Source organism: Enterococcus thailandicus, assembly GCF_001886265.1.
Taxonomy (GTDB): Bacteria; Bacillota; Bacilli; order Lactobacillales; family Enterococcaceae; genus Enterococcus_B; species Enterococcus_B thailandicus.
Genome location: NZ_JXLE01000020.1, coordinates 1 through 42637 on the forward strand (window position 1 = coordinate 1; position 42637 = coordinate 42637).

The 42637-nt window shown below is 38.0% G+C and carries 40 protein-coding genes and 1 riboswitch; of the genes, 6 read left to right on the forward strand and 34 right to left on the reverse strand.

Features of this window, described 5'->3' with window-relative positions; all coding sequences use genetic code 11:
* The first annotated feature begins 90 nt into the window (after positions 1-90).
* Entirely contained in the window at positions 91-1500 is a 1410-nt protein-coding gene (locus RV17_RS11490; RefSeq protein ID WP_071869277.1) for a PTS galactitol transporter subunit IIC, read from the forward strand.
* Positions 1501-1945: 445 nt separating this feature from the next.
* On the opposite strand, the gene RV17_RS11495 is transcribed toward RV17_RS11490, so the two are convergent.
* The 18 genes from RV17_RS11495 to purC form a co-directional block, all read right to left on the reverse strand.
* Positions 1946-2698, reverse strand: coding sequence for a DeoR/GlpR family DNA-binding transcription regulator (locus RV17_RS11495; protein ID WP_067481213.1), 753 nt, complete (start codon positions 2696-2698; stop codon positions 1946-1948).
* Positions 2699-2847: 149 nt separating this feature from the next.
* A complete protein-coding gene (lpdA, locus tag RV17_RS11500) occupies positions 2848-4254 on the reverse strand; it encodes a dihydrolipoyl dehydrogenase (protein ID WP_067481212.1) in 1407 nt (468 codons plus the stop codon).
* A gap of 7 nt (positions 4255-4261) precedes the next feature.
* Entirely contained in the window at positions 4262-5887 is a 1626-nt protein-coding gene (locus RV17_RS11505; RefSeq protein ID WP_071869278.1) for a dihydrolipoyllysine-residue acetyltransferase, read from the reverse strand.
* Positions 5888-5906: 19 nt separating this feature from the next.
* Positions 5907-6884: an alpha-ketoacid dehydrogenase subunit beta gene (locus RV17_RS11510; RefSeq protein ID WP_071869279.1), complete on the reverse strand. Its 978-nt coding sequence runs from the start codon at positions 6882-6884 to the stop codon at positions 5907-5909.
* A gap of 2 nt (positions 6885-6886) precedes the next feature.
* Positions 6887-7996 (reverse strand): pyruvate dehydrogenase (acetyl-transferring) E1 component subunit alpha, encoded by a 1110-nt coding sequence (pdhA, locus tag RV17_RS11515; RefSeq protein WP_067481205.1) that lies wholly within the window; start codon positions 7994-7996, stop codon positions 6887-6889.
* Positions 7997-8439: 443 nt separating this feature from the next.
* Positions 8440-9864: an aminotransferase-like domain-containing protein gene (locus RV17_RS11520; protein WP_067481203.1), complete on the reverse strand. Its 1425-nt coding sequence runs from the start codon at positions 9862-9864 to the stop codon at positions 8440-8442.
* Positions 9865-9925: 61 nt separating this feature from the next.
* Entirely contained in the window at positions 9926-11062 is a 1137-nt protein-coding gene (gene wecB, locus RV17_RS11525) for a non-hydrolyzing UDP-N-acetylglucosamine 2-epimerase (protein ID WP_067481201.1), read from the reverse strand.
* A gap of 177 nt (positions 11063-11239) precedes the next feature.
* Positions 11240-12217, reverse strand: a complete 978-nt coding sequence (guaC, locus tag RV17_RS11530; protein WP_067481199.1) for a GMP reductase — start codon at positions 12215-12217, stop codon at positions 11240-11242.
* A 285-nt stretch (positions 12218-12502) separates the two neighbouring features.
* Entirely contained in the window at positions 12503-13417 is a 915-nt protein-coding gene (locus tag RV17_RS11535) for an aldo/keto reductase (RefSeq protein WP_071869280.1), read from the reverse strand.
* A gap of 77 nt (positions 13418-13494) precedes the next feature.
* A complete protein-coding gene (gene purD / locus RV17_RS11540; protein ID WP_067481195.1) occupies positions 13495-14784 on the reverse strand; it encodes a phosphoribosylamine--glycine ligase in 1290 nt (429 codons plus the stop codon).
* A gap of 24 nt (positions 14785-14808) precedes the next feature.
* The gene (purH, locus tag RV17_RS11545; RefSeq protein ID WP_071869281.1) at positions 14809-16344 is read right to left on the reverse strand and encodes a bifunctional phosphoribosylaminoimidazolecarboxamide formyltransferase/IMP cyclohydrolase; all 1536 of its coding nucleotides are present in this window, start codon (positions 16342-16344) and stop codon (positions 14809-14811) included.
* Positions 16341-16919, reverse strand: a complete 579-nt coding sequence (purN, locus tag RV17_RS11550; RefSeq protein WP_067481190.1) for a phosphoribosylglycinamide formyltransferase — start codon at positions 16917-16919, stop codon at positions 16341-16343. Before purN ends, purH begins: the two co-directional genes overlap by 4 nt.
* A complete protein-coding gene (gene purM, locus RV17_RS11555; RefSeq protein WP_071869282.1) occupies positions 16916-17959 on the reverse strand; it encodes a phosphoribosylformylglycinamidine cyclo-ligase in 1044 nt (347 codons plus the stop codon). Before purM ends, purN begins: the two co-directional genes overlap by 4 nt.
* A gap of 22 nt (positions 17960-17981) precedes the next feature.
* A complete protein-coding gene (gene purF, locus RV17_RS11560; RefSeq protein ID WP_071869283.1) occupies positions 17982-19421 on the reverse strand; it encodes an amidophosphoribosyltransferase in 1440 nt (479 codons plus the stop codon).
* Positions 19406-21628 (reverse strand): phosphoribosylformylglycinamidine synthase subunit PurL, encoded by a 2223-nt coding sequence (gene purL, locus RV17_RS11565; RefSeq protein WP_071869284.1) that lies wholly within the window; start codon positions 21626-21628, stop codon positions 19406-19408. Before purL ends, purF begins: the two co-directional genes overlap by 16 nt.
* Positions 21629-22306: a phosphoribosylformylglycinamidine synthase subunit PurQ gene (purQ, locus tag RV17_RS11570; protein WP_071869285.1), complete on the reverse strand. Its 678-nt coding sequence runs from the start codon at positions 22304-22306 to the stop codon at positions 21629-21631.
* Position 22307: 1 nt separating this feature from the next.
* Positions 22308-22562: a phosphoribosylformylglycinamidine synthase subunit PurS gene (purS, locus tag RV17_RS11575; protein WP_067481176.1), complete on the reverse strand. Its 255-nt coding sequence runs from the start codon at positions 22560-22562 to the stop codon at positions 22308-22310.
* A 44-nt stretch (positions 22563-22606) separates the two neighbouring features.
* Complete coding sequence (gene purC, locus RV17_RS11580; RefSeq protein ID WP_071869286.1) at positions 22607-23323, reverse strand: phosphoribosylaminoimidazolesuccinocarboxamide synthase; 717 nt, start codon at positions 23321-23323, stop codon at positions 22607-22609.
* Positions 23324-23579: 256 nt separating this feature from the next.
* Between purC and RV17_RS11585 the strand changes: the two genes are divergently transcribed.
* The gene (locus RV17_RS11585) at positions 23580-23951 is read left to right on the forward strand and encodes a hypothetical protein (protein ID WP_067481170.1); all 372 of its coding nucleotides are present in this window, start codon (positions 23580-23582) and stop codon (positions 23949-23951) included.
* A gap of 124 nt (positions 23952-24075) precedes the next feature.
* On the opposite strand, the gene purB is transcribed toward RV17_RS11585, so the two are convergent.
* The 9 genes from purB to RV17_RS11630 form a co-directional block, all read right to left on the reverse strand.
* Positions 24076-25371: an adenylosuccinate lyase gene (gene purB / locus RV17_RS11590; RefSeq protein ID WP_067481167.1), complete on the reverse strand. Its 1296-nt coding sequence runs from the start codon at positions 25369-25371 to the stop codon at positions 24076-24078.
* A gap of 13 nt (positions 25372-25384) precedes the next feature.
* Positions 25385-26506, reverse strand: a complete 1122-nt coding sequence (purK, locus tag RV17_RS11595; RefSeq protein WP_172843728.1) for a 5-(carboxyamino)imidazole ribonucleotide synthase — start codon at positions 26504-26506, stop codon at positions 25385-25387.
* On the reverse strand, positions 26499-26981 hold the full coding sequence (gene purE / locus RV17_RS11600; protein ID WP_256869131.1) for a 5-(carboxyamino)imidazole ribonucleotide mutase: 483 nt from the start codon (positions 26979-26981) through the stop codon (positions 26499-26501). Before purE ends, purK begins: the two co-directional genes overlap by 8 nt.
* Positions 26982-27153: 172 nt before the next feature.
* Entirely contained in the window at positions 27154-28461 is a 1308-nt protein-coding gene (locus RV17_RS11605) for a nucleobase:cation symporter-2 family protein (protein ID WP_071869287.1), read from the reverse strand.
* Positions 28462-28463: 2 nt separating this feature from the next.
* Positions 28464-29045, reverse strand: coding sequence for a xanthine phosphoribosyltransferase (locus tag RV17_RS11610; RefSeq protein WP_071869288.1), 582 nt, complete (start codon positions 29043-29045; stop codon positions 28464-28466).
* Between the two features lie 120 nt (positions 29046-29165).
* Positions 29166-29263: riboswitch (purine riboswitch) on the reverse strand.
* Positions 29264-29572: 309 nt separating this feature from the next.
* The gene (locus tag RV17_RS11615; protein WP_067481155.1) at positions 29573-30256 is read right to left on the reverse strand and encodes a beta/alpha barrel domain-containing protein; all 684 of its coding nucleotides are present in this window, start codon (positions 30254-30256) and stop codon (positions 29573-29575) included.
* A gap of 20 nt (positions 30257-30276) precedes the next feature.
* Positions 30277-30894 (reverse strand): glycoside hydrolase family 73 protein, encoded by a 618-nt coding sequence (locus RV17_RS11620; RefSeq protein WP_067481152.1) that lies wholly within the window; start codon positions 30892-30894, stop codon positions 30277-30279.
* Between the two features lie 8 nt (positions 30895-30902).
* Positions 30903-31739 (reverse strand): M15 family metallopeptidase, encoded by an 837-nt coding sequence (locus tag RV17_RS11625; RefSeq protein ID WP_067481149.1) that lies wholly within the window; start codon positions 31737-31739, stop codon positions 30903-30905.
* A gap of 22 nt (positions 31740-31761) precedes the next feature.
* A complete protein-coding gene (locus RV17_RS11630) occupies positions 31762-32292 on the reverse strand; it encodes a hypothetical protein (protein WP_067481146.1) in 531 nt (176 codons plus the stop codon).
* A gap of 173 nt (positions 32293-32465) precedes the next feature.
* On the opposite strand from RV17_RS11630, the gene RV17_RS11635 reads away from it, so the two are divergent.
* Positions 32466-33422, forward strand: a complete 957-nt coding sequence (locus RV17_RS11635) for a Gfo/Idh/MocA family protein (RefSeq protein ID WP_071869289.1) — start codon at positions 32466-32468, stop codon at positions 33420-33422.
* A gap of 187 nt (positions 33423-33609) precedes the next feature.
* On the opposite strand, the gene RV17_RS11640 is transcribed toward RV17_RS11635, so the two are convergent.
* Complete coding sequence (locus RV17_RS11640; protein WP_071869290.1) at positions 33610-34575, reverse strand: aromatic acid exporter family protein; 966 nt, start codon at positions 34573-34575, stop codon at positions 33610-33612.
* Positions 34576-34683: 108 nt separating this feature from the next.
* Here RV17_RS11640 and RV17_RS11645 point away from each other — a divergent pair, with 108 nt between their 5' ends.
* Complete coding sequence (locus RV17_RS11645; RefSeq protein WP_071869291.1) at positions 34684-35274, forward strand: FUSC family protein; 591 nt, start codon at positions 34684-34686, stop codon at positions 35272-35274.
* Between the two features lie 67 nt (positions 35275-35341).
* Here the strand turns inward: RV17_RS11645 and floT are convergent, their stop codons facing one another.
* Together floT and RV17_RS11655 are read right to left on the reverse strand one after the other, a co-directional pair.
* Entirely contained in the window at positions 35342-36835 is a 1494-nt protein-coding gene (floT, locus tag RV17_RS11650; protein ID WP_071869292.1) for a flotillin lipid rafts scaffold protein FloT, read from the reverse strand.
* A 13-nt stretch (positions 36836-36848) separates the two neighbouring features.
* Positions 36849-37373: an NfeD family membrane protein gene (locus RV17_RS11655; protein WP_067481131.1), complete on the reverse strand. Its 525-nt coding sequence runs from the start codon at positions 37371-37373 to the stop codon at positions 36849-36851.
* 183 nt (positions 37374-37556) lie between these two features.
* On the opposite strand from RV17_RS11655, the gene RV17_RS11660 reads away from it, so the two are divergent.
* Together RV17_RS11660 and RV17_RS11665 are read left to right on the forward strand one after the other, a co-directional pair.
* Complete coding sequence (locus RV17_RS11660) at positions 37557-38237, forward strand: DNA/RNA non-specific endonuclease (RefSeq protein ID WP_071869293.1); 681 nt, start codon at positions 37557-37559, stop codon at positions 38235-38237.
* Positions 38238-38245: 8 nt separating this feature from the next.
* Positions 38246-38608, forward strand: a complete 363-nt coding sequence (locus RV17_RS11665; RefSeq protein ID WP_067481125.1) for a hypothetical protein — start codon at positions 38246-38248, stop codon at positions 38606-38608.
* Between the two features lie 90 nt (positions 38609-38698).
* Here RV17_RS11665 and nagA read toward each other — a convergent pair whose 3' ends face one another.
* The 4 genes from nagA to RV17_RS13500 form a co-directional block, all read right to left on the reverse strand.
* Positions 38699-39847, reverse strand: a complete 1149-nt coding sequence (gene nagA, locus RV17_RS11670) for an N-acetylglucosamine-6-phosphate deacetylase (protein ID WP_067481122.1) — start codon at positions 39845-39847, stop codon at positions 38699-38701.
* A 75-nt stretch (positions 39848-39922) separates the two neighbouring features.
* Positions 39923-40759 (reverse strand): helix-turn-helix domain-containing protein, encoded by an 837-nt coding sequence (locus tag RV17_RS11675; RefSeq protein WP_067481119.1) that lies wholly within the window; start codon positions 40757-40759, stop codon positions 39923-39925.
* 223 nt (positions 40760-40982) lie between these two features.
* Positions 40983-42200 carry a pyridoxal phosphate-dependent aminotransferase gene (locus tag RV17_RS11680; RefSeq protein ID WP_067481116.1) on the reverse strand — a complete coding sequence of 406 codons (1218 nt, stop codon included), beginning with the start codon at positions 42198-42200 and terminating at the stop codon, positions 40983-40985.
* A gap of 141 nt (positions 42201-42341) precedes the next feature.
* Positions 42342-42518, reverse strand: coding sequence for a hypothetical protein (locus RV17_RS13500; RefSeq protein WP_169819340.1), 177 nt, complete (start codon positions 42516-42518; stop codon positions 42342-42344).
* Between the last annotated feature and the right edge of the window lie 119 nt (positions 42519-42637).

The following is a 42637-nucleotide window of genomic DNA, read 5'->3' on the forward strand; positions in this document are numbered from 1 at the left end:
AACCTGTGTATTCTCAAATGGAACAAGCAATCCAATCGATTCAAAAATAAGAAAAAATGATTTTCAACTTGACATAAAGGAGAAAAGAGCATGAATGCAATTATTGATATCGCAAATACGATTTTCCAGCCTCTAATCAACTTAGGGGCTGCACCTTTGATGACTATTGTTTTAACACTGATCGCGCTTTGTTTTAAAGTCAAGCCCACTCGCGCACTGGAAGGCGGGCTGAAATTAGGGATTGCCTTAACAGGGATTGGTGCAATTATTGGTATTCTAACGACTGCATTTTCGGGCGCAATGACCGATTTTGTTGAACGTACCGGTATTTCATTAAATATCACCGATGTTGGCTGGGCTCCTCTAGCAACAATCACTTGGGGCTCCCCTTATACGTTGTATTTCTTATTGATTATGGTTATCGTCAACGTTGTTATGTTGTTCTTAAATAAAACAAACACATTAGATGTTGATATTTTTGACATTTGGCATTTATCAATTGTCGGTCTATTCGCCATTTTCTGCGGAGCAAATCTATTGATTGCTACACTGTTGGTTATTTTTATCGGTGTCTTAAAAATCATCAATTCTGACTTGATGAAGCCAACTTTCAACGATTTGTTAAATGCACCTGATTCAAACCCAATGACTACCACACATATGAACTATATGATGAATCCAATCATCATGGTTTTCGATAAAATTTTTGATAAAATTTTCCCATGGTTAGATAAATATGACTTCGACGCTGCCAAATTAAATAGCAAAATCGGTTTTTGGGGATCAAAATTTGCTATCGGGATTTACTTAGGTATCTTTGTTGGCCTACTAGCTGGTCAAACACCAACCGAAATCTTCTCACTCGCATTCACTGCCGCTGTCTGTTTAGAGCTATTTTCTTTGATTGGCGCATGGTTCATTGCTGCTGTTGAGCCTTTATCACAAGGAATTACAGATTTTGCCTCAAACAAATTAAAAGGTCGGACCATCAATATCGGTTTAGACTGGCCCTTCATTGCTGGTCGTGCAGAAATTTGGGCTGCTGCCAATGTGTTAGCACCGATCATGCTTCTTGAAGCGATTGTTTTACCAGGAAATAAATTATTACCTTTAGGTGGTATCATCGCTATGGGTGTTACACCCGCCCTATTAGTTGTGACTCGCGGTAAATTGATTCGTATGATTGTCATTGGTGCAATCGAATTACCGTTATTCTTATGGTCAGGTACCTTGATTGCTCCATTCGTTACAGAAACTGCAAAAAAAGTTGGTGCATTCCCAGCAGGACTAAATGCTGACTCCTTGATTTCTCACACTACAATGGAAGGTCCAGTCGAAAAATTCTTGGGCTATTTAGTTGGTCATGCTTCTCAAGGGCAAATTGAATTTATTCTGTATGCGATTTTAGCACTTGTCGCTTACCTATTGATTTTTGTTTGGTATGCTCGTCAAATGAAAAAAAGAAATGCTGCTTACGCTGCGGAAAAAGCTACTATGTAAAAAAGGTTGTGGTGCAAAGCGGTCAGCTCTGACAAAATAATGAGCAACTGACAAAAATATCTTTTCATATTTTGAGACAGTTACGAATTATTTCGAGGAGTTGCTTTGAGAACACCGTGTAAAACGTTGTGGCGCAAAGTGTTTAGCTCAAACTATTCATCTCTGACTAGATAGTTAGCAGATACTTCAAAAATAGCTAAACGTCTTTTGAAGCAAACGTAAGCTATAACAAAATTTTGGTTTGAGAACACCATTTATTCGAAAAACGAGACCGGAACAGAAGTAACCTAACTCGAAAAAAACGCCTAAAATCCGTTTTTGAAAACGTTGATTTTAGGCGTTTTTTAAATTGTAAAATGTGTTAAGAACGACTGGGGTTTTGTCCCAGTCTCTTTTTTTACCAGCGTCTTGGTCTTTTCTTTTATAAAAAACTTTATAAAGAAAGCTAAACGATCACCTGAACTTCTTTTTCCAGTTTTTGGTAAGTATCATAATCGTCCTTATTCATCACAACTGCTGTAATATCTTTTAATCGATAATAAGAATAAAAATCTTGTTTCCCCACCTTGGATGAATCAATCAATAAATAGCGCTCGATTGAATTATCTAGAGCAATTGCTTGTGTTTGTCCTTCTTCGATCGTCGCAGTCATCACTTCATCATCCTTCACTGCATTGCTGCTGAAGAATGCCTTATGAAAATGCATATCTTGTAATGCTTTGTTGGAAATTTCGCCAAAAAATGATTTTGTCAGCTCACGCATTTCACCACCAACTAAGTACACTTTTAAATTTCCTTGTTTTTTACTCAATGTTTTGAATACTGGCAAACAATTAGTTACTACGCGCAAACGTTCAAATTCCATAATTTCTGCCAATAACTCAATGGTCGTCCCAGGTCCCAGAAAAATTGTTTCATCTTCTTTGATTAGTTGCACAGCCTTTTGCGCAATTTCCTTTTTCTCTTCGCTATTAATAATTTGTTTGTCACGATGAGAAAGCTCGGCATGTTGATAAATATTTAGACTTCGCGCGCCGCCATGAACCCGTTTCAGGCGTCCTGCTTCTTCCAACTCTGTTAAATCTCGGCGAACAGTCATGTCAGAAACCGATAGACGTTCAACAATTTCACTCACTTTAATCGTTCCTTTTTGATCTACTAAAGCTACAATCGCATTCCAACGTTCTTCTTTCAACATTTCAATCGCTCCGTTTACTATAATCTTTCTTCATTCTACGATAAAAAAAGTGTTATGTATAACAAAACTCCCTGATTTCCTTCTCTAGCTAACAAAAAAAGATGTACGACATCAACTGTCGCACATCTTAAAATTCATAAACTGATTTTTTAGATATGAATTGGTAGCCCTAAAGCTAATTCAGCTGTATCCATTGTAATTTCACCAAGAGATGGATGTGGATGAATTGTTAAAGCAATATCCTCAGCATTCATGCCTGATTCAATTGCCAAAGCAAGTTCAGAAACCATGTCACTTGCTCCAACACCACCAATTTGCGCACCAATAATCACGTGATCTTCAATTGTTGTTACTAGACGCAAGAATCCTTCTGTTTTTCCTAATGAAATAGCACGTCCATTACCTGCAAATGGGAATTTGAACGATTTTGCTTCAATCCCAGCCTCTTTCGCTTCTGCAATCGTCATCCCAACACTTGCTAGTTCAGGATCAGTAAATGCAACAGCTGGCATTGCTTTGTAATCAACAGCAACTTTTTTACCAGAAATAGCTTCAGCAGCAATTTTTGCTTCATAACTTGCTTTGTGAGCAAGCGCCGCACCAGGAACAATATCACCGATTGCAAAAATATTAGCCACATTTGTTCGGCCTTGTTTGTCAACGGGGATCAATCCACGCTCGCCGATTTCAACACCAGCTTGTTCCAAACCAAGATCATCCGTATTTGGACGACGACCAACTGTAACCATAACAAAGTCAGCTTCAACTGATTGTTCTTTGCCGTCTACTTCATATTTCACTGTTACGCTATCACCATTGTCAATTGCTTCTTTCGCCATTGCTGAAGTGACCACTGTAACATTTTTCTTTTTGAAATCATCAGTAACTAGTTTAACCATGTCTTTTTCATACGTTGGTAAAATTGAAGGTGAGCCTTCTAAAATTGTAACTTCTGATCCAAGGTTTGCATAAGCACCACCTAATTCAGCACCGATAACACCGCCACCGATAATCACAAATTTCTTAGGAACTTCTTTCAAGTTTAAACCACCAGTTGAATCTAACACGCGTCCACCAAATTTAAATCCTGGAATTTCGATTGGACGAGAACCAGTTGCAACAATTGCGTTGTTAAATGAGTACGTTTGAGCAGAATCAGGATGAATAACACGTAATGTGTGGTCATCTACAAAGAAAGCTTCTCCTTCGATGATTTCTACTTTATGTTTTTTAAGCAACATTCCAACACCACTTGTCAAACTTTTAACAACTTGATTGTCTTTCCAATCTTGTGTTTTAGTAAAGTCTAACTCAACACCTTTACTTGTTACACCAAATAAAGTTGAATCTAATGATTCTTGGTAATGATGACCGGCAGAAATCAAAGCTTTAGAAGGAATACATCCTACATTCAAACAAACTCCACCGATATACTCACGTTCAATAATGGCAACTTTTTGTCCCATTTCTGCGGCACGGATGGCAGCTACATAGCCGCCAGGTCCAGCACCGATTACAACTGTATCTAACTCAATGGCAAAATCTCCTACTACCATTTTCCACTCATCCTTCCATCAATAATAATTCTGGATCTGCTAATAAACGTTTGATGTTATTCATTGCTTTCTGTGCAGTTGCACCGTCAACGATTCGATGATCAAAGCTTAATGATAATTTCATCACGCGACCAACAACGATTTCACCCTCGCTATTCACGACTGGTTGTTGTGCAATTGTACCCACACCTAAAATAGCAACTTCAGGGTAGTTGATAACTGGTGTAAACCAACCACCACCAACAGAACCAATATTACTGATTGTAATTGAGCCATCACGCATATCTTGGGCAGAAAGTTTACCATCGTGCGCTAATGCTGCTTTTTCATTGATTTCATCAGCAATCGCAAACATACTCTTCATGTTTGCATCTTTGATATTTGGTACATACAACCCGTGGTCCGTATCAGTTGCAATACCAATATTGTAGTAATGTTTGTACACAATTTCTTGTGTTTTGTCATCAATTGACGCATTCAACACTGGGAATTTCTTCGCAGTTGCTGTCAATGCTTTAACAACATATGGTAAGAAAGTTAATTTTGTGCCATTTTCAGCAGCAACATCTTTAAATTTCTTACGGTGATCCCAAAGTTTTGAAACCTCAACATCATCATGTAAAGTTACATGTGGTGCTGTGTGTTTGCTATTAACCATCGCTTTAGCAATTGCTTTACGTGTTGGTGTTAAAGCTTCACGAGTTTCACGCTCTGCTTGACCAGACTTGAATGCAGCTGGTTCTGCTTTTGGTGCAGCAGCCGGTGCTTCTGGCGTTGCTTTTGCAGCTGTTGGTGCTGCTTCTGGTGCAGTCGCTTGAACAGGTGCGCCACCTGAAGCAAATTGATCGATATCTTCTTTTGTGATACGGCCACCTTTTCCAGTAGCAGTTACTTGTGAGATATCTACATCTTTTTCGCGAGCATATTGACGAACAGAAGGCATTGCAAGAATGCGTTTTGATTCGTCAGCTGTAGCAACAACTGTTGATGGCGCAGCTTTTGTTTCTTGAGGAGCTGCCGCAGCTGGTGCTTGGGTACTTGGTGCTGAAGATTGACTTGTGTTATGTCCTGGTGCATCGATTTCTACCAAAACATCACCCACATTTGCCACAGTACCTTCTGGAACTAATACGTTTTTGACTGTTCCAGTAACAGGTGATGGAATTTCTTCAACTGATTTGTCATTTTGGACTTCTAATAATGTATCATCTTCGTTGATTGTGTCGCCTGCTTTAACAAACCATTTTACGATTTCGCCTTCTGCAATTCCTTCACCGATATCCGGTAATTTAAATTCAAAGACGCCTTCACTAGAACCTTCAGCTGTTGGTGTTGCAGCAGGAGATTCAGGTGTTTGTTCTTGAGCGGGAGCAGCTGGTTCGCTATCTTCATAACCAGGTGCATCGATTTCTACTAAAACATCACCCACATTTGCCACAGTGCCTTCTGGAACTAATACGTTTTTAACCGTTCCTGTAATAGGAGATGGAATTTCTTCAACTGATTTGTCGTTTTGAACTTCTAACAATGTATCGTCTTCATTGATCGTGTCGCCTGCTTTAACGAACCATTTTACGATTTCGCCTTCTGCAATCCCTTCACCGATATCCGGTAATTTAAATTGATAAGCCATGAATTTTCCCCTTCTTTTCTTAGAATTCTGCGATTTCTTTGACTTTTGCTTCAATATCAGAAGCGTTTGGTAACCAAGCATTTTCCGCTTGTCCAAATGGGAAGACAGTATCAGGTGCAGAAACACGTCCGATTGGTGCTTCTAAAGAAAGAATCGCGCGTTCTGAAATTTCAGAAACCACTTGTGCGGCAACGCCTGCTTGTCTTTGTGCTTCTTGAACAACAACTACACGGCCTGTTTTTTCAACAGATTGAATGATTGTTTCAATATCAAGAGGAGCAACTGTTCGTAAATCAATAATTTCAACCGAAATATTTTCTTGCGCTAATTTATCCGCAGCCTTGATTGCTTCACGAACCATTGCACCGTAAGTAATGATTGAAACGTCTGATCCTTCACGAGTTACTGCTGCTTTATCCAAAGGCACTTCATACGCTTCATCTGGCACTTCCTCACGGAAAGAACGATACAGTTTCATGTGTTCTAGGAAAACAACTGGATCATTACTTCTGATTGAAGAAATTAATAAACCTTTTGCATCATAAGGATTTGATGGAATCACCACACGAATACCAGGTGACTGTGCAATCAATCCTTCTAAATTATCTGAGTGCAATTCTGGTGTATGCACACCACCACCAAACGGTGAACGAATCGTGATTGGTAAGTTTCTTGTTCCACCCATGCGATAACGCGTACGCGCCATTTGCGCAACAACTTCATCCATTGCTTCAAAAATAAAGCCAAAGAATTGAATTTCAGGAACTGGACGGAATCCTTCTAAAGCTAAACCAAACCCAAGACCTGCAATCCCTGATTCTGCTAAAGGTGTATCGAACACACGATCTTCACCAAATTTTTCTTGCAATCCTTCTGTTGCACGGAAAACCCCTCCGTTTTTACCAACATCTTCACCAAAAATGACGACATTTTCATCATGTTCTAGTTCAAGTGCTAAAGCATCAGTGATTGCTTGAATCATTGTTTTTTGTGCCATGATTATTTCGACTCCTTCGCTTCATAGATTGCAATTTGTTCTTTAATTGTTTGTGGTGATTCTTCAAACATATTCTTCAAGAAATCCGAAACTTTTTGTTTTGGTACTTTATCAGCTTCTGCAATTGCTTCTTTAATTTCTTCTTTTGTTTGTTCAATTACTTGTTCTTCTTTTTCTTCAGACCATAATCCTTTTTCAACTAGATAGTTACGGAAACGAATCAATGGATCTTTCTTTTGCCACTCGCCATCCATCTCTTTTGAACGGTAACGTGTTGGATCATCACCTGATAAAGTATGTGGACCATAACGATAAGTCAATGTTTCAATCAACACAGGACCTTTTCCGCTAATTGCCCAATCACGAGCCATTTTTGAAACAGTATAAACAGCTAGTGGATCCATTCCATCAACTTGGATACCAGGAATTCCAGCTGCAACAGCTTTTTGTGCTAATGTTTTAGCAGCTGTTTGTTTTTCACGAGGTGTTGAAATTGCAAAACCGTTATTTTGAATATAGAAAACAGCATTTGCATGGTAAGCACCCGCAAAGTTAATTGCTTCGTAGAAATCTCCTTGTGAAGAACCGCCATCACCAGTATAAGTGAAGACAACGTTTTTCTTGTTACGTTTTTTCAAGCCTAGTGCTACACCAGCAGCTTGAACGTACTGTGCACCAATAATAATTTGCGGTGGTAGAGCTTTCAATTCTTCCGGATATAAATTACCAGCAACATGTCCACGAGACCATAAAAACGCTTGCGTTAATGGTAAGCCGTGTTGAACAAGTTGGGGAACATCACGATAACCAGGTAATAAAACGTCTTCTTTGTCAAAAGCAAATGCACTCGCAAGTTGGCTTGCTTCTTGGCCTGCTGTAGGCGCAAAAAATCCAAGACGTCCTTGACGGTTCAATGCTGTTGAACGTTGATCCAAGACACGTGACCAAACCATTTTTGTCATTAACTCAACTAATTCATCATCTGATAAATCAGGGATCAAATCTTCATTTACAACTTTTCCATCTTGATCAAGTGCTTGATAAACTGGAAAATCTGAATTGACTTCATCAAGTAAAGCCTGGAAGTCGATTGGTGCTTTTTTGTTTGCCATTTGTCACACATTCCTCTCTCGTCTATAAGAAATTCTCTTCTAGCTACGATTGAAACAGTAATAGAATCTGTATCACTATTTAACCGGCTTCATACATAAATTATCATGTATCATGGAGAAATACAAGTTATAAGCCCATAAATTCACGATAATTTTTTATAAAAATAATCCTTGCTACATCAGCGATAGTGAATTGAATCACAAACAAGAAAGCGGTTTACATTTTGCTTAAAAAAATCCTCCGTATTTTAATAGCAAAACATCGAACTGTTTCTATTTACAAACCTTGTTGTTACAACTTTTATAAAAGTTTATTCTCGACGCATTCTAGGATCGTGCATAACTTTACAAACAACTAATGAAGCTGTTATACCGAACTTCTGTAAAAAAATTCATCAACAAAAAAACAGCATAGAAAAATCACTATGCTGTTACAGTTTTCTTTATTTTTTTAGCATTTCTGCTGCTTGGTTCATTAATTCACTAAATTTTGGTAACTCTTCTTCTGATAGCCGACTGAAGTTCAATCGCAACCCGTTCACTTCTTCTCCAAATAATTGCGCTGGAGCAATCCCTAACCCTTGCGCAATTAATTCATCCGCAATCTCCGTTGATAATTGCTTACCTTCCCACGTCAGCCAAGCATAGTAACCACCTTTTATTGGATGTAACTCAAAAAAAGTTTGCTCCTTCGACCAATCAATCAATCGTTGACTTCGCTTAACTAATTGTTGCCGCACTAATGACATTTTCGAGAGAAAAGCTTCATCAAAAACACTCGTTGCTAACATTTGTGAAACGATACTTAGTGAAAACTCCATCATTTCTTGTGCATTTGCTAAGCGAGCGATTAATGTTTCAGGACCTAATACCCAACCGATTTTTGTCGTTCGACCTAAAACGCGTGACAAAGAACCAATATATAAGACATTATCTGGATCAAGTAACCGTAGCGGTTGGACCTCATTCATCTCCGAAAAAGAAAAATCAGTAAAAACATCATCTTCAATAATAGGCAATTGGTATCGACGACATAATTGCACAAGCGCTTCGCGTCTTTTCTGACTCATGACTTTTCCCGTAGGATTTTGAAAATTAGGATTGACTAAGACAGCTTTTACCTGATTTTTTAAAATTGATGTTTCTAACTGCTTCAAATCAATTCCTTCTTCATCCATCGCTACACCAAAAAGGCGAATCCCCGCTGCTTTAAACAAAGGAAGACGATAGAAAAAGGACGGTGATTCTACCGCGATTGCATCTCCTGACGACAAAATGGTTTGCAAAATCAAAAAAATAGCTTGCTGACCGCCACCCGTGACCAAAAGTTGGTCCGCAGCAAATGTCAATTGAAGTTCTTCTTTTAAATATCCCGTGATTTTTTCTTTCAAAGGCAAGTAGCCATAGCGATTCATTCTCTTTTCTTCCATTAATATATCTGCTAATGAATAAGAGGGAAATTGAAAATCAGGCAATAACTCATTCGGCATTTCACTAGAATACAAATCAAGAAACGCACTGGTTTGCTTTTTTCCACGATTGATTTTTTCTTCATAATGATTAATTGACTGCTCATATCGATGAGCAATCAGTTGACGCCAGTCAATTCTCGGAATGGAAAACTTGCCCCATTCCGTTTGATTGACGTAACGTCCACTACCTTGTTTACTTGTCAAAATTCCAAGCGCACGTAACTCTTCCAATGCATGAACCACGGTGGAACGATTCACCCCGAAAGCCTCTGCTAACTTCCGTTCCGAAGCAAGTCGCTCTCCTGGATTTAATTCGCCTTGTTCGATTTTCCGCATGATTTGATCCATCATTTGTCGATATGCAGGTCCTTGTGCCTTATCAATTTTTTGCCACATGAGATCTCCTCACTTACTTTTTATCTCTAAAAAAAGAATAAAACTTACGAAAAAATAACCATTATTCAAAATCAGTTGGTCGGTTTTCTTCTATATTAAAGTAATACGCCATTGCATCTAAAATACGTTGACTTGCTTGGCCATCCCCATATGGATTGGAGGCATGCGCCATTTCTTGATGTGCTTCTTTGTTTTCAAGCAAACGAGTTGTTTCGTCATAGACAGTTTCTTCATCTGTTCCAACCATTTTCAAAGTACCTGCCTCAACACCTTCTGGGCGCTCTGTGGTATCACGCAAGACAAGTACCGGTACGCCAAGTGATGGTGCTTCTTCTTGAACACCACCAGAATCCGTCAAAATCAAATAACTTCGTGCTGCAAAATTATGGAAATCGACAACGTCTAAAGGCTCAATCAATGATACATTAGCTAAATCCCCCAGAATGCCAATTGCTTCTTCACGTACTTTTGGATTGCGATGCATCGGAAAAATAAATTTCACTTCTGGATGTTCATTGGCAACACGCGCAATTGCTTGGAATACTTGACGCATTGGTTGACCGATATTTTCGCGACGATGCATTGTCACCAAGACCATTTTATCCTCTTTTGATGCTGGTAGATGTTCACTTTGATATTCATCATCAACAGTGTAGCCCATTGCATCAATTGCAGTATTCCCAGTTACAAAAATAGCGTCTGTTGGATGATTTTCTTTTTCTAAGTTTTCTTTGCTTTGACTTGTTGGTGCAAAATAAATATCACTTAAGACATCTGTCAATTGACGATTCATTTCTTCAGGGAATGGCGACCACTTATTCCAAGTTCGCAAACCCGCTTCCACGTGGCCAACTTTGATTTGTTGATAGAACGCTGCTGTCGCACTCGCATAAGTCGTTGTTGTATCTCCATGAACTAAAACGATGTCTGGTTGTTCTTCTAATAACACAGGTGTCAAATCATCAAGAATTCTTGAAGTAATTCCTGCTAAAGTTTGTCCACCTTTCATCAAATTCAAATCATAATCAGGAGTAATTTCAAATACTTCTAACACTTGATCAAGCATTTCCCGATGCTGCGCCGTAACGGCAACTTTTCCAATAAAGCGTTCATCTTTTGCAAGAGCTTTAACTAAAGGCGCCATCTTAATCGCTTCTGGTCTTGTACCAAAAACAGATAATACTTTTACTTTTTTCATAACTTCCATTCTCCTTTTCTTTCCATCTTCTATTGTAGCTGAATTTTCGAAAAAAAAGAAATAAAAATAACAAATTTTTGCGTAACCTATTTTCTCAATCCAAAAAAAAAGAGCATCAGACAAAGATTCATCTGACACTCTACTTACTACTATTTAAGATTGAAAAATTTTTCTATTTTAAATTGTATCTCCATTAAAAATAGAATTCTTCACGATTACATAATCCACTTTGCGAATCGCTTCTAAGTCACGTCCACCTGCATAAGAAATTGAAGATTGTAAATCTTGTTGCATTTCAACTAACGTATCTTTTAGTGAACCTTTGTGTTGAATCCAAATTTTCTTACCTTCAACGTTTTTCTTTTCGCCTTTTTGAAATTCAGAAGCGGAGCCAAAATACTCTTTATAAACAACTCCATTTTCAACTTTTGTTTCGCCCGGAGATTCTTCGTGTCCAGCAAATAGTGAACCGATCATAACCATCGTTGCACCAAAACGAACTGATTTCGCCACATCTCCATGTGTCCGAATCCCGCCATCTGCAATAATTGGTTTACGAGCAGCTTTTGCACACCATCTTAACGCAGCTAACTGCCAGCCACCTGTTCCAAAACCTGTTTTGATTTTCGTGATGCAAACTTTTCCTGGTCCAATGCCAACCTTTGTTGCATCAGCGCCAGCATTTTCTAATTCACGAACTGCTTCAGGTGTCCCAACATTTCCCGCAATCACAAATGTTTCAGGAAGATGTTTTTTTATATGTTGAATCATGTTAATTACTGAATTGGAATGCCCGTGAGCAATGTCAATTGTGATGTAATCTGGTACTAGATTTTTTTGTGCTAATTCTTCAACGAAAGCATATTCGTTTTCTTTTACACCGACACTAATTGATGAGATATATCCTTCTTGTTTCATTTTTTTTATAAATGGGATACGCGCTTCTTCATCAAAACGGTGCATAATATAAAAATAGCCGTTTTTTGCTAAAAATTCTGCAATTGACTCATCAATAATTGTTTGCATGTTTGCAGGTACTACTGGCATTTTAAATGAGTGCTTACCTAAAGTCACTGTTGTGTCACACTCTGATCGGCTATTTACGATACATTTATTCGGAATTAGTTGGATATCTTCGTAATCAAATACTTTCATCAAATTGTCCTCCTAATGTTCAGTTCAGTAAAACACGAACATTCTTCGTTTTATTCAGGCGTTTTTTAGCGCCCTATGTAATTTAACTCAACTAAATAAAAAAATCAAGCGAAAACCATGAACATTTTACGAATAATGCGTTTTCTTAGACTTTTTTCAATAATCTGTTCCTTTAAACAGGGTAATGTTCGGAAAAAAGGTAAAAAGACAAAAACAGGACTTGCTACAAAAAATAGCAAGTCCTGTTTTTTTAGTTATCGGATAACCAATACTACACACCAAGTTCTATGGCAAAATATTTCCTGCAGCCATGTATAGATCATACCAATCTTCTCTTGTTAACATAATTTCAGAAGCTTTTGCAATTTCTTCAATTCGGCTAAGATTCATCGTCCCAGCAATCACTTGCATGTTTGCTGGATGACGCAAGATCCAGGCTGAAGCTAAACCAGTTGGTGTTGTGTTGTATTTTTCAGCCATTTCGTTTAATTTTTGATTTAATTCTGGGAATTTTTCATTACCGATAAAGACACCTTCAAAAAAACCATATTGATAAGGAGACCATGCTTGAATTGTCATATCATGCAACCTTGAATAATCTAGTACACTGCCATCATGATCGATACTTGCAGCGTCCGTCATGTTCACATGAATTCCTTGATCAACCATTTCTGAATGCTTTAAACCAAACTGTAATTGGTTAGCTACTAAAGGTTGACGTACTGATTTTTTCAATAGCTCGATTTGCATTGGTTTTTGATTACTTACACCAAAATAGCGAACTTTACCCGCTTTTTCTAATTCATCAAAAGCTGCAGCGACTTCATCAGGTTCGACTAATGTATCTGGTCGATGCAACAACAAAGCGTCTACATAATCCATTTTTAAGCGTTGTAAACTGCCTTCGACAGAGGCAATAATATGTTCTTTTGAAAAATCAAACATAACTCCTGGAACGATTCCACATTTTGTTTGGATAAATAAATCTTCACGCTTCAACGAAGTTTTTGCCAATGCGTCTGCAAAAATTGATTCACATTCACCATTTCCATAGATATCTGCATGATCAAAGAAATTGATTCCATTATCATAAGCAGTCTCGATTGCCTTAGCTGGATCTTTCGCACTATTGATACGCATACAACCAAGAATTACTGCTGAAACTGCGTGATTTACTGTTCCAAATTGAACCTGTTTCATAAAAAATTCCTCCTTTTTTACACAATAAAAGTGTAGCACAACTTCTATGAAAAGGCTTTATCAAATCAAAAATATTTTTATCTTTTAGCCGATGATTTCTCTTTGACTAATTTTAATGCCTTGTTTCCAATGTCATGCCGATAAAATGTTTTGGTCGTTTCTTTTCTTCGAAGTGCTTCATAAATAAATTTTTGTGCTTGCTCTAACGTTTCAGCTTTGGCTTCGACTAAATAGATTCTTCCACCCTTTCCAACTAAACGTCCTTCTTTTTCTGCCACACCTGCATAATATACCTGAACATGCGGTTCATCAGAAAAATCTGGCAACACCATCTCTGTTTCATACGTTGCCGGGTAACCTTCAGCAGCGACAACAACACCCACATGAAAATCACCTTGCGACCATTCTAATTCGATTGAACGATTTTCTAGTAGATCATCAATCACTTGAGCAAAATCATTCACTAGTCTTGGTAAAACAACTTGTGTTTCTGGATCACCAAATCGAGCATTGAATTCAATCACTTTCGGTCCATCAACGGTTGCAATCAAACCAGCGTACAAGATACCCGTGAAAGAACGACCTTGTTCAACCATGCCCTGCGCCGCTGGTTTCAAAATCGTTTCAATAGCTTCATTAATCATCTCTTCCGGAATTTGTGGGACTGGCGAATAAGCACCCATTCCCCCAGTATTTGGTCCTTTGTCTAAGTCATACGCTCGTTTATGGTCTTGTGAAATTACCATTGGATAAACTTCTGTGCCACGAACAAACGCTAAAAGCGAGAACTCTTCCCCTTCCAGAAACTCTTCAACCACAATTTGACTCCCGCTTTCACCAAATCGATGACTCTTCAACATGTCCTTTGCGGCTTGTACAGCTTCTTCCATTGTCATCGCGACAACGACACCTTTACCAGCAGCTAAACCATCTGCTTTTACAACAATCGGTACGCCTTTTTCTTTGATATAAGCTATAGCCAGCTCATAATCATTAAACGTTTGGGATTCAGCTGTCGGAATCTGACACTCTTTCATTAGTTGTTTAGCAAAACTTTTAGATCCCTCAATCAACGCTGCACGTTTTGTTGGTCCAAAAATTTTCAAATCTGCCGCCATAAAGTCATCGACAATTCCATTTAACAAAGGAACTTCTGGCCCAACAAATGTCCAAGAAATGTGCTTTTCTTTTGCAAATGAGATGAGCGCATCATGATCTGTTTCTGCAATTGTGACTGGTTGTATCCCATCCTTTTTCATTCCAGGATTTCCCGGGGCGCAGTAGACTGTTTCAACTAACGGACTATCCGCCATTTTTTTCCCAATCGCATGCTCGCGACCGCCTGCACCTATAATCAAAATTTTCATGAGTTACTCCTTTTCCACTAAATTTTAATGTCTAAAATGACGTACATTAGTAAAGACCATCGCAATGTCATAATGATTAGCCATATCAATTGAAGCCTGATCTTTGATACTTCCACCCGGCTGAATGATGGCCTTAATCCCATGTGTTGCAGCATATTCAACAGAATCATCCATTGGGAAAAACGCATCACTAGCCAATACTGCACCTTCTAGTTTTTCACCTGCTTGTTCAATCGCTATCTTGACAGAACCCACACGATTCATTTGTCCTGCACCTATCCCCACAGTTTGGTGTTCATTTGCAACAACGATAGCATTGGATTTAACATGCTTCACCGCTTTCCAAGCAAATGCTAATGCCTCCATTTGTTCCATTGTGGGTTTCTTTGCTGTCACTACAGTCCAGTCTTCTTCATGTTCCATTGCTAAATCTTGATTTTGAACTAATAAACCACCTAAAACAGAAACTGTTTCATCAACTATGCTGGCTGTTCTTTGTTCAAAACTGATTGTTAAAATACGCAGATTTTTCTTTTTCTTCAAAACTTCTAGTGCAGCATCAGTGAATCCCGGGGCAATAATGATTTCTAAAAATAGTTCATGCATTTTTTCCGCAGTAGCTACATCCACCTCACGATTCAAAACAATAATTCCGCCAAAAATCGAGACTGGGTCTGCTTCAAACGCGTAATTCCAAGCTTCAAAAATCGTTGGTGCCGTTCCAATGCCACACGGATTCATATGTTTCAACGCAACAACTGTTGGTTCATCATACTCTCGGGCAATTCTTAGCGCTGCATCTGCATCACGAATATTGTTGAATGAGAGTTCCTTGCCATGTACTTGTTTTGCTGCAGCAATCGAATATTCTTCCGGTAAAGCAGATTGATAAAAAGCTGCTTCTTGATGACTATTTTCGCCGTAACGCAAATCTTGTTTTCGCTCATACGTCAACGTTAATTTTTCTGGTTCTTTTTCATCCACCATCTCTGTCAAATATTGAGCAATTAACGCATCGTAAGCAGCCGTATGGCGAAAGACTTTCGCTGCTAGACGTTTTCGAGTGGCTAACTGAGTTTCCCCGTGGGCTTCTAATTCTTGGAGTACCAATGAATAATCTGCCGGATCAACGATTACTGTGACAAATTCGTGATTTTTAGCACCACTTCGCAACATACTTGGGCCACCAATATCAATATTTTCAATTGCCTCTTGTTCAGTTACTTCTGGTTTTAAAATGGTTTCCTTAAATGGGTAAAGATTCACACAAACAAAATCAATTGGCAAGATTTCACCGCGCGCCATGTCTTCCATATGTTCAACGACATCTCGGCGCCCTAAAAGTCCACCGTGAATCTTCGGATGCAAGGTTTTCACTCTGCCATCCATCATTTCTGGAAAACCAGTGACCTCATCAATAGAAATTGTTTTGACACCTGCTTGATCTAATGCTTTTTTCGTTCCACCTGTTGAGATAATTTCGATATTATTAGCAATCAAGCCTTTTGCAAAGTCAACAATCCCTGTTTTGTCTGATACACTAATCAACGCTCTTGTCATTTTAAATAGCCTCCATTTTTGATCATTTCTTCGACGATTTCTGGATAAATTCGATGCTCGACTGCATGGATTTTTTGTTCAAGAATTTCCAAGGTATCTGTTGGCTCAATCTCGACTTTTTCTTGGCGAATGATTGGGCCTGTATCGACACCTGCATCAATTAAATGAACAGTCACACCCGTGGTTGCCACTCCTGCTTCATATGCATCACGAATCCCGTGCAATCCGGGAAAATTCGGTAATAACGAGGGGTGAATATTCACAATTTTATTTTCAAATGCTGTCAGTAAAGTAGGCCCCACAATTCGCATGTAGCCAGCCAAAATAACCAAATCAATTTTTCGTTCACGCAACTGCCGTAGTATCTCCTGTTCATACGCTACTTTATTTGCAAAATCTTTTGGCGAAAACTGACTAGCAGGAACGCCCAATTCTTCTGCCCTTTGTAGCACATACGCCTCTGGCTGGTCACAAAATAACCAGTCAAACGTGACAGCTAGCTTTTTTTCTCTTAGATTCGTTACCAAAGCTTGAAAGTTACTTCCATTACCCGAAGCAAAAATGGCTAACTTCATGCCGTTTCTCCAGTGAAAATAATTTTCTGTGTGTCTTCTGGGACAATTTCACCGATTTGGTAAAAAGTCTCTCCTTGCTCTGCAAAAGCAGCCGTGACCTCAGCTACTTTTTCTGGTGAAACAGCAACGACCATTCCAATCCCCATATTAAAAATTTCATACATTTCCGAAGAGGACAGCTTTCCATAGCTTTGTAAACAATCAAAAATTGGTAAAATCGGCCAGCTTCCTAGTTGAATATTTGCGCTGACTCCAGCTGGCAACATTCGGGGAATGTTCTCTACAAAACCACCACCGGTAATGTGCGCACAGCCTTTCAATAGATTTTTTTTGATCAATGGTAAAAGACTTGCAACATAAATTCTTGTTGGAACTAATAAACTATCAGCTAATGTTTCATTTAATTCCGGCAAAATACTAGCAGTTGTGAGTTGATGTTCTTCAAAGAAAATTTTCCGTACTAACGAATACCCATTTGAATGAATCCCACTTGAAGGTAATCCTAATAAAATATCTCCATGTTCAATCAACGCTCCAGTAATCAGTTGTGATTTTTCAGCAATCCCAACGGCAAAACCGGCTAAATCATAGTCGTCTCCTTGATACATTCCTGGCATCTCAGCCGTTTCTCCGCCAATCAGCGCCATATTTGCTTGAACGCAACCATTTGCTACACCTGCAACCACTTGCTCTAATTTTTCTGGTTGGTTCTTTCCAGTAGCTAAGTAATCTAGGAAATAAAGAGGCTCTGCCCCTTGGGCTAAAATATCATTCACACACATTGCGACACAATCAATGCCAATCGTATCATGTTGACCAGCTTCAATTGCTACTGCTAATTTTGTTCCAACGCCATCCGTTCCCGAAACTAAAACAGGTTCTTTGACATCAAACAACGAAAGATCAAAACAACCACCAAAACCGCCTAGCGCGCCCATTACACCAAGACGTTCCGTTTTTTTGACATGTTTTTTGATTCGTTCAACAACTTCATAACCAGCTTCGACATCCACGCCAGCTTTTGCATATGCATTTTTCATGCGATGATTCACTCCTTTATTATTAGAAAAACGAAACTTTTTCTTTTAGAGATGCTTGGTATTTCTCCTCATAATCATATAAAGGAGTTGGATAGTCACCATTAAAATAAGCCATACATAATCCTGAATAAGGCGCTTCTTCTTTTAACCCAATGGCAGTAATCAAACCTTCCTCACTAAGGAATTCTAAAGAATCTGCACCAATACATTGCCGAATTTCTTCGATACTATGATTAGCAGCAATCAATTCTTTCCTCGTTTGAATGTCGATTCCGTAAAAACAAGGATATTTTAGGGGTGGAGAAGCAATTCGAACATGGACCTCTTTCGCCCCAGCTTCTTTTAATAGCCGGACGATTCGTCGACTTGTCGTACCACGTACAATTGAGTCGTCTACCATCACGATTTTTTTACCTTCTACTACTCCTCGAACAGCTGATAGTTTCATACGCACACCTTGTTCGCGTAACTCTGGTGTAGGTTGAATGAAGGTTCGCGCAATATATTGGTTTTTTACTAAACCAATTTCATAAGGAATTCCACTAGCTTCAGCATACCCACTGGCAGCTGACAAAGAAGAATTGGGGACACCTACCACCATATCTGCCTCGATTGGTGCTTCTTCCGCTAGATTTTTACCCATATTTTTTCGAGCAGTATGGACATTGACCCCATTGATATTCGAATCTGGTCGTGCAAAATAGATATACTCCATTGAACAGATTGCTAGCTGTGTATCTTGTGTGTACGTTTCAATTCTTAGTCCTTCATCGTTGATTATCACTACTTCTCCGGGATGCACATCACGGAGAAATTCTGCACCAACTACTTCTAAAGCACAGGTTTCAGAGGCAACGACATAAGCACCATTTTTCATCTGTCCAATTGCTAATGGACGGAACCCATTAGGATCAAGCGCCGCAATCATTGCGTCTTCTGTCATTAGTAAATACGCAAAACCGCCTTTTACTTTGTTCAAAGATGCTTTTAATTTTGCTAAAAATGTTTCTTCGTCACTTCGACGTATCAAATGCATTAAAATTTCTGTATCCGAATTTGAATGAAAAATGGCTCCATCTTGCTCTAATTCTTTTCGCAAAGAGCGAGCATTGGTCAAATTACCATTGTGGGCTAAGCCAACTGAAACATCATAAAACTTGAATAAAAATGGTTGGATATTATCGACACTTCCATTTCCCGCAGTCGCGTAGCGCACATGACCAATTGCTGCATTTCCTGTTAATTGAGTTAATTTTCGTTGATCTTTGAATACTTCTGATAATAAACCAAGATCGCGATGCCCATGAAGTTTGCCTTCATCATTCGAAACAATCCCCGCACCTTCTTGGCCACGATGTTGTAGGCTATGCAAGCCAAAATAAGTAACACTTGCTGCATCCTGATGTCCCCAGACACCAAAAATCCCACATTCCTCATTCAAACTTTTTACTTCATAAGACATGGAATAGCTTCCTCCCAGCTTGCTTTAGCCATTTGAGTTGTTAGATTGATTTCGCCATCAACTGCTTGCATTCGCAATTGAGAATCAGCTGTTACTTCACCAAGATGGTAAGCCTGTTCTCCTGCTAATTGTTCAAAAGCTGTCTGATTTTTCGAATTGATTGACACCACAAATCGTGATTGTGTTTCCGAGAAAAGTTCCGCAACAGTCAACTCGACTTGTACTTTAACACCTAATCCATTCGCAAAAGCAGCTTCTGCAATGGCAACCGCCAGGCCACCTTCAGAACAATCATGAGAACTAGCTACCAAGCCTTGTTGAATAGCAGCTAACATTAAGTCTTGATTTTTCTTTTCAACTGCTAAATCAAAGTTAGTTAACTGACCTTGAATCGTTCCTGTCAAAAGCTTTTGAATCTCGCTCCCATTAAAATCATTGCCTGTTTGGCCAATAACATAAATTTGATCTCCTGCTTGCTTAAATTCCTGCGTAGTAATCTGCTCATGCGATTCAATCAAACCTACCATACCAATCATCGGAGTTGGATAGATTGCCTTGCCATCTGTTTCATTGTAAAGTGACACGTTTCCAGAAATAACTGGTGTTTCAAAGGTACGACAAGCTTCTGCTATTCCATCTGCCGAGTGCCAAAGCTCCCAAAAAACTTCAGGCTTATCCGGTGAACCATAGTTCAAGCAATCTGTAATTGCTAAAGGTTTTCCACCGCTAGCAACAATATTTCGTGCTGCTTCAGCAACTGCAATCTGACCACCGATTTCTGGATTTAAATAAAGGTATCTTGCATTACAATCAGTTGTCATTGCTAAAGCTTTTTTCGTTCCGCGGATTCGTAAAACAGCTGCATCACTTCCCGGACGAACAACGGTATTTGTTTGAACTTGAGAGTCGTACGTTTCATAAATTGACTTCTTTGAAGCAATTGTTGGTTGCGCTAATAACGATAAGAGTGTTTCGTTTGGGTCGCCAATGACAGGCACATATGCTGGCATTGTTCGAAACTCCGCCATTCTCGCTGGTTCTTTTCTTGGCTTATCGTAAACTGGCGCATCTTCTGCCAAAGCATCAACTGGTAAGTTGGCTACTTCATTTCCATGATGATATAAACGATATTGGCCATCATCTGTTACCTTTCCAATTGTTACAGCATCTAAATCATATTTTTTGAATAACGCTTTTACTTCTTCCTCTGCACCAGCTTTGACGCAAATTAACATACGTTCTTGAGATTCAGATAACATCATTTCATAAGGAGACATGTCTGTTTCTCGTTGGGGCACATCATCTAGCGTTAAAATCAAACCTGATCCTGCTTTGGAAGCCATTTCTGAACTGGATGATACCAATCCCGCAGCACCCATATCTTGGATACCTACTAAAATTTCTGCATGTTTCAGAATCAACTCAAGGCAGGCTTCCAACAACAATTTTTCCATGAAAGGATCACCAACTTGAACAGCAGAGCGTTGCTGTTCTTCTTCTTGACTAAACTCCTCTGAAGCAAATGTTGCACCATGGATACCGTCACGACCTGTTTTAGCTCCGACATACATAATAGAATTTCCGACACCTGATGCCTGACCTTTTTGAATATCTTTATGGTCAATCAACCCAACACACATCGCATTGACTAATGGATTCCCTTCATAACAAGCATCAAAAGCAATCTCGCCACCAACTGTTGGGATACCAATACAATTACCATAGCCACCAATTCCCGCAACTACTTCATCAAGTAAATATTTTGTGCGTGAATTATTCAGCTCACCAAAACGTAAAGAGTCAAGCAACGCAATTGGTCGTGCACCCATGCTGAAAATATCACGAATAATCCCGCCAACTCCAGTTGCTGCACCTTCATAAGGTTCTACAGCAGAAGGATGATTATGACTTTCTGCCTTAAAAACGACTGCTTGCCCATCACCGATATCCACAATCCCAGCTCCTTCACCAGGTCCTTGCAAAACGTTCGGTCCAGTAACCGGAAATTTTCGTAGAACAGGTTTGGAATTCTTATAAGAACAATGTTCACTCCACATAACAGAAAACAGACCTGTTTCAGTATAATTAGGCATTCTACCCAATATATCTTCTTCAATCATGCGGTATTCTTCATCAGACAAACCCCATTCAGTGTAGATTTTCTGCTCTTTGATTTCTTGTGCTGTTGGCTCCATCATTGTTTTCATCTAAACAGTCACCTTCCCGAAGTTTTTGATCATTGATTGAAAGAAACGTTTTCCGTCTTCTGAACCTAATAACTGCTCCATCGCACGTTCAGGATGAGGCATCATTCCCAGAACATTTCCAGCTTGGTTCGTAATTCCTGCGATACGTTCCACACTGCCATTGATATTTTCTTCTTCATACGTAAAAACGATTTGATTATTTTCCTTTAGTTCACGTAACGTTTCTTCGTCACAAAAATAATTTCCTTCACCATGAGCGACTGGCAATTGAATCACTTCACCCTCACGATATTCTGAGGTAAACGCCGTTTGATTATTTGCAACTCTTAACGGAACTGTCTTGCAAATAAATTGTAACGACTCATTTCTGCGTAGAACACCAGGGAGTAATCCTGCTTCAGTTAAAATTTGGAATCCATTACACGTTCCAAATACTGGTTTGCCTTCTTCAGCAAAACGAATCACTTCTTGCATAATTGTCGAAAAGCGAGCAATTGCTCCACAACGAAGATAATCACCGTAAGAAAAACCACCAGGAAGTAATACACCGTCAAATCCAGAAAGTGAATCTTCATCGTAACGAACATAGGTTGCTTCCACACCCATAATTTCTTGCACAGCCCACAGCATATCTGCATCACAGTTTGAGCCAGGAAAAACAATCACTGCAAACTTCATGCTAAACTTCCTCCATTTCCTCAATTTCGTAACGATATGTTTCCATGTTGACATTCGCTAATAATTTGTCACAAATTTGTTCAATCGTTTCTTCAACCGATGCCTGTGATGGTGCAACTTGAATTTCAAAGTATTTTCCCATACGAATTTCTGTAATCTCTTCATAACCCATTCGATGCACTGCATGTTTTACCGCTTCTCCTTGTGGATCTAATACAGAATCTTTATACGTCACATAAACTTTTACAAAATACATTTGTTTTTCTCCTTTAAAAGTAAGTTTTTAAGTAGCAATGATTATTAGAATGAATAATTGTTCAACCGAGTCAACACTTCTTGATAAACTGGAACCAAATTACCGATTTTTCGACGATACACATCTTTATCCATATGCTCATGAGAGTCACTATCCCATAAACGGCAAGTATCAGGAGAAATCTCATCAGCAAGTAAGATTTTTCCATCTGCTAAACGACCAAACTCTAATTTAAAATCAATCAACTGTAAGTCGATACCCGCAAATAATTCCTGTAAAGCTTCGTTGACTTGTAAGGCGATCAACTTGATTTCTTGAATTTCAGCTGGTGTTGCAAGTTCTAAGAATGCAATGTGTGCTTCATTGATAAACGGATCATCTAACGAATCATCTTTATAATAAAATTCGATGATTGGTCCAGGTAACAAGGTTCCTTCTGGTACCGCTAATCGTTTGGAGAAGCTTCCCGCTGCAAAATTTCTGACAACTACCTCCAAAGGAATCACTTCGACTTTTTTTACTAATTGTTCGGTTTTTGACAAAATATCAATGAAATGATTGTCAATTCCTTTTTTTGTTAAGTATTGGAAAATTCGGCTAGTGATCTGATTATTTAATTCACCTTTTCCTTGAATTTGGTCTTTCATGACCCCATTCAATGCAGTTGCTTGATCAAGATATTCAACCCAAATCACTTGTTTGTCCTCTGTTGCAAACATTTTTTTTGCTTTTCCTTCGTATAACAATTCCGCTTTCTCCACAAGTCTCTCTCCTTATAAACTTACATTTAATTGATAAACAGTTGTTTTTGTTCGTTTTTTCACTTTTGATTTTAACAACACTTTTTAGGTAAATCAACCAACTACTGTACATTATTAGCATTAGAATCATCTAATGTTCGCTTTTAGACAATCAATGTGTAAAAACACCCTTAACCGAAGCGTTTACATCAGAAAAACTTAATGGTATAGTAAACGTGTGATTACCATGTATGTTTATTCAAGGAGGCACTAGCATATGGAAGATTCAACTTATACTGCACAACAATTCCTTTCTGAACTAACACCAGAAGAACGTGCTCGCTTATACAACGATTTATTGGGTATCAAAGATGTTTATCTGTGCAATAAAGATACAAGCTTTTATACTTTCCGAAAAATTCGCCGTGCAACGAAACGTCATGCTGAATGCCGGAAAAAAACTGCACACTATCAAACGAATTCCAATCATGAGTTGTTAATCAATCAAATTCATGAACAAAAAGTATTCAAAAATCAATATCGTATCCAAATCGTGTTTAACACTCAAGAATACAATTATGATTTCATTGATTATTTACTCAATCTGCTTCACTCGCTTCATTTTACAAATACGCAAGCACTTGCGTAAGTAATCAGCGAATGTTCTACTAACTGAAAAAAAACAAAAGAGGTCTGCCAGATCAGTGGCAAACCTCTTTATTTATTTACACAAAAAAACGCTACAGCATTTTTTGCTGTAGCGTTTCATCGACTTATGCCAAGCCAACACGTTCAAAAATTGCGTCGACATTTTTTAAATGGTAGTGATAGTCAAATGCATCTTCAATATCTTCTGCTGATAACACAGAAGTGATTTTAGTATCGTTTTCCAATAAAGGACGGAAAGCTGTTTGCTCATCCCACGCTTGCGCAGTTTTTGGTTGAACTAAATCATACGCTTCTTCACGAGTCATGCCTTTATCAATTAATTTTAACAATACTCTTTGACTATAAATCAAGCCAAATGTAGCATCCATATTACGTTTCATATTTTCTGGGAAGACCGTCAGATTCTTCACGATATTTCCAAAACGATTCAACATATAATCCAAAAGGATCGTTGTATCAGGTAAAATAATTCGTTCAGCAGATGAATGAGAAATATCTCTTTCATGCCATAAAGAAACATTTTCGTACGCAGTAACCATATGTCCACGAATCACTCTCGCCAAACCAGACATGTTCTCCGACCCAATTGGATTGCGTTTATGTGGCATTGCAGAAGATCCCTTTTGCCCTTTAGCAAAAAATTCTTCGACTTCACGCGTTTCTGATTTTTGCAACCCACGAATTTCCGTTGCAAATCGTTCAATACTCGTTGCAATCAATGCCATTGTTGCAAAGTATTCAGCGTGTAAATCGCGCGGTAAAACTTGGGTTGAGATTTCTTGTGGTCGAATGCCTAAATTTTCACAAACATATTCTTCAATGAATGGTGGAATATTCGCAAATGTTCCTACTGCACCAGAAATTTTTCCAGCTTCTACACCTTTAGCTGCATGTTCAAACCGTTCAATATTCCGTTTCATTTCAGAGTACCAAGTAGCTAATTTCAAGCCAAATGTCGTTGGTTCAGCATGAACCCCGTGTGTCCGCCCCATCATGACTGTATATTTATGTTCTTTTGCTTTTTCACCAATAATTTCTGTGAATCGTTTTAAGTCTTCACGCAAAATATCATTCGCTTGTTTGATTAAATAACCATAGGCAGTATCAACAACATCTGTACTTGTTAACCCATAATGTACCCACTTACGTTCTTCGCCAAGTGTTTCAGATACTGCACGCGTGAAAGCTACAACATCGTGGCGTGTTGATTTTTCAATCTCTAAAATTCGATTGATATCAAATGAAGCATTTTCCCGGATTTTTTTCACATCTTCTTTAGGAATATCGCCAAGTTCTGCCCAAGCTTCATCTGCTAAAATCTCAACCTCCAACCAAGCTTGATATTTATTTGTTTCTGTCCAGATATTTCCCATCTCAGGTCGTGTATAACGTTCTAACATTTAACTTTCTCCTTTAGTCCCAAATGTTGGTTTGATAGATTTCTTCTAGCGTTTCATGCGTATCTTCAGTCAAAATAGTGATATGTCCCATTTTACGCCCTTTTTGCGCTTGACTCTTACCGTAGAAATGGAATTGCCAATCTGGTTTTTTCTCAATTAAACGATAGCTTTCTAGCAGCTGTTCACCTAACACATTGACCATGACAGCATCACTTAGCAACCGAATCTTACTTAAAGGCCAACCACAAATACCACGAATGTGTGCATCGAATTGACTCATTGAACAAGCTTCAATTGAATAGTGTCCAGAATTATGTGGTCTTGGTGCTAACTCATTGACATATAAACCACCTGTCTTAGTCAAAAACATTTCGACACCTAAAACACCAGAGAGGTTCACTGCTTTTGCTACTACTTTTGCGATTCGCTCAGCTTCCTCGACTACTTCAGCAGGTACACGAGCTGGTGCAATTGTTTCATGCAAAATATTATTTCGGTGAACATTTTCTACCACAGGAAATGTTGTGTACTCTCCTTGACCGTTGCCAGCCACCATGACAGAAATTTCTTTTTCAAAAGGAATCCAAGCTTCCAACACACAAGTTCCTTTACGTAATAAGTCCATTGCTGGTGCTAAGTCAGCTCGGCCATACAATACACATTGGCCTTTGCCATCATACCCACCGCGTGTCGTTTTTAAAACACAAGGGTAACCAATTCCGTCGATTGCATCTTGAATATCTGTTGGACTAACAATTGTTGCATAAGGTGCAATCACAATATTATTTGTTTCTAAAAATGATTTTTCTAGTAGGCGGTCTTGCGTAATTGCCAACAAGTCCGTACCTTGTGGAATAAATGATTTTGGTAAAATAGCATTAAGTGCTTCCACACTTACATTTTCAAATTCATAGGTAATGACATCTGTTCGTCTAGCAAGTTCTTCTAACGCAAAAGTATCATCATAGGAACTTTCGATATGCCAATCAGCCACTTGAGCTGCTGGGCAACCACTAACAGGATCTAATACACCTACTTTAAAGCCCATTTCTTTTGCACTAATTGTCATCATCCGACCTAATTGACCGCCGCCGACAATACCAATCGTTGATCCAGGCAGTAATGGTTTAACCAAGTTGATCACTACTTTCTATAACAGTTTCAGCCATCATTGAACGTCTTTCAGCCAATTTAGCTTCCAATTCTAAATCATACATTGAAAGCATCTGTACCGCAAGTAGTCCGGCGTTAATTGCGCCAGCTTTTCCAATTGCTGTTGTTGCTACTGGCACACCACCTGGCATTTGAACAATCGATAATAACGAGTCTAAACCATTTAATGTTCGTGATTGAACAGGAACACCAATCACTGGTAGTGTTGTCTGCGCAGCAACCATTCCGGGTAAATGGGCTGCACCACCTGCGCCTGCAATAATTACTTTAATTCCTCTTTCTCTTGCTTCTTTCGCAAATTGAAACATTAAATCTGGCGTGCGATGCGCTGACACAACTTTTTTTTCATAGGCAACACCAAATTCATCTAACATGTCACAAGCAAATTTCATAGTTTCCCAATCCGAAATACTTCCCATAATGACTGCAACTTCCACGATTTTTTTCCCCTCTCTGCTACAATACACTCATATTTTAACAAGTGAATTTTCCAACGTCAAACAAAAATCGAATATTAATTAACGATACAACAATAACGTTCGTGTTTATTTTTTTGAACAAAAAAATAAAAGTAACAAAAAATATTTTCTGCTACTTTTATTTTCACTTTTATTTTTCGAATGCCTCTTCAATAATTGCTTCATCCTCTTTGATTCCATTAAAAACCAAATTCAAGACAATAGCTGTAATACTGCTCATAACAATTCCGTTACCAGTGAACATTTGAATTGTTTCAGGAAGCTGTCCAAATAAAGACGGCATGATGTTGAAACCTAATCCAAAACCAATTGAAACAGCAACAATCAATAAATTTTTATCATTATCAAAATCAACATCTAACAACATACGAATTCCTTGAACAGCCACCATTCCAAACATCACTAACATTCCGCCACCAAGTACGGGTTCAGGAATGATTTGGGCAATAGCACCAATTTTTGGAAATAGACCTAAGATAATCAAGAATGCAGCCGAAAAGTAAATTGGTTTTCTTGTTTTGATTCCGGATAACTGAACTAGCCCAACATTTTGAGAAAAACCAGTATAAGGGAATGTGTTGAAAATACCACCAAGAATAACTGCCAGCCCTTCCGCACGATAACCTTTTTTCAGCTCTTCTTCGCCAACTTTTTTACCAGTAATATCGCCAAGTGCAAAGTAAACACCTGTTGATTCAACCATACTAACAATCGAAATAATAATCATTAGCAAAATAGACCAGATATCAAATGTTGGTTTTCCAAAATAAAATGGTTGTGGTACATGGAACAATGGCGCTTGACCAATTGCCTCTAAGTTAATCATTCCCATCAAGCCAGCTAATACGCTCCCGCCAACTAAACCAATCAATACAGCAATTGAACGAATAAATCCTTTGCCAAGCATTTGGACACCAACAATCAATCCAATCGTTACAAAAGCCAACAATAGATTAGTTTTGTCACCAAAATTTGTTGCAGCAGCACTACCGCCACCCATTTTTTCAATTGCCACAGGGATTAAGGTCAAGCCAATGACTGTAATAACAGTTCCTGTTACAAGCGGTGGAAATAATTTTTTGATTTTAGAAAAGAAGCCTGCAGCTAATACCACAAAAATCCCAGATGCGATGATTGAACCATAGATTGCACCAACACCCTTATCTGTACCAATCAAAATCAACGGAGCTACTGCTTGGATTGCACAACCCAAAACAACAGGCAAACCAATTCCAAAGAAACGATTGACAGTCAGTTGTAGTAAAGTAGCTAACCCGCACATAAAAATATCAATTGAAATCAAGTAAGTCATTTGTTCTTGATTAAAACCAAGACCTGTTCCTATTAGTAATGGCACTGCAACTGCACCTGCATACATTGCTAATAGATGTTGTAACCCTAAGACTGCTGCTTTTCCATTTTGCGTTTCTTTTTCCAATGTTATGCGTCCTCCTCAAGAAACTCAACTTGACCATTTGATAAGGAAGCGATACGCGCTAAAGAAACAACACGTAGTCCCATTTGTTCAAGTAATTCTCGTCCATCTTGGAAAGATTTTTCAATGACAATTCCGATTCCTTCAACTTCTGCCCCAGCTTGTTGACACAACTCAATCAATCCTTTAGCAGCTTGACCATTTGCCAAGAAATCATCAATAATCAAAACTTTATCGTTTTCTGATAAAAATTTTCGTGAAATTGAAATCGTGCTTGTTACTTGTTTGGTGAAAGAATAGACAGAAGCTGTTAAAAGTTCTTCGTCCATCGTTAAACTTTTTGCTTTTCTAGCAAAAATCATTGGCACACCCAATTCTTTTGCAGCATATAAAGCGGGCGCAATCCCAGAAGCTTCAATCGTTACCACCTTGGTAATTCCTTGGTTTTTAAATACTTCTGCAAAACGTTGACCCATTTGTTCCATCAAAACTGGATCTACTTGGTGAGTCACAAAGCTATCAACTTTTAGCACACCTTCACCCAATACACGCCCATCTTTTTTGATGCGTTCAACTAATTCTTTCACTTTCTTTGCCCCTTTTCCTTGATTTTTTGTTCAATTAATAGCTTTTTCATCCACACTCTATCGTAAAATTTCTGATAAAGAAAAACACCCTTCTACTTTAAAATAAGCAAAAAAGGGTGTGTTGTCCACTCTTTTACTTATAGTCCAATCTTTACGGCATTGGCTAGAAACTGTCATCCATATTATGACGATATATAAGTAGGTATGTAGAACTGACAAGTCAGTAATATACAATAACTCGATAAGATGTTTAAAGCCAGAGGAGTTGTTTTTTTAACAGAATCCTCAGGTAAATCGATCGTTTTTCATTAAAAATTTTTCCTTCTAAACAAAATTCGATTGATTAAAGATTGAAAATAGTCTAACACTACTTACTGAAACTGACAATGTACTTTCAATAAAAATTTTCTAAAATCTAATCTTTTTTCATTATTTTCATGTTTTGTTCGTTTTTTCAGCTATTTTTACTTGAAAAACAAGAAAAACGCGAAGCAAATTAACTTGCTTCGCGTTTGAAAAGGTCTCTTTTAATTTTGATGATTCTCTTTTTCAAGTTGACGATACTTGTCCATCTTCGCACTGAACAATTCACCATTTGTTGGCGGTGTATAGGTGATAGCATTGGCTCCTGCTTCAATTGTTTCCAAGATACTTTCCTCTGTTGGACCACCAGTTGCAATAATTGGTAGTTCCGGATACTTTTCTCGGAAATAACGAACAGTTTCTGCAGTTTCTTTACCAGCACTAATGTTGATGATTGAAATACCTGCTTCTAGCTTTTCATCAAGTTCTGTATATTTAGAGGTCACCGTGCTAACTACAGGAATGTCAACAATCCGACAAACTTCTCGAACTGTTTCTAACGGCGTTGGTCCATTTAAGACAACGCCTAAGGAACCTTGTGCTTCAGCAAACATACTCATATAAGCAGAACGAGCGCCCTGAGTTAAACCGCCTCCCACACCAGAAAATACCGGAATGTCCGCAGCTTCAATTATACTTTTGGTAATTGCTGGGTGCGGTGTAAAAGGATAAACTGCGATTACTGCATTCGCATTCGTGTTTCTAATAATCGCAATATCCGTTGTAAAAATAATTGATCGAATTTTTTTACCAAAAACTTTAATTCCACTTGCTTGCGAAATAACTTCTGGTACACGAACAATATCTTTTCTTAATTCTGTCATGATTTCAGGAACAAACTCTGCCATCCTGCCACTTCCTCTCCGCGTTATCTACGATCGTATTGATCAAGGTGATAGGTTTCAATTACTTGAATAATTTTTTGTGCATATGTGGGATCTGTTGCATACCCTGCATCTTGTAGTGCTTGCGAAGCTTCTTGGTAATTACTTGCTGTGATTACTCTTTCGTACAAAGCCGGATTCCAGTCAACGCCTTGAATAAATAGTTGAGTATGGTCATCCATGGATTCTTCCCATGAATGGTATACGCGAAACTCACCTTGAATCGTAATCCATGCTTCGTTGACATATTCTTTGGTTTCAAGACTTACTTTTTCTTGATCACCATAAGCTTTGATTCCAAATAAATTTTTATATTCACTCGCTAACGTGCTTTTCCCCCAGTTTGATTCAAGAATTGCTTGTCCCAGAATAATGCTCGGCAAGATACCATAAGCATTTTGTAATTCTTGTGCATGCGGAACAAGTTGTTGGATAAATTCTTGATGAGATTGTGCTTCTTGCTCTGCCGAATGATCGGTAAGTGGTGTCATCAATCCTCTTAAAGAAGCAAAAAAAGCAAATAGGATGAGTAAGCTTCCTGCGCATAAAACGATGAAACGCATTTTTTTCCGTCGACGACTTTTGAATTTTTTAATTGCCATCTATGTTCCTACTTTTCCTTTAATTCATTCAAATACTCTTCTAACGTCAACTGATTTTTTGTGATATATTCAGCACTTTCTTTTCCCACGTAGCGAAGGTGCCAAGGTTCATAAGTGATTTTGGTAATATCTTCACGATTTTTTGGATAGCGAACAATAAAACCATATTTAGCACAATTTTCTGCAATCCATTTTGCACCTGGTTGATCGCCATAGCTAGCTTCCAAAACAGTTGAAGGATAGTTGTTGTACCAATCTTCATCAACTACATCGACGGCTAAACCCGTATGATGCTCACTATAGCCTGGCTCGGTAATCGTTTGTTTCGTGATTTTCGTTGCTGCTTCTTCAGTAATTCCCTGTTGTGCCATTACTTCTTGGACATGTTGTGCGAATACTTGCTCTTGTGACGTGACTGAACGAAACGCTGAAACCATGACAAGTGGATAACCAGCCTCTTGTGCTGCTTGGGCAAATTCTTGATAATCAGGTTCAATTCTCTTATCAATCAAATAACCATTTGATAAAGCCGTCAATTGACTTGACTCATCTACTTCAGTTTCCAACTTATTTTCTGGTCCAACTAATACTAGCTTCCAGTCATCTGTACTAACATCAGGTAATTCTGACGTCGTTTTTGTTTTTTGTTTACTTTTCTTATTTGTTGATGAACTTTCAGTCGTATCGGTAATACTGGCAAGCCCCTTTTTAGGACTTTTTGCAGCTTTTTTTACTTCTGTTTGTCTTGTCGCTTCGACTTCGCCAGCATTATGGTCTGACATAAAAATGTAGCCCATCGCGCCAATCATAATAATGACTGAAGCAAAACCTAAAATTTTCTTCACTTAAAAAATCCTTTCATTCCCTTTAATGCTCAGCGTTTACTTCATGGACATAGGTTTCCTCAAGGTTTTCATTCACCCAGTCTAAAAGTTCCACTTTTTCGCCTTCGATTTGTTGCTGAATATCCGCTGGCAATCGGAAATTCAAAATATCGTCATAGCCCCATTCATCATAGTGAATACTCACTTTCAAGTCAAGGTATCTGCTAGGATGTTGTTCATTTTTTAACGGAATCAATTCAACCTCTGCGACGCCACTGTGCAACCATTTTTGGGCAATTCGTGTCTTGATTTGTTTGTATTCAGCAACAGCAATCGTTCTCTTTTCTGGAAAAATAATTGTCTGTCTTAGAATTTTTTGGGTCAACATCCATTCATAATCAGTAAAAAGATTTTTTACTTTCTGCATAGCTTCAGATGGTAAATTTTTTTCACCCTTTTTCCATGCGTCCCATTCTTCTTTATTGATTAGTAGGTACTCGTCTAAGAAAAATTGCTCTGATTCAAATTGTTCTAATAATACACTTATAATAAGATCAATATATACTTGATGCATCCGAATCCCCTCCTCTTTTCATTTTACTTAAATTCAGAAAAAAAATCATCTTTTTCATTGCGCCTTCAAGTTTTTTTATCGTTTAGGCACTTTTTCTTAAAATCAAGTCAAACTTTGCTATACTTAATAGGTAAACTGCATCTATTTTAAAGATTAAAAAGGAGCTATCTCTCATGAAAAAATATCAATGGGGAATTATCGGTTTAGGAACAATTGCGAAAGAATTCGCTGAAAATTTCAATCAAAATTCAAGTACACTATCCGCAGTTGCTTCTCGTTCGCTAGCCAAAGCACAGGCATTTGCAACAGATTATGGTATTGAAAAAGCTTATGGAAGTTATCAAGACCTTTTGGCAGATGACGAGATTGATATCATTTATATAGCTGTACCAAATCGCCAACATCTTTCACACATTTTGGCAGCATTAGAAGCAGGAAAACACGTCTTATGCGAAAAAGCAATCACAATGAATACTGCTGAGTTAGCTGAGGCAATGAAACTAGCGGAGGAAAAAGGGTTGATTCTTGCTGAAGCAATGACCATCTTTAACATGCCACTTTATCAACGACTTCATTCACTAGTTGACAGCAAGAAATTAGGTAAATTAAAAATGATTCAGGCTCCTTTTGGTAGTGCAAAGGAACCAGATCCTACTAATCGTTTTTTCAATCCAGATTTAGCTGGCGGTGCTTTACTTGATATTGGTACCTACGCAGTTTCGTTTGCGCGTTTCTTTCTAACTGCTCAACCAGAAGTAGTTGCTTCGACGATGATTCCGTTTGAAACAGGCGTTGATGAACAATCGGTTACGATTTTACGAAATGATCAGGACGAATTAGCAACTGTTAGCCTAACCTTCCGAGCAAAAATGCCTAAAGTTGGTATCGTTGCTTATGAAAATGGCTACATTACAATTACTGATTATCCACGTGCAGATCGTGCTGAGATTACTTATGTCGATGGTACAAAAGAATTCATCGAAAGTGGTAGCACTTCACAAGCTTTAAATTATGAAATTGCGAACATGGTACAGATGATTGAAGGTGAATTACCTAATCGCTCACTTTATTTAACCAAAGATGTCATTGACATTCTGGACCAAATGCACATATATTGGCAAAAAGCGTAACAATTAGACAAACAGAAATCAAAAAATAATTAGCTTCAAAAGTAAGAAGGACAATTTAAAAATCGCTTCATCTATTTTTTAAAAATTATTCAGCTTCTTTTTCCGAGAGAGCTACTTTTGAGAAAACATTTAATCATGAAAAAGTGTCTGGGACATAATCATTTTGATTCCTGTCCCAGACACTTTTCTATGAATTACTCTGTTGTTTTTGCTGTGCAAATTCTGCTTTGATTTCAATAAAACTTTTAAATGATTGTAAAAACTGAAACAGTTCTGCACGATTCTCAAACTCAGACCGCTTTTGTGGCAACGGCATTTGCCGATATTCAGCATAAACTTCATGGATTCGTTCCATAATACGTGTACCGTCATTTTCTTCAGCAAACGTTTCTGCTGTATAGATCAGTAAGCCGTAAATCTGCTCACTATATGGATTGGGCGACTCAATTCGCTCTAAATTTTGAATCATATTATTTAACACATTTAGTTGTGCCCGTCTCATTGAAAAGTAAGTTTCATAGTAGCCTTCCTGTCTGACCCAATCATTTTCATGATGATTTCGAGCTTCTAACTGACTTGCTCGAATAAACGCTAATAGTTGTTGGCAATCTTCTTCGATAAGCCGCTCGTTTCCTTCTTTTAACAATGAATCAGCCATTTCTTGTAACAACTGACGAAATTCAACCTCAATCACTAATTGATTTTCTTGTAGCCGCTTTTCGGTATTAGGCATGTAAATATTTGCTACTAAAGCTAATCCTACGCCAATAACCATCAATCCTAATGCATTTAAAATTAGTGACACAGCCATGCTTTGCTCAACTAAATACTGTGTAACCAAAACAGAGTTCACAACGATTCCTTCTGTTAACTTAAATTGAACTGCTAACGGAATAAAAAGAAGTAAAAAGAATCCAAACCCAATCGGAGAAAAACCAAGGAGCTTAAAGCTAAGGAAAGCAACGACTGTCGCCAAAATGAAAGCAATAAAACGATCGACACCCGTCCTTATTGTCGACCTCCTCGTATTACCAACACTCAAAACGGCAATAATCCCAGCTGAAGGCCAATAAAGTAAAGGCAAGCTGTTCGCGATCAGCATCGCAAATGTTGCACTAATTACTGTTTTTATCGTTCGCATACCAATCCGCATACATTTCCCCCTTTTTTCATCCAATTATACTAAACCTCTACGCTAAAAACTAGCAAACATGCCGAAGATTCGTTATGATTAAAAAAAGGGATTAAAGGAGAAAAAGTTATGCAAATCGGTCGTTTCCGCCTCGGTATGCGGACTATAAAAAGTGCACTAGCTGTTTTTATCTGTATGTTAGTCTTTCACTTCTTTCAGCGAGGCAATCCATTGATTGCTGCGCTGTCAGCCGTTTTTTCTTTACGCCAAGATTTAACATCGACTGTTTCCTTTGGTCGCTCTCGAATCATCGGAAATTCAATTGGCGGTGTTCTAGCCATTATCTTTTTCTTCATCAAGCACTACTTCCACAATGATTTTTTAGTTGAACTATTTTTATTACCTGTTTTGGTTATCATAACCATCGTAGTTTCAGATGGCATCGACAACAATTCTGGAATCATTTCAGCCATTTCTACTTTGCTAATGATTTCTTTGAGTATTCCTCAAGGTGAGTCTACTCTTTACGCATTACAGCGGGTTTTCGATACCTTCATTGGAACATTCATTGCTCTAGGAATTAATTTTGTGTTACGACCACCAGAAGATGAGAAGAAAAAAGAATTGGCTGAAGATTTAGTCGAGTTACAAAAGAAAGAACGTACTTTGCGTAAAAGTTTAGTAGAAATTGAAAAACAAATCGAAAAACAAAAAAAATAAACATTGTCCCACAAAAAGACCACTGTAAAATGATTAAACATTTTACAGTGGTCTTTTTGATTTTTAACTATACCTCGTCATTATTTGCTGGTTTTGAGTCGCCTTCGTACAAATTCACTTGACTTGAAGTCCCTTTGGTTGAAAGATTCTCAATAATTTCTTTTAAATCCAGACCCGTTGTTGCTTTTAAAGTTTCTTGTGTGGATGCTAATAAGTTGGTTGCATATCCGGTTACTCGATTCGCTCCACCATTTTCACCAGATCCATTTCCAGTATCAACAACAGAAATTTTTTCAATGTTTCCTAATGGTTGTGCTGCTTCACGCATCAATTGTGGTAACATTTCAATCACCATGCTTAACACAGCCGCCTCACCATATTCTTTAAAGGCATCAGCAATTTTTTGTTTTGCTTCGGCTTCGGCTTTCCCTTTTGCTAAAATGGCTTCGGCTTCCGCTTGACCAGCCAAACGAGTTTGGCTTGCTTGTGCCTCAGCTAAAGCTTCTACTCTAAAACGTTCTGCCTCGGCTTCAGTTACTTCTTTTACTTTCTGTGCTTGTGCTTCTTGTTCTTTCGCGTAACGGTCAGCATCTGCTTTTTTCTTCACTTCAGAATCATATTGCTTTTCTCGACGGATGATTTCTTTTTCTTCTAATTCAATTTGCTTTTGTCTTTCAACGACCTTCATTTGCATTTCTTGCTCAATAACTTGTTGTTGTGCACGGGCACTTTCTAAGTTATACGCTTGGTCTGCCTTCGCTTTAGCAACATCTTGTTCTTGTTTATAAGTTGCTAACTTCAATTCTTTTTCTTTTACTGATTCAGCGATTTCTGTTTGTCGTTGTAATTCTGCAGCTTGTGATTCTTTTTCAGCTTGTGCTTTTTTGATTCGCGTTTCTTTCAATGCTTCGGCTTCCGCAATTTCTGCATCTCGCTTCACTTGAGCAATTCTTGGTTTCCCTAATGAATCAAGATAGCCGTTTTTATCACGAACTTCTTTGATCGTAAATGAAACAATAATCAGCCCCATCTTCGCTAAATCAACAGAAGCAACTTCTTGAACACTTTGGCTGAATTTATCACGATTTTGATAAATTTCTTCCACTGTCATCGAGCCCAAGATTGAACGTAAATGTCCTTCAAGAACTTCTCTCGCTTCGTTTTCTAATTCATCGGTTGTTTTTCCTAAAAATTGTTCTGCCGCTGTTGCAATTTCTTCCACAGATGAACCGATTTTAATGATCGATGTTCCATCACACATAACTGGTACACCTTGCTCTGTGTAAACTTCTGGCGTAGAAACATCTAACTTACTAGAAAGTAAACTGATTCGGTTAGAACGTTGGAAAACGGGTAAAACAAATGCACCGCCACCGCGGACGATTTTGATTTTATTATTACTTTCGTCTGTGTGGACATTTTTCTTTCCTAAATAACTACCACTGATAATTAACGCTTCATCGGGTTTTGCTGTTTGATACTTTGATACGAAAACAATTAAAAGCATCAATAAAATAAAGATAACAATTGCAACTGATAAAAAAGCTCCTGATATAACCATTCAACACACTCCCTTAAGATTTTAGCATTCCGTCATATGGGATGACGTAACATACTCTGTCTTTTACTTCGATAATCAACACTTTTGTCCCTCTTTGAGCCATTGTTTCCTGTTCCGCATAAAAACAAGCAGGTCGATTGATCGATCCCGTTACACTTTGAAGTTGTATTTCTCCCATTCCTTTGATTGGAATTGGTGTAACGACTTGCGCTACTTGTCCCTCTAATGTTTTTTCAGACGAAGATAGTGTTGCTTCCGCATTCTTCATTGGCATCAAAATATAAAAATTGAGCAAGAATACCAATACACTTGAAATTGCAGCACTAATCACAAAAATCAAAACTGACGACCATTCAGTCAAACTTTCTCCTAAGTAGCCAAACAGACTTGTAAATGCTAACCAAGGTACTAACAACATTGGATCTAGCGGCCCGTCAAAATCAAACACATCGCCAAAAATAACCAAAAGAACTGCGATTCCCGCACAAATAAGTAGCGTATACCAATAAATCGTTTCTAATGCGATCCCCCCAAACATAAAGCGCCTCCTTTTATCTTCTATCATACCAATTATCAATAAGCGTGTACACCACATTTTATGAGTGAAAATCAGTATTTTATGACTTCAAGACAACACTTTATGAGTTTTTGTTGTCGTTATTAATAAATTTTACTATTATAAATAATCTATTTCACCTATACTGGATAACGAGGTGAAAAAATGAAAAACATGAACAAACTTTTAGGCACGCTACTTACCTTATTGATTGTGGGAGCTGCTAGCTGGTTGGGGTTGGATTTAAATTCTTCAAATGACAAATCAACACCTTCTTCTACTACTCATGAACAGGTGACCCAACAGCATACACAAAACGGATTACCAACTAAAGAAGATCTAGCCCCTACTGGAAATAATTCTGGGCCAAAGGAAGTAGGTCTCGCGACTTTTTCAGCAGATGAGTTAAAAGACAATCAGAATGGTTGGATTACCTACCACTCTCTTGATCAATTGAAACGTCCGACAGGTGCAGAAGCACTAATCAAGAAAAAAATGATCAACACTGGTACTAGTGCCAATCGAGAAATTCGTCCACCAGGTTTTGTTTCTGGACCAAAATATGATCATTCCAGAGGCCACTTGATTGCCAAACAATTTGGTGGCAGTGGTGATGAAAGAAAAAACTTGGTCACGCTTTATCAATTCCCAGTTAATGATCCGTACATGAATTATTACGAACTAGCAATTCGACAAGCACTCAACAAAGGCGAAACTGTTCGCTATCGTGTTACACCAAACTACACAAAAAATGAATTGATCCCAGAAAGTGTAACCCTCGAAGCACAAGGACTGAATGCAAACACAACGATCAACTTCAAAGTTGAAATTCCAAATAAGAAATAGGTGATTCTATGTTTGAAATCCTGTATAACCAAACACTAACTGAAACGATCACATGGCTTCAAGAAGAAAAAGTCGAAATAATTGGTGAATTAGTGCTTTTCCCATCGACAGACTATCTGCAAAAAAGTCTAGCCGCAACGCCATCTGAGCTAACAATAACAGTCACTGAGTATCTGCAGATGTTCGATCATTACGAATTAGTTGCTCGCACAATTGATGGAGATTATCTCTTAGCAAATGAACATGAAGTGGTTATGCTTCCTCATTCTCATATCAAGGAAGATTTCTTGTATTATTACGACACGTTTTCTTCCCTCATAATAAAGTATGCGAATTCTAAAAATTCAATCGAAACTTTTTTCAAAAAATGAATTTTTTAAATAAAAAACTAAAAATAAAAAAGGTGAAACAAAACATAAATACGTTTTGTTTCACCTTTTGATTTTTTCTTAAAAAGATTTCTATGCGTGGTAACGTTCCACACCATCTAAATAAGTTGCTTCAAGTGACATATCAGGATTCAATACGATAAAGTCTGCATCGCGTCCTTGAGCGATCTTACCACAAGAATCATCAATCTTACAGCTGATTGCTGGTACTAAACTTGCCATCATAACTGCTTGTTCTGGTGTTGCGATACCCCAGTCAACAACGTTTTTGATTGCTTCTTTTAGTCGTAAGATACTACCTGCTAAGTTACCTGATTCTAAACGAGCTGTTCCTTCTGCTACAACTACTGGGAATTCACCTAAATTATAATTTCCGTCTGGCATCCCACCTGCCATCATACAGTCGGTAATCAAAGCAACATGGTCATGGCCTGCTTTTTCCATCAAAATTTCAGCAGCATTTGGATGAACATGGTGTCCGTCACAAATCAATTCTGAGAAAACATGTTCTAATGATAATAATGCACCAACCATACCTGGTTCACGGTGATTCAATCCACGCATTCCGTTGTAGGCATGAACAAAGACACTAGCTCCTGCTTCAACAGCTTTTTGAGCTTCATCAATTGTTGCGTTACTGTGACCAAGAGCCACGACAACGCCTTCATCTGTTACTTGTTTAACGAAATCTTCTACACCATGACGTTCAGGTGCTAAAGCAATTTTTTTAATTAATCCACCTGAAGCTTCTTGCCATTCATGGAAAGTATCCAAGTCTGGATCACCAAAATAGCTAGGGTTTTGAGCGCCTTTATGTTCTTCTGTGAAGAAAGGTCCTTCAAAGTAAATTCCTTTGATTTTTGCCCCTGGAGCTTCTTGATACATTTTTCCGATTGTTTCTGCTACATCTTTCAAGCGTTCTTTACTTGAAGTCAATGTTGTTGGTAAGAAAGAAGTTACCCCGCAAGATAATAACCCTTCAGACATAACTTTGATACCTTCAGCATCATTATCCATTACGTCGTGATTCATGTAACCATGAATGTGTGTATCAACTAAACCAGGTGCAATCCATTTACCACTTTGATCAATCACTTTTGCTTCTCCATCTGGTAATTCTTGTGAATACACACCAAATAGTCCATCGGTAATTTCTAGGTAACCGGCATTTTTTACACCTGACGATAAAAAGAATTTGTCAGCATAAATAAAAGTTCTCATTCTAACTCGCTCCTTTGATTTTCTACCCTTAAGGTACTCTTATTTCTATCAAAAGTCAATAATGGTCTACACCATTTATGAGTTTTTTGAAATCTTTCGAACAGCTTGCGCCAATTCTTCATAAAAAGCTGCTTTTTGCGGTTCATTTTTCTTTTTATAAATCAAACTTTTCAATGCAAACAAGTCATTTAAAAAGTAATAACTATTTTTTTCTTGCGTCCAACGAATCCCTCGATTGACATGCTCAAGTGCCGTATCGATTTCTCCTTGCTGAAATAAGAATGTTCCATAGTTATAAAAGATTTGTGACAACTCACTTTTGACACGTGTTTCAATCGATTGTTGAAAAAGTTGAATACTTTTACTCAAATAATAGCGTGCTTCCGTTGGTCTTCCTGCAACTCCATAAATCTTACCAATTGCACTAATCAACTGAACTTCCGTATCAGAAACATGCACATGCTCACTATGACTCGAATAAGTCAGCGCTTCTTTTAAATAACAAACAGCTTGAGAAATGTTTTTTGCTAGATAAAATTCACATACACCTAAATAGTAATAGTAACGTTGGTAATCTGCATCTGAGTACAGGCTACTTTTGACTTCATCATTTTTCAAAAGCTGTGCTAATTTGCGATAGTCGCGCCTTTGAAAATAAAAATCTAGCAAGTCTAACTGTTGCAGATTTTTACGAATATCCCCATTGGATAAGGTCATCACATGATCAATGGTCACACCTAGCCGTTGACAAATTTGTGCCATTACCAGAACATTTGGCAATTCTTCATTATTTTCAATTCTGCTTAAAACACTTTGAGAACAAATACCTTGAGAAAGCATTTTTTGTGTCATGTTTCGTTCTTTTCGTATTGTCTTGATAATTGTCCCAAAGGAATCGACAAACGTTTCCATTATGTATCCTCCCCAAAATATGCGTGCTCGCATGATAACAGTATTTTACTTTACGGATGAGTAAACTTCAAGAAAAGGGCTGTTTCACTTTTTCTTGGGAAAGAAAATTACTCACTTACTTTTTGCTAACTTTTTTAACAACAAAGAAAAAGCTGTGACATTTTTAATGCCACAGACATTTCTAAACTGTTTGGCTAGCAAAACAATTCCTTAAGAATCGTCGTTATTTTTGTTGATAAGTCGTCAAAAATTCTCGCATTTTTCCAGCCATGACCTTCAAATCATCTAATTTTGGTAAATAAACGATTCGGAAATGGTCTGGCTGATGCCAATTGAATCCGCCACCGTGAACAAGTAAAATATGGTGTTCATGCAAGAAATCAAGTACAAACTTTTCATCATCAAAAATATTAAAACGTTTTGTATCAATTTTTGGAAAAATATAAAATGCTGCTTTAGGTTTCACTGCTGATAAACCTGGAATATCATTAATCGCATTATAAACATATTCTCTTTGTTCGTAAATTCGGCCACCAGGTAGCAATAACTCATCTACGCTTTGATAACCACCTAAAGCGGTTTGTACGATTTGCTGGGATAAAACATTAGAGCACAAACGCATCGAAGATAACATATTTAAGCCCTCAATATATCCTTGCACTCGTGACTTATCTCCACTAAGTACCATCCATCCTACGCGGAAACCTGCTACTCGATGGGATTTTGAAAGACCATTTAGAGTCACGACAAACAAATCTGGTGCCAAAGTTGCGATTGGGATATGCTCTAAGCCATCCATTACTAGGCGATCATAAATTTCATCTGAATAAATGATTAAATCATTTTGACGAGCAACCTCAACAATTTCTTCTAATAACTCTTTAGGATAAAGAGCCCCTGTTGGATTATTTGGATTAATAATCACGATTGCTTTCGTGCGACTAGTGATTTTAGCCTTGATGTCTGCAATATCCGGATACCACTCCGCTTCTTCATCACAAATATAGTGAACGGGGTTTCCTCCTGCAAGTGCAATGGAGGCTGTCCATAACGGATAATCTGGCATTGGGACTAAAACTTCATCACCATTGTCTAACAACCCTTGCATACACATTGAGATTAATTCACTGACACCATTACCTGTATAAATGTCGTTGATTGTAACATTAGGAAATTTTTTTAATTGACAGTATTGCTGAATCGCTTTTCTTGCAGAAAAAATCCCTTTTGAATCAGAATAACCTTCTGACTCACGCACATTCATAATCAAATCACGAATAACTTCATTAGGTGCTTCAAAGCCAAACGGGGCAGGATTCCCCGTATTCAATTTCATGATGCTAATTCCTTCTTCTTGCATGCGGTCTGCTTCTTCAAGAACCGGACCACGTACATCATAACTAACACCTTCTAATTTGTTGGACTTTTCAAATTCTCTCATATTCTCCGATCCCTCATTTCAAAAAGTTAGAAACTTCTGACTATATTATCGATAGTTATTTACTAAGTTATCCAATATCATACTCTATCCCGTATAAATATACCAGCATATTTCGTTAAATCCAGTCCTTCAACCTTTTTTTTAACTATCATCGTTTCTATTTTGCTGATAGTCATTCCATAAATTAGCGCCCCAATCCATTGCCACACCACAAACAACACCAAGCATCAAGCCAAACAAAATATTTCCTTTTGCTAAACCAATTAAAAGCCCGGCAATCATTCCTAATCCAGAAAATTCACCATCATATTTTTTCATCGTTCTTTTCACTACTTTCTATCTTGACATCTGAAGCAATCATCGCTATGATTATTTTGTTATTTATTTTGCAGACGTGATGGAACGGCAGACATGCCGTTTACCGTTAGTAGTCTTGC

What these genes read in the sequence shown, in the direction of transcription:
- RV17_RS11490 (WP_071869277.1), top strand. Translation starts at nt 91, where the DNA reads ATGAATGCAATTATTGATATCGCAAATACGATTTTCCAGCCTCTAATC.
- RV17_RS11495 (WP_067481213.1), bottom strand. Translation starts at nt 2,698, where the DNA reads ATGTTGAAAGAAGAACGTTGGAATGCGATTGTAGCTTTAGTAGATCAA.
- lpdA (WP_067481212.1), bottom strand. Translation starts at nt 4,254, where the DNA reads ATGGTAGTAGGAGATTTTGCCATTGAGTTAGATACAGTTGTAATCGGT.
- RV17_RS11505 (WP_071869278.1), bottom strand. Translation starts at nt 5,887, where the DNA reads ATGGCTTATCAATTTAAATTACCGGATATCGGTGAAGGGATTGCAGAA.
- RV17_RS11510 (WP_071869279.1), bottom strand. Translation starts at nt 6,884, where the DNA reads ATGGCACAAAAAACAATGATTCAAGCAATCACTGATGCTTTAGCACTT.
- pdhA (WP_067481205.1), bottom strand. Translation starts at nt 7,996, where the DNA reads ATGGCAAACAAAAAAGCACCAATCGACTTCCAGGCTTTACTTGATGAA.
- RV17_RS11520 (WP_067481203.1), bottom strand. Translation starts at nt 9,864, where the DNA reads ATGTGGCAAAAAATTGATAAGGCACAAGGACCTGCATATCGACAAATG.
- wecB (WP_067481201.1), bottom strand. Translation starts at nt 11,062, where the DNA reads ATGAAAAAAGTAAAAGTATTATCTGTTTTTGGTACAAGACCAGAAGCG.
- guaC (WP_067481199.1), bottom strand. Translation starts at nt 12,217, where the DNA reads ATGAAAGTATTTGATTACGAAGATATCCAACTAATTCCGAATAAATGT.
- RV17_RS11535 (WP_071869280.1), bottom strand. Translation starts at nt 13,417, where the DNA reads ATGAAACAGGTTCAATTTGGAACAGTAAATCACGCAGTTTCAGCAGTA.
- purD (WP_067481195.1), bottom strand. Translation starts at nt 14,784, where the DNA reads ATGAAAATTTTGATTATAGGTGCAGGCGGTCGCGAGCATGCGATTGGG.
- purH (WP_071869281.1), bottom strand. Translation starts at nt 16,344, where the DNA reads ATGACAAGAGCGTTGATTAGTGTATCAGACAAAACAGGGATTGTTGAC.
- purN (WP_067481190.1), bottom strand. Translation starts at nt 16,919, where the DNA reads ATGAAGTTAGCCATTTTTGCTTCGGGTAATGGAAGTAACTTTCAAGCT.
- purM (WP_071869282.1), bottom strand. Translation starts at nt 17,959, where the DNA reads ATGAAAAATGCATATGCAAAAGCTGGCGTGGATGTCGAAGCTGGTTAT.
- purF (WP_071869283.1), bottom strand. Translation starts at nt 19,421, where the DNA reads ATGTCTTATGAAGTAAAAAGTTTGAATGAGGAATGTGGGATTTTTGGT.
- purL (WP_071869284.1), bottom strand. Translation starts at nt 21,628, where the DNA reads ATGAAAACAATGATGGAGCCAACAGCACAAGAAATCAAAGAGCAGAAA.
- purQ (WP_071869285.1), bottom strand. Translation starts at nt 22,306, where the DNA reads ATGAAGTTTGCAGTGATTGTTTTTCCTGGCTCAAACTGTGATGCAGAT.
- purS (WP_067481176.1), bottom strand. Translation starts at nt 22,562, where the DNA reads ATGTATTTTGTAAAAGTTTATGTGACGTATAAAGATTCTGTATTAGAT.
- RV17_RS11585 (WP_067481170.1), top strand. Translation starts at nt 23,580, where the DNA reads ATGGAAGATTCAACTTATACTGCACAACAATTCCTTTCTGAACTAACA.
- purB (WP_067481167.1), bottom strand. Translation starts at nt 25,371, where the DNA reads ATGTTAGAACGTTATACACGACCTGAGATGGGAAATATCTGGACAGAA.
- RV17_RS11615 (WP_067481155.1), bottom strand. Translation starts at nt 30,256, where the DNA reads ATGGCAGAGTTTGTTCCTGAAATCATGACAGAATTAAGAAAAGATATT.
- RV17_RS11620 (WP_067481152.1), bottom strand. Translation starts at nt 30,894, where the DNA reads ATGGCAATTAAAAAATTCAAAAGTCGTCGACGGAAAAAAATGCGTTTC.
- RV17_RS11630 (WP_067481146.1), bottom strand. Translation starts at nt 32,292, where the DNA reads ATGCATCAAGTATATATTGATCTTATTATAAGTGTATTATTAGAACAA.
- RV17_RS11635 (WP_071869289.1), top strand. Translation starts at nt 32,466, where the DNA reads ATGAAAAAATATCAATGGGGAATTATCGGTTTAGGAACAATTGCGAAA.
- RV17_RS11640 (WP_071869290.1), bottom strand. Translation starts at nt 34,575, where the DNA reads ATGCGGATTGGTATGCGAACGATAAAAACAGTAATTAGTGCAACATTT.
- RV17_RS11645 (WP_071869291.1), top strand. Translation starts at nt 34,684, where the DNA reads ATGCAAATCGGTCGTTTCCGCCTCGGTATGCGGACTATAAAAAGTGCA.
- floT (WP_071869292.1), bottom strand. Translation starts at nt 36,835, where the DNA reads ATGGTTATATCAGGAGCTTTTTTATCAGTTGCAATTGTTATCTTTATT.
- RV17_RS11655 (WP_067481131.1), bottom strand. Translation starts at nt 37,373, where the DNA reads ATGTTTGGGGGGATCGCATTAGAAACGATTTATTGGTATACGCTACTT.
- RV17_RS11660 (WP_071869293.1), top strand. Translation starts at nt 37,557, where the DNA reads ATGAAAAACATGAACAAACTTTTAGGCACGCTACTTACCTTATTGATT.
- RV17_RS11665 (WP_067481125.1), top strand. Translation starts at nt 38,246, where the DNA reads ATGTTTGAAATCCTGTATAACCAAACACTAACTGAAACGATCACATGG.
- nagA (WP_067481122.1), bottom strand. Translation starts at nt 39,847, where the DNA reads ATGAGAACTTTTATTTATGCTGACAAATTCTTTTTATCGTCAGGTGTA.
- RV17_RS11675 (WP_067481119.1), bottom strand. Translation starts at nt 40,759, where the DNA reads ATGGAAACGTTTGTCGATTCCTTTGGGACAATTATCAAGACAATACGA.
- RV17_RS11680 (WP_067481116.1), bottom strand. Translation starts at nt 42,200, where the DNA reads ATGAGAGAATTTGAAAAGTCCAACAAATTAGAAGGTGTTAGTTATGAT.
- RV17_RS13500 (WP_169819340.1), bottom strand. Translation starts at nt 42,518, where the DNA reads ATGAAAAAATATGATGGTGAATTTTCTGGATTAGGAATGATTGCCGGG.